Source organism: Aeromonas sp. (genome assembly GCF_051657805.1).
Taxonomy (GTDB): Bacteria; Pseudomonadota; Gammaproteobacteria; order Enterobacterales; family Aeromonadaceae; genus Aeromonas.
Genome location: NZ_JBOFLJ010000021.1, coordinates 173,015 through 230,685 on the forward strand (window position 1 = coordinate 173,015; position 57,671 = coordinate 230,685).

The following is a 57,671-nucleotide window of genomic DNA, read 5'->3' on the forward strand; positions in this document are numbered from 1 at the left end:
CCAGGGCATCCGGCGAGAAGGCTTGCAGGATGCTGTTGAGGGCCGCGCCGATAGCCTGCTGGTTCGCCACATGGTGGATGCGCACGTTGCGCAGGCTCTCGGCCACTGCCGCCGGCGCGGTCAGGTGCACCGGGCTCTTCTGCTCGGCGAACATCACCGCCAGGGTCTCGTCATAGCCGAGCCCCAGGCGCAGCGGGTTGTCCTCGATGGGACGCAGGTGCTTGTCCGCCAGCGCCGCCTGATCGCTTTGCAGCTGCAGCAGCCCTTCCACCATGGCGCGCACCGTCTTGCCCATCTCTTCGAGCATGTCGTGGGCCTGCTGGGTGTCCTGCATCTGCAGCGGCTGACCCAGGCCGCGCATCAGTGGGGTCAGGGCGACGTGATCGACCCCTTCCAGTGGTGGCAGGTAATCCGGGTGATTCTCGATGGCGGGCATATCCAGAAATTCTTGGTTCATGGTGTTCTCGATGGCAGAAAAGGGGGACAGGGACGGATGTTCCATATCCGGTTGTGAGGGGAATTCGGCCTGGCGACGGGGATCCACCAGGGGAGTCAGCGCCGAGCGCTCATGCTGCAGCGCCAACAGGGGATCGAGTGCCAGGGCTTGGGGATCCTCCTCGCAGACGGCAGGTTCGTCGCTCGCCAGCCACTCGTCCAGCTGCTCGGTGGGGCGATTGCCCAGCACCTGCTGCAGGCTCTGCTCCGGCGTGATGGCGCCGAGATAGGCCTTGAGCCGGAACGGGCCGACGACGAGCTCGTCCCCCTGCTCCAGATGTACCTTGCGTGAGCGCCCAATGGGGGAAGTCGCGCCATTGATGTAGGTCTGGCCGCTCAGATCGCACAGGCAGAAGCGACCGTCCTGCAGCTCGATTCGGGCATGAGCCGGCATGACGGCCCCCAGTCGGTCCCGCAGATGCCAGTCATCCTGCTCGGAGGCGCCAAGGGTCCCCCCCATCTCGCCGAAGCCGTATTGCACCTGCTGGTTGCCATCGAGCTGCTCGCTGTTGAGCACCACCAGGGAAAGTTGCTGGTTTAGGTCGTTCACATTCACTCCTGCTCTCATTCCTGCACCTATTCCTGAACACAAATGGTCACAAACGGGTCACTCGGCGGCGCGCCGAGGAAGCTACTCCACCCCAGGCGTGCACTCTGTTCCTCCCCGAGCCTCAGCCCCCTGGCCTGCTCCTGACCAAAGCCAAGGCGCAGATCCCAGGCCAGCTGGTCACGCAGGATGAAGGAGACAAAGGTCACCAGGGCGTGGAAGTGCTCCCCGTTCGGGAGAAACCCGAGAAACTGCCCAAAACTCAGGTTGTTGATCTTCAATAGAAACTTGCCGGCGCAGTCATTGACCTTGTCGCCGATGACGAAATCTCCTCCCAGGGTGGCGCAGGCGCGGCCCAGCCGGTTTTGCTGATCCTGATGGATGGGCACCCGGCGCCACTGCCAGGCGCTCACTTCCACTTCCGCCAGATCGAAACAGTGAGCCACCAGGCCCGCGACTACCTCGGGGGAGCGGCTGGGGCTGGCCAGGAGCCCTGCATAGGAGAGCATCTTGGCCCGGTTGACCGGCAGGCTGCGGCAGACCGCCTCGTTGCCGAGCCCCACCAGGGCGAACATCAGGCGGGAGAAGCCATCCTCGCCGTTGTCCTGGAAGCGCACGTGATAGCGATACTTGCGCCAGATCCGGTGCAGCAGGGTCAGCAGCCTGTGATGGAAGAAGTCCAGGAACAGGCCGAGCTTCTGCTCCCCTTGCGCGTACTCCCAGGCCAGGGAATCGAGGTAGTAACCCGGCATGGGGGACTGGCTGCCGTGCAGGCCGAGGAAGGCCACCTCCAGCTCGTGGCGCCCCTTGTCATCGCGGCCAATCTGCAGCACGTCGCTGGTGGGGAAGCCCAGGGAGGCGGTCGCCTTGAAACGGATCCCCTCGTCACTGGGCAGATAGTCGAGCCCCCGCTCCTGATCGGCGCCATCCAGCCGGTTGAGCAGCTCAACCAGCTGGAAGAAGTTGAAACGGGGCGCCTCCTTGGCGGCGCTCACATCAGGGAGTGTTGACCGATCTGGACTGGCCACTGGTAACGCTCCTTGTTGTCGAGATTGACCACCTCAAGCAGGTGGAAGGCATTGACGCTGGCGTACAGCGAGAAGAAGTGGGCCAGCACTGTGCTGAACAGGTAGAGCTCCCCCTCGCTGCCAAAGGCGGATTGACGAACATGCAGCACGGATTTGAGCCCCCGCACCGGCATGCCGCGCACCAGGCGGTCCACCGGCGTGGTCTCGATCTGCTCTATCCCTCCCAGCCGCTTGCGCGAGGCCTGCTCCGCCTGCTTGTCGTGCAGGGCCGGGAAATCGTAGGTACGCAGCACCTGCACCAGGGCATCCCGGCGCAGCAAGGAGACATAGTTCAGGGACAGGTTGGAGATGAGCGTCCAGTGCAGGCTGCCATCCAGGGCCGGGCGCAGGGGCCGGGTCGGCCGGATCAGGTTGCGGAAGGTGGCGAATGACGGCGAGCTGCCGGTCGGCACGCAGATGTTGCCCACCTTGAGGGTGGCGGCCCGGGAGCGGTTGGTGCAGGTCAGGGTGACGGAGATGGATTCATCCAGTTCCACCGTTGTGGTCTCATCCCCGCGCACGAAGGAGAGGCTGTGCTCGAAGCCGTCACCGCTCACCGATTCGCGCACCCGCACCCGGTAGTAGAGCGCCAGCCGCTGCTTGGCTCTCTCTATCTGATGCTGGAAGCTCTCGAACGGTTGATAGATGCGCGGCGTACCGCGGGAGCGGCCGAGGTTGCCCTCCACCCAGCCTTCCACCTCGTCCACCGAGAAGATCTCGAAGCTGTCCGCGTGGCGATAGCTCGCCTTGAGGGGATATTCCGCCTGACGGCCGTTGAGGTTGACCGGCTCGCTGTCGTGCTGGAACAGGTTGATGGCCGGCACGCAGTTGAGCATGAAGGAGTCGGGCCGGATCTTGAGCTCGGCGGGCAGCGGCTTGTCGAAACAAAAATGGATCTTGAATTCGCTGACCGGCAGCGGCTGCCTGGGCCAGTCCCCACGGGAGAGCTCGAAGAAGAGGAAGCTCTCCGGGAAGCAGAAATACTCCTGCAGGATGCGATAGCCGGAGTAGACGTTGTTCGGATAGGGCAAGAGCGCATCGTCGCGCTCGAAGCCGATGGGCTTGAGGGCCTTGGCCTCCTGACGGAAGCGCTTGCCGTCTATCTCCAGCTCGATGTGGGAGAGCTGGTTGGAGAGCCAGAAGTAGAGCTCGTAGGCTGTATAGCTGTCCCCACCGAGGTAGAAGCGCAGCTTGTCGAGCTGCAACTCATCGAGGGGCAAGGGGGCATGCAGGGCGATATCCAGGGAGATGGTAGAAAGATCGTTGCCGCTCTGGGCCGCGATGTGACGGATATCGGCCGGATAGATCCAGGCGTCGTGGCTGGTCTGGAAGTGACAGGTCACCTCGTCGATGGGCAGGCTGTCGAGCTGACAGCCCTGCTTGACCAGCGCAGGTTGAGTGATGGCCCCGGGGATGACCGAGAACTGCATGATGGTCATGCTGGGCACGGGGCGCAGGTAGTTGGGCCAGAGCATATTGAGCAGACCGTGGGTCAGCTCGGGGAACTCGTCCTCTATCTTGGCGCGCAGGTTGCCGGTGAGGAACGCGAAGCCTTCCAGCAGGCGTTCCACGTCCGGATCCGTATTTTGCTCGGACAAGAAACGGGTGAGTTCGGGATAGGCATCGGCAAATTCGCGCCCTTGCAGGCGCAAAAATGCCAGTTCATCCCTGAAGTAATGTTCCAACGACATTGATCAGACCATGCGGTAGTGACGGTGACTGTCCAGGTGGACGTTGAACGAGGTAACCTGTTCGATGTGCTCAAGCCTCACATGGGCCGTCACCTGAAACGACATCTCGAGCGGATCCGCCTGATAGTCGGGTGAACGCACCTCCACGTGAACTATCCGCGGTTCATACCGACGGATGCATTGCCGGATCGCCTCACGGATCCGCCCCTTGATGTCGGCACTGCCCTGGGTGGCGTCATTGAGATCGACGACGCCAAGCTCGGGGGCACTGCGGCAATTGCCGGGACGGGTGTTGAGGATCTGGTCGAGCTGCCGTTTGACAGACTCGACCAGATCATCCACTTCCGAGCGGGGGGAAGGATGAAGCCCCTCCCCCCGGATCCTGTCAAACAGGCTGGCCGCATTTCCTCTATCCCAGGAAGAGAGAGACGGCATCGGCCATTATTCCTTGTCCAGACGACCCACCAGAGACAGCTCGAAGCTGGCACCCATGTACTTGAAGTGCGGGCGCACGGCCATGGCGACCTGATACCAGCCCGGTTCCCCTTCCACGTCCAGCACCTTGATCTGGGCGGCACGCAGCGGACGGCGGCTACGCACGTCTGCCGGCGGGTTCTCCTGATCGGCCACGTACTGCTTGATCCAGCCGTTCAGCTCACGCTCCAGATCCTGACGCTCCTTCCAGGAACCGATCTGCTCGCGCTGCAGCACCTTGATGTAGTGTGCCAGGCGATTGATGATGAACATGTAGGGCAGCTGGGTACCCAGCTTGTAGTTGGTCTCCGCTTCCTTCCCTTCCTTGGTGTTCGGGAACACCTTGGGTTTTTGCACCGAGTTGGCGGAGAAGAAGGCGGCGTTGTCGCTGTCTTTGCGCATGGTCAGGGTGATGAAGCCCTCTTCGGACAGCTCATACTCGCGACGATCGGTGATGAGCACCTCGGTCGGGATCTTCGCCTGCAGCTGGCCCATGGCCTCGTACACATGCACCGGCAGGTCGTGGATGGCGCCACCGCTCTGCGGGCCTATGATGTTCGGGCACCAGCGATACTTGGCGAAGCTGTCGGTCAGGGAGGTACCCATCAGATAGGCGGTGTTGCCCCACAGGTAGTGGTCGTGATCCGAACTGATGTCTTCCTGATAGTTGAAGCCCTTGATGGGATTCTCGGTCGGATCATAGGGCAGGCGCGCCAGGAAGCGCGGTGCGGTCAGCCCCAGATAACGGGCATCTTCAGACTCGCGCAGGGAACGCCACTTGGTGTAGGCCGGGCCTTCGAACACCGACTTGAGATCCTTGATGGACGGCAGATCGGTGAAGCTGTCCACACCGAAGAAGGCCGGTGCGACGGAGGAGATGAAGGGGGCATGAGCCATGGCTCCCACCGCGCTCACATACTGCATCAGCTTGATGTCGGGGGAGCTGTGGGTGAAGGCGTAGTCACCGATCACGGCACCGATGGGTTGACCACCGAATTGGCCATAACCCGTGGAATAGACGTGTTTGTAGAGGCCTGACTGGGTGATCTCGGGTGAGAACTCGAAATCTTCCAGCAGCTCTTCCTTGGTCGCATGCAGCACCTGGATCTTGATGTTCTCGCGAAAATCGGTGCGATCCACCAAGAGCTTGAGAGAACGCCAGGAGGACTCCAGCTCCTGCACTTCCTTGGCGTGCAGAATGACGTCCATCTGCTTGCTCAGCTTCTTGTCGAGCTCGACAATCATGCTGTCCACCAGCGCCTTGTTGACCGGATCAGTGGTGGTTCCGCTGTCCAGAATGTTGGCGATCAGGGCGGCGACCCCCTGCTTGGCAACGCTGTAACCCTCGTCTACCGGGGTGATGCGGGCCTGCGCCATGATTTCGTCCAGCAAGGACGAGGAGGCAGCACTCGCCCCCGCTTGAACCTGTTCTTCGACCTGAGACATATTTTTTCCTTATCAATCAGTCAATAAATCTGCAGATCACTCGGCAGGCTTGATCAGATCCAGCTCCTTGAGCAGTTGCTCGCGAGCCTCGTCACTGGACAGCAGATCCTGCAAACGATTGCGGAAGGACGGGATATTTCCCAAGGGTCCTTTCAGGGCAACCAGGGCCTCACGCAGTTCCAGCAGCTTGCGCAGCTCGGGAACCTGCTGGGCAACGCTGTCGGGGGTGAAGTCTTCCAGAGACTGGATCTTGATCGACACCGGCAAGTCGTCCTGGCTGTTCTCTTCCAGGCGATTGGGAACGGAGAACTTCAGTTCCAGTGCAGATTCTTTCATGACAGAGGAAAAATTATTCTTGTCGATGGAGACGGTCTGACGCTCCTCGATGGGGGTCTCTTCCGTACGTCCTTTCATATTGCCAATAACCATCATGGTCAACGGAAGTTCTATTTCCGCCTGTTGGCCACCGGTTGCCGGCACATATTTGATATTAATACGCTCTTTAGGCGCAACGGTGGCGCCATCAATTCCTTTTCCCATGCTCTAAATACCAAGTTAAGGATCCATGAAGACCCTAAAGCTTATAGCCAACGCTTCTACCGGCAACTGTAAAAAATGACAGTTGACGAGTTCTGGAGAGAACTCGATAGAAAAACGCCAGCCGACGATGCATTTTTGATATGTGCCAAGCCGGTGCTTGGATAATCAAAAACACAATATGCATCTTGTTACTTAATACAACCCGATTTGCCTCTGCTCTTTGTCAGAGGTCATGCTGGCTTAAGAGCCATTTGCGACGAATGGTATATTTGTGATTCCATTGACGTCAATACAAAAATATTTAAAAAGCATTTATTCATTATCAACAACAAAGTAAATATCAATAAAATCAACGACATAAAATCAAGCCTACACTGAGTGAGAAATGTCTGAAGCTGGATTTCTCTGCAGTAACAATGATGCTAGGCGTGCAAAAGATTAATGAATTTGTCATCTAGCCAGTGGAAAAGCATTAATACTTGGCAACTGAGTGATGATGCCAGAAAAATGATGATATCTCTCTCACGATAAACAGTCATATAAGATGCACGATAAAATGCCCCCATAAAGCGTAAAAAAAATATCCCATGGCATTCATCATCATGCCATGGGATTTTTCCATCTCATATGAACTCTAACAGTGTTTAATCATCTTGCTGAGCACTAGGTATTGTCCTGCATCTTCTCCGATAGCTGACCCTTCTCCAGCTTGATAAACCAGTGCTGGGCCAGTTTTTGGCCAGAGGCTTTCTCTTGTTTGGTCATCCCTTTTTCCAGCTCATTGCCTGCATCGGTCGCATCCTTGTTCCCGTCGGTCGCGGCGAGCAGATACCATGCATAAGCATGCAAGCGGTTGCGAGGCGCCCCCCAGCCTCGCTCGCGCATGGTGCCCATGCGATATTGTGCCTGCCGGTGATTGGCATTGGCCGCCAGCCGGTACTGCTTGAGCGCCTGAACATAGTCCGCCTCCCCGCCCAGTCCCAGCCGCAGCATCTCGCCATAGGCATAGTGTGCCTCGACATTGCCCTGCAGCGCCGCCGAGGCGAGGCTCTGGCGTGCCGCTACCAACTCACCCCGTCCCTGCTGCAATGTGGCTAGCTCGAGTTGTGCCTGGCTCACCCCGCCTTTGGCCGCCAGCGTCAACCAGTGCTCCTGTGCCGCCGGCTCACTCTGCTGCAGGCTCAGCTGATATTCAGCCTCGTGAGAGCCATGGCTCGCAGCCAGCTCCAACCAGTAACGACCGAGCGCGAGATCCTGAGGCACCACCTCCCCCGCCAGATAGGCTTGTCCCAACCACAGCTGGGCCTGGGGAGCACCGGCATCGGCGGCGCGTTGATACAGGGGCAGAGCCTCGGCACCACTCGCCCGGCTGGCCAGGATCAGCAAGGCATCCGGTTGTTGCTGGGCAGCGGCCTTCTCATACCAGCGCTGGGCGAGATCGGGGCGCTTGGCGACTCCCTTTCCTTGCTCATAGCGCAGGCCGAGCCGATATTGCGCCTCGCGGTTACCCTGCTCGGCCGCCTTCTCCAGCCACTCGATGGCATCGGCATCGGCACCGGGCTGTTTGGCATACCACTCTCCCAACACCAGTTGAGCATCCGCATGATCGCGTTTGGCCGCCTGCTCGAACCAGTCGAGACACTCATCGGCCAACTTGCCCTGATGTTGCTGCCGACACTCCAACCCCAGCTGATAACTGGCATCCGCATTACCCAGCTTGGCCGAGCGCTGCCACCAGTTCTGGGCCAGCTTGGGATTCTTGGGCTCACCGAGGCCAGTCTGATACCAGCTTCCCACCTGCAGTGCTGCCTTGCCTCGTATATCCGCATCGGCCGCCAGCGGTCCTGCTTGATCCGCAGCCTGCTTCATCCAGCGCATCGCATCGGGATAATCCGGCTTGGCCGCCAAGCGATTGGCCAGTTCATACTGCGCCTTGCCCTGACCCTGTTGGGCGGCTTGAGAGAGTTCGGATTCGGTCTGTGGTGTCGTTGTGGTACAAGCGGCGAGCCAATGGCTCGCCAGCACCAACCATAATGTGCGATATGTCATCGTTTGTATCTGCGAATAATTTGGATGGTAAGGGTGGCTGCATACATAACACTTTCTTACAACCTGATGTATTTTCTATTTCTCATCAACTTTTTAAATAAATCGTATTCCATAAAATTCATACTGACTCAGAGTATTATTGCTCGTTCACATGATCTAACTTGACCAGTTCCAAACCCAGCTTGTTTCCCTCATTTAACAGCTTATCGAGGGCATCAGTTCGACAAATAAAACCTGTATATTGATCAGTATCTATATCCCAAAGCACGACTTCATATCCTTGCGCTTGCAACCATAGGTCATAAAGTACCAGCATGCTCCAAACCGATGCATCCTCGTCCGGTTCGGAACAAATGAAATGCTCCTTCAAACCGTGAATATCCGCCAATGCGTTGCCTTGTAACTCAACCTCCTCCACGTCTCGCCAGTCGATATTGAGACATACCCAACACTCATCGGAATTCAGCTCAACAAGTGTTGACACGATACGGCCCTGTAGTGCATCGGCATTCGTCTTCATCAGAGCGTTCACTCTATCGACACTGATGGCTTCAGGAAGATGAGATAGTAGAGTCGATAGAAACCATTTTCTTCTTCGTCTTTCGACATAAACCATAGGGATTAACAGGGGAGACAAGATGATGACAGAGAGGATCAGGAATAGTTTTTTTATCGCCTTCACTCTTCTTCCTCGATTTTTTCATACTGTGCCAAGGGTGCCAGGTCATTCGTGTCTAGCATGAATGAGCCTGCGCAATAGCATCGAACGCCACTCGGCATCGAGATATATCGATCATGCAGGCTGTGCATCATTGATAAACCGCACACGACTCCTATACCCGGATTTAGTATCATGATTCCTTGTTACCTATCAGCTGAGTTTCTCCTTACTGATAGTCGGTTCGTATCTATTGATATTGGCTGGATTGCCCCCCCCCTTAAATGGTACCCCTGCTGCTCGGCCTACCTCTACCATCATGTGCAATGGAATACGAAATATTCTCCCTCCACAACCCGTTTCATCAATACTTCCACATAGGTTGATTTCTTACCTAGGCCAGAACTATTTTTCATCTCAGTGTGCTAGGAAGAGTAAGGTTTCAGGCTGATAAGTCCCAAAGGTGATACAGCATCACGAGACAAGCTGAGATTGATGCGTTTACCCACACCATGACTCATAAGCTTGGCTTGCAAATAAGGGGGCGTTGGGGCGAAAAATCAGCGTTCAATTGTCACTGCCAGTGTTGCCAGCCAGCTTCCCCCGAATAAGCCAGCTATCCCAGTCTGATACTCATCGATAAAAGCGTCGCAGCCCCAGCTCGTAGAAGCGTACTATCGCTTGAGGCTCGGCCGCAGTATTGACCACAGCGAAATGCTGCCATCCTTTCGAGGCCGAAAACCTGACGTCATCATATGAATGCATCCAGTTTCCTTAGGACACGAACTTAATCTTTTGGCCCGCGAGCCGAGTGATCTTCTGATCTTTCATGCTGATCAACACGTCTTCGGACAAGGCTTTGATCTTGACTCTATTGCCGACCCGGGCCAATAGCGCGTAGGCGTAACCAGCCCTGGGATCCCGGCGAGTGGTCTTGGCCAGGTTGTAATCAAATGCTGTCACCTTGAGCGCACCTCGGCTCATAGTTGTGCCCGTCTTACCCAAGTAGGTAATGAAGGCCCCCTCGTAGGAGGAGAAGATATCCAGCAAGCTGTCGTTGTTTCCCGGTAAATCCCCGGGATCTCGTCCGGTCAGGAGGCTGTGACATGCCGCTGTAGTCGCGATCCCATCTACCCCTGTTCGCCAATCCATGCCACCCGGCTGGCCCGTGTGGTAGGCGTAGAAGAAGTCTCGATCATGGGCGTAGATCATCGTACATCCGCTCAGCGCCCCCGAGGTTAGCACCACAGGCTGGCCTTCCACCAAGTTATCAAGAGGGATTCGGATACCGACCGTGCCAGCCGTGCCATTAACCACGTTGATTAGACTGACCTGCTCCCCCAGCACCTCTTTGCCCCAATGGTTACCAATCTGTAATCCCCCCTCAAGGGACGTCGCCTGAGCGCCGGTGGCAGTGAGGACCTTCTCGGTGAAGATGGCATCCTCGCGGTTATAGGCCCGTGGCGCGTCCAGCCGAACCTCTGCGTCAAACCGGCAAACCTCGAACCCCAACATAATGGGATGGGTCGGCTCACCGACCAACAAGCCACGCTTGGCCAAAGGCGTAATATAGCCCTTGATCAGTTTCTGAGTATCCTTGTTTGGTTTGCCCGGCTTGCGATCGGGTTTTGTCACACCTCTCGCTAACACGCTATCGGAGTGAATCACCGGTGTACTGGCCACAAGGGGACGAGAATTAACCAAGGGGCTCGACAACGTCTCGCCCTGATTGATGACAGCTTGCACCATCATGGGTACGGCCGATGTCTGGGATGGCGCCGAGCTAGCAATGAGTGAGGCTGGTGGAGAATCCGGCTTGGCTACCCCCTTGGGGAGTACCGGAGCCTGCCCTGCCCAGCCGGAGCCTGATCCCGGGCTGCCGCCGGAGTTCATCTTGATGGTGGGGCCGACCAGGGTTACGCCGCCGCCATCGACCTTGACGAAGCAGCCACCGACCTTGACGGTGATCTCGGATCCCGCCTCCAGCACTACCTTGGCACCGGCCTTGACGTGTACCTCCTGCCCTGCCTGGGTAAGCCAGCTTTGCCCGAGCTTCTGATGCATGGAGGCATCCACGGTGAGCGAATAGTCTGCCTTGATCTGATCCCGCTTCTCGCCGTTCACGGTGAGGTGATCATTGGCCTTGATCCGGGTCACCCGCTCATTGTCGATGTCCCGATGCTCGTCGTGTTTGATATGCCAGGCCGCATCGTTCTCGATCAGCAGGTTCAGGTCTTTCTGACCGTGAAGGTAGATCTCTTCCTTGCCCGCCTGATCTTCGAATCTCAGTTCGTTGAAACCCTCCCCCTGATGGGTCTCGGTGCGCAGCACGGTGCGGGTCTTGTTCGCCGGCAGTTCATAAGGTGGACGGTTGGTGGCATGGTAGGTGCGACCCGTGATAATCGGCTGATCCGGATCTCCTTCGAGGAAGCTCACTATGACCTCGTGGCCGATGCGCGGGATCGTCATCATGCCGTACTGACCGCCGGCCCAGCCCTGGCTCACCCGCACCCAGCAGGAGCTCTGATCGTTGCTCGAACCATAGCGATCCCAGGGGAATTGCAGTTTCACCCGGCCGTGCTCGTCGCAATAGATCTCCTCCCCGTCCGGTCCCACTACGGTGGCGATCTGCGGACCGTCCACCATGGGCTTGTGGGGCGCCTGTGGGCTGCCGATGCGCGTACGCCAGGTCGTGCTCCCCTTCACCACCCCGAATTCGTTGTGATAGACGGTCGGGCCGCTGCCCCCTTCCTCCTCCAGCGCCTGGGGCTGCTGGCCGGTATGGCTGATGCGCACGATTTGCCAGTCGGCATTGAGACTGCCGTTCGGGTGTTCGGTGAGGGAAAACGTCTGGCCCGGCAGCAGGGCCGCGCAGTTGGACTTGCCCTGGCCGGTGATGGCGTCATTGCGCAGGGAATCGAGCCTGTGCTGGGCAAAGGCCTTGCCACTCGGGTCCAGCTTGTAGCGACCCGGGGAGTCGAAGTGCTGATAGGTATCTCGCTGATGGGTGAGATCGGCACCGCGCTGCTTGTGGGAGAGGCCATAGGCCGGGGTCTTGAAGCTGTAGTCTTTGAGCTCCACATCCGACGTCCGCACCGCTTCGCGGTAGTGAAATTGGCGCACATAGGGGCCCTGCTCCAAGGAGCGGTTGCCGAGGTTGAAGAAGAGCTCGGGGCCCGCAGTCAGGGCGGCCGCATCGTCAGCAAAGACGATGCGGTGTTTGCCCGCTTCAAATTCGTGGAAGTAGAAGAGTCCCTCTTCGGCGGCGAGCCTATTCACGAAATCGAGATCCGTCTCCCGGTACTGGACGCAGTACTCCCGCTGGACGTGCTCGTTTTTCAGCGCGAAGGCGTAGTCGGTGATGCCGTGCTCTTGCAAGAGGATGCTGAGGATTTCGTCCGGCTTCTGGGCCTGGAAGATGCGCGAATTCTGGCGCAATGAGAGGCGCCACAGGGCCGGCTGCACCAGGAGCTGATAGCGGGTGCGGCGAAAACCGCTGTCCCCCTGGGCAAAGTCGCTCACCACCCCGCACACCCGCCGCTGCAGCTCGCCGTTGTACCAGATGAGCAGCTCGCAGGGCTGGTCCAGCACGGCGCCAAAGTCCACGTCCGGCTGAGGGCTGGCCAGCTCCAGTCTCAGCTGGAAAGGGCCATTGAGCGCCTCTTCCAGTGCAAATTCCGCCACCACGAAGGTGCTCTCGGGCAAGGCCCCCACCTTGACGGTGAACTGTAATCCTGTGCTATCTGCCATGGGTGCGCCTCTGCTGTCGGCCCGCATCGCTGCCGGCTGCCTCAAGGTGGGAGAGAGATCCGCCATGGCCGCCACTTTTTCGCCGCCATGGCTACCGCACGCCCCCAAGGCGTGCGTGCAGATCCGTCGTCATGTTCTTTGTTGTGCCCGCTCACGCGGCAAACGGGCAGAAGAAAGTCATGGCATGGGTCAAAACGATGAGAAACAGGGTGAGAGGAGTCAGAAGCTTCATCAGACTCCACAGCAGATGACGCAGCACACAAAGCAAGGAGCACCCATGGGGTGCTCCTTGATGGCATCAAGCCTCGATCGGCGCGCGCCAGTCGTCCGCACCGGAGGTGCCGGCGACGGTGTGCTCCCAGTCGATCTTGCGGTAGGCCAGGGAGACCTGGATCAGCTGGGTGAAGTCAGCCTTCGCCGGGTCCTGGCAGTGAGGCATCTGGCAGTCGATGTCGACGATGGTGGCATCGGTCAGCACTGTGCTGAAGAAGTGCTCCTGCTTGCCCTCGACGGAGGTGCGGTACCACTTCAGGGTCACTTTCGGCAGCATCTCGCCGGAGGCCAGGGAGTTGTACATCAGGGGCACGGCCTTGTTCAGGGCCACGGTGAACTTGAACGGCTTGTGGACGCGCTGGCCGGCAGGCTGGCCGGATTGCGGATCGGTCGGCACGGTGACGATGTGTTGGAATTCCTGCACCAGCATCTCGTCTTCGTGGCCCTGCACGAAGATGTTGCCGACGGAGTCGGAGGTGAAGGCACCGGCGGTGATGTTGCCCTGGGTTTTACCTTCGATGCTGATATAACATGGAGTTGGCATGGGTATGCTCCTGATTGGTTAAACGGTAATGACACTCAACCGGAACCATTAGCAGCGACCATGCCAGATTATTTTTTCAATACAAAACAATGAGTTAAAAAATCACATCGATAAGTGACCTTATCAAGCACCGCAACTTGTTGCCCTGTCAGCACATATACCCACCCAGCATTGCATTTACAGTGTTTTAATCTTTAATGCAAGCAACCAATTGCCCTGACCGACATTTATCACCACCAACCTGGGTTGTCTGCCCCATCCATCATCCCTGTAGCTATGTGCTCACCATCGGCTCTGAACACCTGGCTCACCCAGTCCTGCCAATATCCCGGTCACCGGCGCTATACCTAATACCATGAGCCCCGGCACTGGAGCATGGCGATGGCACCTCCCGTCAATGGCCCTGAAGGCTTGCCTCTCTCCCCAGAACGCCTGTCGGCCTTGATAGCAATACCGCTGCCACCGTGTGTTTCGCCACCGGCACCAGATCGCACCACGCGTATCAGCCCCAACCATCCACTCGTTCGAGGTGTCCACCATGTCCAGCCATAAGCCATCCACGGCGCCTGGGCCGCAGGCCTCCCCCCTGTCCGATCCCTACAACTTCTCCCTGATCCTCGGCGGGCCCCTGTACCAGCTCTGGAGCCGGGCACACCTTGGGGAGATCAAGGCCCATATCCGGCGGCGGATCCTGGTGCTGAGCGGGATCTGCTGGCTGCCCCTGTTGCTGCTGTGCGCCCTGGAGGGCAGCCTGCTACAGGGGGTGGCCGTCCCCTTCCTGCTGGATGTGGAGACCCATGTACGCTTTCTGGTCTGCGTCTCCCTGCTGGTCTATGCGGAGCTCATCGTCCATCAGCGCATCCGGATCATCGTCAGCCAGTTCGTCGAGCGGGATCTCATCGCCCACCACTCCCTGCCCCGCTTCTATGACGCCATCCAGAGCGCCATGCGCTGGCGCAACTCCATCCCCGCCGAGGTGACCCTGATCCTGTTCGTCTTCTCGATGGGTTACTTTCTTCGGATCAACACCTTCGTCCTGCAGTCCTCGACCTGGTACGCCACCATGCACCAGGGGGCCATCACCCTGACCCTGCCCGGCTACTGGTTCTTCTGGGTGAGCAACCCCATCACCCAGTTTCTGATCCTGCGCTGGCTCTACCGCATCTTCATCTGGACCCGCTTTCTCTGGCAGGTCTCCCGGATCCGGCTCGAGTTGCTGCCGACCCACCCGGATCGCAACTGCGGCCTGGGGTTCCTGGGGGCGGCCGCCTACGCCTACTCGCCACTGCTGACCGCCTTCGGGGCCCAGCTGGCCGGTTTCATCGCCAACCGCATCTTCTACGACGCCGCCGTATTGACCGCCTACAAGCCGGAGATAGTGCTGCTGGCCGGCTTCGGACTGGTGTTGGTGCTGGCACCGCTGGGGGTGTTCGCCCCTCACATCATGGCGGCCAAGCGGCAGGGGCTGCGGGAATACGGCGCCCTCGCCGCCGAATACAGCCGCGGCTTCGAGCGCCGCTGGCTCAAGAGCAGCGACAGGGAGGGGGAACCCCTGCTCGGCGCCGCCGACATCCAGTCCCTCGCCGATCTCGGCAACGCCTTTACCGTCATCAAGGAGATCAGGCCCATCCCCTTCAGCCGGGACATGTTCCTGCAACTGGTGCTGGCGAGTGTCGTCCCCTTCGTCCCCCTGCTGCTGACCCTGTTCCCCTTCGACGTACTGCTCGATCGCCTCGTCGGGGTGATCTTCTGATGGCATGACACTGGGATCACAAGAGGTTCGGGGGACTAGAGAGAACCCCAGTCGCCGTTGGCAACTCAGGTATCAATGGAGAGAAGAAGATGCGAAGCAAGGAGCTTTGCCGTGACGTCGTCACCGACTGAGGACACAGGGTGGGAAAGAAAGCGAAGGAGGCGTAAAAACAAAGACCCCGCTCTTGCGAGCGGGGTCTGGCATTTCAGGGGCTATCGTTGACACTGACAGCCAGAAAGCAAAAAACCGCCCCTGAGGTCGGTTTTTCTAAATTTGGCGGTGAGGGAGGGATTCGAACCCTCGATACGTTGCCGTATACACACTTTCCAGGCGTGCTCCTTCAGCCACTCGGACACCTCACCAAATTTTCGTTCGTTTCGCTGTTTGCGTTGGAACGGGGCGTAATGTAAGGGATAGGCGCGGGTCGGTCAATGCTATTTTTCACCTTTTGCAGTCAATTGCTCAATTACCGAACCAAGTGACCAAAAACTTGCCATTTCCTATCCCTTTCACTCAATTTTCAGCCACTTCGCGCAAGGGTTCCCCTCTGATGGCCTCCTCCAGCGAGCCGTAAAACTCCAGCTCACCCGGGATGGGGCGCACCTTGGCACGGGCCAGGGTCTTGAGGGGCTGGAACTGCAATTCCGCCACCCGTACCCGCACCCCGGACTTGGCCATCCGCCTGGCAAACTGCTGGAAGGCGGACAGGCCACCCGCATCCAGAATGGAGACCGCCTCCATCTGCAGCACCAGCGTCTTGTGATCCTTCACCTGGGCCAGCAACTCACCGAACACCCGCTCCGCCGCCGCGAAGAACAGGGGGCCGTTGATCTTGTAGACCAGGGTCCCGGCCTGCACCTCGCCGGCGTAGCGCCTGTGCTCGGCCAGGTTGTGCAGCTTGGTCATCTTGGCAATCTCGCGCATAAACAGCAGGGAGGCCAGGATCACCCCGAAGGTGATGGCGATGACCATGTCGAAGATGACGGTCAGCGACAGGCAAACCAGCAGCACCAGCACGTCCGAGCGCGGCGCACGGCGGATGAGATCCACCACCTTGTGGGCCTCGCTCATGTTCCAGGCCACCAGCAGCAGCAGGGCCGCCATGGCGGACAGCGGCAACCAGGAGAGCCAGGGGGCCAGCACCAGGATGGCGGCCAGCACCACAAGTGCGTGCACTATGCCTGAGATGGGCGAGGTGGCGCCGGCCCGCACGTTGGCGGCGGAGCGCGCGATGGCCGCCGTCGCCGTGATGCCGCCGAAGAAGGGGGCCAGAATGTTGCCAAGCCCCTGCCCCACCAGCTCACCATTGGAGCTGTGCTTGCGCCCCGTCATGCCATCCAGCACCACGGCGCAGAGCAGGGATTCGATGGCCCCCAGCATGGCCATGGAGAAGGCGGCGGGCAGCAGGCGCTCGATGGCCGCCAGATCCCACACCACGGGGGCGCCGTCTGGACCTGGCAGTGACCAGGGCATCATCAGGGTCGGCGCTATGGGGGGGATCCCCATGCCCTGAGTACCATCGGCCAGGGTATAGCTGAACTTGCTGCCGATGGTCGCCACGTCCACCCCGAACTGATGCAGGCCAAAGCCGAGCCCCACCCCCACCAGCACGGCGGGCAGGTGACCGGGCACCGGCAGACGCAGTCTGGGCCAGAGCAGCAACACAGCCAGGGTCGCGACCCCCACCAGGGTGTCCCCCCACTGCCAGCTTGGCAGCGCCTGGGCCAGGGCCTCGACCTTGCCGAGATAGGTCTCCGGCATCTCGGCCACGGTGAGACCGAAGAAGTCCTTGATCTGCAAAGTTGCGATCACGATAGCGATACCGCCGGTGAAGCCCAGGGTCACTGAGGGGGGAATGTATTCGATGAGACGGCCGAGCCTGGCCATCCCCATTGCCACCAGGAAGAAGCCGGAGAGCAGGGTCGCCATCAGCAGACCACCGACGCCGAACTGCTGGGCTACCGGGTAGAGGATCACCACGAAGGCGGCGGTGGGTCCCGAGATGGAGTAGCGCGAGCCTCCGGTCACCGCGATGACGATGCCGGCAATGATGGCGGTATAGAGACCATGCTGGGGCGGCACGCCGCTGGCGATGGCCAGCGCCATGGCCAGCGGGATGGCGATGATGCCGACCGTGATGCCGGCGATGAGGTCGCGGCCGAAACGGGCGACGCTATAGGGTTCGTCGATACAGGATTGGCGCAATGCGATAGCCAGCTTCACGCCTTGTAAGGAAGCTTGATTGTGCATGTATTGGGTAATACCAGAAGGAGGAGACAAAGGCCGGCGTGACCCGGCACCCGATCATCATCAAGGGCCGGCAGAGCTGTCGACGCGGCGATGGTATCGAGGGCAACCATACCCGAGCCGGCGCAACATTTCGATGGGCAGGATCAAGAAATGGCCATTAGCCCCCATTTTTGCCGTGGATAAGCGGCATATCGCCGATCTTTATCACCTATCGGCCCCAGGGGATCACCCGGGCGGCCATCGGCAAGCGATCACCTCTCCTCACCGAGCGACGGCCTCTTTACTCTCCTGCACCGATGACACCACCAGTCCTAGCCTTGCCACCGGCTCACAAGCAGGGGCCAAACCGGATGGCAGGAGATAAGCCACAACACCCTTTCCCAAGCTGCTGATTGTGCTGAAAATAGTCCACGACGACCAAGTTTTGGGCAAACGGGCCGAAAAGCCCTTTTTTGCACAAGGCTACGGGTTGACACCCGGCCGAGCGGCCATTAATATCCGCACCGTCTCGACGAGACAGGCAATTCCTCCTTAGTTCAGTCGGTAGAACGGCGGACTGTTAATCCGTATGTCACTGGTTCAAGTCCAGTAGGAGGAGCCAATTCCCTCGTAGTTCAGTCGGTAGAACGGCGGACTGTTAATCCGTATGTCACAGGTTCAAGTCCTGTCGAGGGAGCCATCTTAGAGAGCCCGCCTGAGAAACCAGGCGGGCTTTTTGTTATCCCCCGCCCCCCAGGTAGGCCTTGCGCACCTCCTGATTGCCCAGCAATTCCTCACCACTGCCAGTCAGGCGGATCTTGCCGTTCACCATCACATAGCCACGATCGGACAGCTTCAGGGCATGGTGGGCATTCTGCTCCACCAGGAAGATCGTCATGCCGCTCTGCGCCAGCTCCCGCAACGTATGCAGGATCTGCTTCACGACGATGGGAGCTAGCCCCAGGCTGGGCTCGTCCAGCAACAGTAGCTTGGGGCGACTCATCAGGGCGCGGGCGATGGCCAGCATCTGCTGCTCACCACCGGACATGGTCATCGCCCGCTGCTTGCGACGCTCCTTCAGGCGCGGGAAGAGATCGAACATGGCCTGCATGTCCTGCGCCGCAAACTGGCTGCCGATGGGGATGGTCCCCATCAGCAGGTTCTCTTCCACCGTCATGTCCGGGAAGACTCGCCGCCCCTCCGGCGCCTGGGCGATGCCCGCCGAAGCCACGAAGTGCGTCGAGCGATGGCTGATGTCCTCGCCGCGAAACAGGATCTGTCCGCTGCGAATGCGAGGCAGACCAAAGATCGACATCAAGAGCGTGGACTTCCCGGCGCCATTGGCACCGATCAGCGCCACGGTTTCCCCCTCAAACACCTGCAGGTTGACCCCGGTCAGTGCCTGGATGGCGCCGTAGAAGACGTCGACGTCGCGAAACTCCAGCATGGCCCCGCTCATGCGCAGGCCTCGTCGTCATCGGCGCCCAGATAGGCGGCGATCACATTTTCATCGTGCTGGATCTGCTCAGGTCTACCCTGCGCGATCACATCGCCGTGATCCAGCACTATGATGTGGTCGGAGATCTCCATCACCATGGTCATGTCGTGCTCGATCAACAGCACAGTGATGCCATGATGATCCCGCAGATACCGGATGATAGTGCTGAGGGTCTGGGTCTCGACCGGATTCAGCCCGGCAGCGGGCTCATCCAGGCAGATCATCTCGGGGGCCGTGCACATGGCGCGGGCTATCTCCAGCCGGCGTTGCTGGCCATAGGACATCTCCCCCGCCAACCGGTTGGCACAATCCACCAGATCCATCACCTCGAGCCAGTAGAAGGCGCGATCCAGGGCGCGACTCTCGGCCCGCCGGTACGCCGGGGTGTTGAGCACACCGGCCAGCAGATTGCGATTGACCTGCATGTGCTGGGCGACCAGCAGGTTTTCCACCACAGACATCTCCCGAAACAGGCGGATATTCTGGAAGGTCCGGGCAAGACCCGCCCGGTTCACCAGATGGGTGCCCCCAAACATCTTGTAGAAGATCCGCTGTCCGAGCCGGGCCGGATTGACCCAGTCCCCGGGCTGGAATGCCTGACCGAGGATCTGGATTACATCCGTGGTTTCGCTGCGGGCGTTGAAGAAGATATTGCCGCCGGATGCCCGGTAGAAGCCGGTCAGGCAGTTGAACACCGTGGTCTTGCCGGCACCGTTGGGACCGATGAGCGCTGTGATGGAGCCGCGCTTCACCTCCAGACTCACGTCGTTGAGCGCCTTGATGCCGCCGAAGGCGATCATCAGATGCTCGACCCTCAGGATCATGTCGTTCAGCGGGTGAGTCGTCATGGTGCCACCCCCTTGCGCACCGCGAAGCCGCTGCGGTTGATGCGAATAAGACCCCTCGGTCGCCAGATCATCATCACCACCATCAGCATGCCAAACAGCAGCACCCGGTATTCGGCGAAGCTGCGCAGCAGCTCGGGGGTGACGGTCAGCACAAAGGCCGCCAGCACGACGCCTATGGTCGAGCCCATGCCCCCCAACACCACGATGGCGAGGATCAGGGCCGATTCGAAGAAGGTAAAGGAAGTGGGGTTGACGAACCCCTGATAGGTGGCAAAGAACACCCCGGCAATCCCCGCAGTGGCGGCCCCCAGGGTGAAGGCCGACAGCTTGACCAGCACATGATTGAGCCCCATGGATCGGCAGGCTATCTCGTCTTCGCGCAGCGCCTCCCAGGCCCGCCCGATCGGCATGCGGGTCAGCCGGTGTTTGACATAGAGCACCCACACCACCACAACCACCAGCACCCCATAGATAAAGATGAATTTCAGGTTGGGGTCATAGGGCAGCTGGAAGAACTCGTGGAAAGGCACGCCCCCCTCCTCCTTCGCCCGTCGCCCGAACTCCAGGCCAAACAGGGTGGGCGCCGGGGCCGAGATCCCGTTGGGGCCACCGGTAAAGGCCAGCCAGTTGTTCAGGATCAGGCGGATGATCTCTCCGAAGCCAAGGGTCACTATGGCCAGATAGTCCCCGTGCATGCGCAATACCGGGAAGCCCAGCAAGGCCCCGGCCGCCGCCGCGATCAGCGCCACCAGGGGCAACATAGACCAGAAGCCAAGCCCGAGATATTGATAGCCGAGGGCGAGGCCATAGGCCCCGATGGCATAAAACGCGACGTAACCCAGGTCCAGCAGGCCCGCGAGCCCCACCACTATATTCAGCCCCAGCCCGAGCAGCACGTAGATGAGACCGAGGATCGCCACCGTCAGCACATACTTGGTGGCGACAAAGGGGAAGCAGATCGCCAGCGCGAGCACCAGCGGGATGATCCAGCGCAGGGGATCCTTGTAGTCGGGCTCCCGTACATAGACCCCGCCGTTATCCGCTGCAAAGCCGAAACGCAGGCGGGCGCCTGCGGCCGTGGTCAGCAATGCGCTCATCAGAAACCGGCCCACCATGACGGCGAGGATTATCCACACCAGCCGTTGCCCCGCGAAGTTGAAGCTGTAGCCATCCAGCACGACGCCGACGATGGGGCCAAACACGATGAGTGCCACCAGGCCGGCGAAAATCGCGTCCAGCAGGCAGCGCTTGAAGGAGAAAGTCGGGGGTGAGCTGCTCTGTGATGTCATCTTTGCCCCCTCACACTTTGCTCACCACGGGGCGGCCGAGCAGCCCCTGGGGACGGAAGATGAGGATCATCACCAGCAAGCCGAACGAGAACACATCCTTGTAATCGGAGTTCACCATCCCCGAGAATTGCGCCTCCGCTATCCCCAGGATGAGGCCCCCCAGCATGGCGCCGGGCAAGGAGCCAATGCCCCCCAGCACGGCGGCGGTGAAGGCCTTGATGCCGATGATGAAGCCGACATAGAAGTCGAAGGTGCCGTAGTTGAAGGTGATCAAGACGCCGGCGAGCCCCGCCATGGCGGCCCCTATCACGAACACCAGCGAGATGATCCTGTCGGTGTTGATGCCAATGATCGAGGCCATCTTTCTGTCCTGCTGCACCGCCCGGCACATGCGCCCCAGGTTGGTGTTGCTGATGATCCAGGTGAGCAGTAGCATGCCTGCGAACGAGGCTACCAGGATGAAGACCTTGGTGTAGGTCACCTGCACGAAGCCATCGCCGATATGAAAGCGCAAGGCTCCGTCGAGCAGGGTAGGGACCCCTTGCTGGCGGGGCCCCTGACTAATCTGTGCGTAATTTTGCAGGATCAACGACATGCCGATGGCGGAGATGAGGGGTGCCAGGCGCGTCGAGTTGCGCAGGGGTTTATAGGCGATGCGCTCTATGGTCCAGCCATAGACCCCGGTCACCATGATGGTGAAGATCAGGGTGCCGAGGATTAGCAGGGGAAAAGAGTGCAGCCCGAAGAAGGACAGTAGCGCCAGGCCGATGGCGCTGAGGTAGGCCGAGATCATGTACACCTCGCCATGGGCAAAGTTGATCATGCCGATGATGCCGTAAACCATGGTGTAACCGATGGCAATCAGCCCATAGACAGACCCCAGGGTTAAACCATTGATCAGCTGTTGCAGGAAAAATACATCCATGTAGTGCGCTCTCGTTATAGGCCGCGAGGGCCTGGTGTTTATAAAGCGCCGACCGCAGTCGGCGCTGAGCGTTATCCACTATGTCGTTATTTGACTTCTTTATATTTGCCCTGATCGTCCCATTGGTAGACCACGTAGTCGGAGACTTTCAGATCTCCCTTGCTGTCCCAGGACTTCTTGCCCATCACAGTCTCGACCGTGTTCCCCTTCAGCCAGGCACTGGCCTTGGCGGCGTCGGTGCCACCGGCCCCCTTGAAGGCCGCGGCTATGGCCTGCACCGAGGCGTAGGCATAGAGGGTGTAGCCTTCCGGTTCAAACTTGTTGGCGCGGAATGCCTCGATGACCGCCTTGCCGTCCGGGATGAGGCGCGGATCCTGACCGAAGGTCATGTAGATGCCGTTGGTGTATTGCGGGCCGCCGGCTGCCGTGACCATCTCGGCATTGACGATGCAGTCCCCCGAGAAGAACTTGGCCGACACCCCCTGCTCGCGCATCTGGCGTACCAGAGGGCCCCCTTCCGGGTGGCAGCCGCCGAAGAAGACCACATCCGGCTTCTGCGCCCCTATCTTAGTGACCAGGGCGTTGAAGTCTTTTTCGCCGCGCGACAGCCCTTCATACATCACGTCCTGCACACCGCGCTTGGCCAGCGCCGCCTTGGTCGCATCCGCCAACCCCTGCCCATAGGTGTCCTTGTCGTGGATGATCACCACCCGCTTGGCCTTGAGCTTGTCGATGATGAAGTCGCTGGCAACTTGCCCCTGTTGGTCATCCCGTCCGCACATGCGGAACATGTCGCTCATGCCACGCTCGGTGACAAGCGGATTGGTCGATCCTGGGGTGATGGCGATGACGCCGGCATCGTTATAGACCTCGGAGGCGGGCATGGTCGAGGAGGAGCAGAAGTGCCCGACCACGGCGTTGACCTTGTCCTGATCGACCAGGCGGTTGGCCACAGCGACGGCCTGTTTGGGTTCACAGGCATCGTCTCCCTGCACCAGCTTGATCTGTTCGCCGTTGATCCCCCCCGCGGCGTTGATGTCCTTCGCGGCCTGGGTCGCCCCGTGCCAATACTGATCCCCATAGGTGGCGTTTGGCCCGGTGAAGGGGCCGGCGACGCCGATCACGATATCCGCCCTGGCGGAAAAGGCCGTGACCAGGCAACCGGTCAGCAAGAGGGAAATGGGACTTCTGATGAACTTTATCGACATGATGCTGTTCCTTAGCAAAGAGGTGTATGTGGAGTGGGACACCCTGTGGCACCCAGTCCGACCATCAAAACGAGGACAAACTGCACGAAACTGACTCGCTCCAGACAACATCCTGTGATGTGGATATGAGTTTTCTTACACTGCCTGCAAGCTGAAAAAAGCTAAGCAAATGATTGTCATAGTTGCAAACCGGCAGGAAAAATTTAGGTGTGCAGCACGCAGGCGCCGCGTTTCCCGGCCCGCCACCATGGGGGGAAATGAGGGCGGGATCACATCCGCTGAAAAATATCGGCCATGCACAGGGCCAGGGACGCGACCCCTGCTACCGGGCCCCTGCTACCTCATGATCCCCCCGCCCCCTCTCCCTGCCAGACATTTTGTGATGGTGGCTGCCCAAGCCGGTCGATCCGAGCCATAATCAGCGCAATTTCAATTCGTTAAGGAGTTCTCATGCGCCGCTTCAACTTCATGCTCAATGGCAGCCGGTTGATGATGTTCCCCTTCTACGTGGCCATCCTCATCTGCGTCGCCCTGCTGATGGTGAAGTTTGCCATGCAGCTCTATGTCTTGTGCCGTGACATCATCGAGATCCACTACATGGACCTCATCACAGGGGTACTGACCCTGGTGGACTTCGTGCTGGTGGCCCAGATGCTGATCCTGGTGGCGGTCTGCGGCTTCGTGCAGTTCATCCAGACCCAGGAGCAGCGCGAGGCCCTTGGCAACAACTGGCTCAGCAAGATCAACTTCGCCTCATTGAAGCTCATCGTCATCAACTCCCTGGTGACCATAGCGGGCATAGAGGTGCTCAAGGCCTTCCTAGATGACGGGGTCGGCAACGAGGTGGAGATGAAGTGGTCGGTGATCGTGTTCCTGGCCTTCTCGCTGGCGGCCCTCATCTACGCGATCACCGAGCGGCTGGCGGATCATAAATAACCGTCATTTTCATTCAGGGTTTATTCATCAGTAGCGAAATTGATAACTCTTTTCATTGCGGTTACCCCAAGGTAGACTTGCTCACCCGGGTTGAACGCCCGGGTGCTGGAGCCTGTATGACAAGCCTATCTCTCTCACCACGACACTTCTGGCGATGGCTGGCCTACCACCATCAGGCTGCCGAAGGCAGCCTCTACCTGATGTTCTTCTCCGGCCTGCTGCTGTGGGAGCCCCTAACCCCGATCTGGTCCCTGGCACGCTGGAATCTGTTTCTCCACGTCATGCTGTCGCTCTCCCTGTTCCCCCTGCTGTTTGGCGCCTTCTGGCTCTCTCATCGCCGCCTGCTGCGCCACAGCCACAAGCCGTTCCTGCGCACCACGGGCCGGATCATCGAGGCCCTGCTGCTGGTCTGCCTCGGCAGCGGCCTGGTACTGGTGCTGTACGGTACGCCGGGGGACAGCCTCGGCAATCTGGCGAGCTGGGCCCATTGGCTGAGCGCCTTGTCTCTCACTCCCCTGGTCTTGCGCCACGCCTGGCGCTGGACCCTGCTCAAGTGGCGTCCCTGACCCATGGTTAACCGGATTCTCTCTCTCCTGCTCGCCTGCCTGCTGCTGGGAATGACACCGGCCCAGGCCCAGCAGATGGGCTCGGCCCTGCAAGCCTATGACGAGGGCAAGGCCCCACGCCTCGTCACCGCCAACCAGGGCGGCGGCTCCGTCACCCTGATCGCGCGGGATAGCGGCGAGCGGCTCAAGGAGGCTAACTTCGGCGGAGATCTGCGCCAGCTGGCGCGGGCCGATGACGGCACCCTGCTGGTCACCGATTACGGCGGCGATCGCCTGCTGCTGCTGGGTGAAGATCTCGACCTCAAGAAGGCCATTCCCACCGGCCATCGCCCCTATGGCATCATCTTCGATCCCAAGCGGCGCTGGTTCTGGGTCAGCCTGTTCGAGTCGGCGCGCCTGCAGGCCTATGACGAGGACGGCGATCTGCAACTGGATCTCCCTACCGCCGAGACTCCCCGCGGGCTGGCGCTCACCGATGACGACCGCCTGCTGCTGACCCACGCCATGACGGGCCAGCTTGCCATCTACAACCTGAAAAACCTCGGCAAGGCGCCGACGGCGGCGGCCATTGAGAAACCCAGGCTCATCACCCTGGCCGAGACTCACAGCCCCACTCCGAGCGACTCCCAGGGGCTGCCACGCCTGCTGGACGGCATAGCCCTCTCCCCCGATGGCACCGAGGCCTGGCTGCCCCACGTGCTCTGGAGCTTCGACCACCCCTTCCAGTTCCAGAGCACCGTCTTCCCGGCGGTTTCCATCATCGATCTGGACACCGAGACCGAGCGGGTCGACGAGCGCAAACAGCTGTTCCTGCAGATAAACCTGCCCAACGTCGGCAACCGCAGCCAGATCGTCTCCAACCCCTTCGCCGCCCGCTTCGCCGCCGACGGCAAGCGGGTCTACCTGACCCTGGCGGGCTCGGAAGATCTGCTGGTGTTCGACCTATCTCGCAGCGGCAAGCAGAACAGCAACCGCCACAGACGCAAGAAGTTCCAGGGCGGCGCCAAGGCGACCCAGCTGCTGCGCCACCTGCCAGGCCAGAACCCGCAGGATCTGCTCATCGACGGCGACCATATCCTGGTGCACAACGTCATGGGCCAGGATCTGACCCGTCTTGCCAGCGGCGACAGCGGCCCCTTCGCCCGGGTGACGGTGGATGTGCCCCACTTCGCCAAGCTGGTGGAGTCCGATCCTCGCCCTGCCGCCCTCCAGCGCGGCGAGCGGCTGTTCAATCTCGGCAATACCCTCGGCAGCACGATCGGCAATGGCAACGGCCGTTTCCCCATGGCGGGGGACAACTGGATGAGCTGCAACTCCTGCCATCTGGACGGGTTCAACTTCACCAACAAGTTCCTGATGCAGGCCCATCGCCAGAAGAGTCGGGACAACGCCATCAACGGCCATGCCAACCTCGCCAACATGGTGGCAGGAGACTTCGTCGGCGAGTACCTGCGCATGATCCAGCAGACCCAGGGCGGTATGGGCCATGACGGCCGCGACGGCGCCGAGCCGGTGGATCCCGCCAGACCCCAGCCCGAGGTCAAAGCCATGATGGAGGACCTGCACGCCTTCGTGACCGCCGATGGCAACCTGCCCTATCTCGCAAACTGGCTGCGCCTCGACGCCCCGCGCACGGATCCGACCAAGGCCCCTGTCACCCATCTGAAGGATTGGCTGAACTCCGCCTCCTGCCAGAACTGCCATGCCCAAGCCTTCGCAGACTGGAGCGACAGCAACCACAGGCTGATGGGCAACTCCCATCCCTACTACAAGGCGGTGCAGGCGCTTGCCCGCGAGACCGAGGGAGAGGCCTTCGGCCAGTGGTGTCAGGGCTGCCACATGCCCCAGCAGGTGCTGACCGGCCAGACCGATCTGCCCAAGGGCTCCCACATGCTGGAGCGAGGGGGGACCTCCCTCATCGAGGCCCACAAGGCGGGGGAACCCGTGGTGGAAGAGGGCACAGGCTGCCTGCTCTGCCATCGCATCACCAGGCTCGAGGACGCGGGCGGCAACAGCGCCTTCACCGTGAATCTCAAGGACCGCGAGAGCTATGTGTTCGAGGATGCCCCCGGCGGCAGCACACGCCACTGGCTGGCGGAGCGCCAGATCAACGCCCGCCCCGCCATGCACAAGGCCTCCTATCAGAAGGATTTCTATCAGGACGCGGCCCTGTGCAAATCCTGCCACAACGAGTTCGCCCCAGGCAGCGGCGCCAATATTGTCAACACCTGGGACGAGTGGCAGAATTCGAGCTTCGCCAAGGCAGAGGATCCGGCGGCGCGGCGCACCTGCATCGACTGCCACATGAACCCGGAGCCCGGCAACGGCGGTGCCCCCGTGGCCGGCCAGTCCACCGAGAATGGCACCCCGAAGGCGCGCCTCTATCGCCACAACTTCACCGGCGCCCAGCACCAGCTGGTGGGGCTGCGCAATCCTGAGCTCGAGCAGGAGAGCCTGACCCTGCTGCGCTCCAGCGCCACCCTCTCCGCTCGCATCGAGGAAAAGAATGGACAACCGACCCTGGTGGTGCGGGTCGCCAACACAGGCGCCGGCCACGCCCTGCCCACCGGGGTCGCCGATTTTCGTGAGCTCTGGCTGGAGCTGACCCTCACCGACGCCAACGGCCAGGTGGTGCTGCAAAGCGGCCAGCCGGTAGACGGCGCCGTGCCCGAAGATGCGCGCCTGTTCAGGAAGGTGTTCGGTGATGCGGAGGGCAAGCCGGTGGGGCTCAAATTCTGGCGCTACGCCAAGCTCCTGGAAGATACCCGTATCCCGGCCGATGGCTGGCGAGACGAGGCCTGGCCGCTGCCGACGGAGGCAAAAGGCCCCTTCCAGGTCGACATCAAACTCAATTTCCGAACTTATCCCAAGTGGGTCAACGACATAGTGCGCAAAGGCGAACCGGATCTGCCCGAGCCCCCCATCGTGATCCTCAACCACCTGCAGCTGCGGGACTTGCAGTCCGTCCCGTCGCCGCAGCCCCTCGTCCTCACTCATCCCCTTAACCTGGAGCCACATCCCTGATGTTCGCAAGTTTCCTCATTACCCTGCGCGAGGGGCTGGAAGCCTTTCTGCTGGTCGGCATCTGCCTCTCCTACCTCGCCAAGCTGGGGGCGAGCCGTTACAACAAACTCATCTACCTGGGTGTGGTGCTGGGTCTCATCGCCTCGCTGGCGGTGGCCTTCCTGTTCCAGGTGGTGGTCAGCCAGTTCGAGAGCGAACGCTACAACCACCTGCTGATGGCGGGGATCCTCATCTTCGCCACCCTGGTGCTCAGCTACATGGCGGTCTGGATGCAGAAGCAGGCCAAATCCCAGGTAGGGGCCATGACGGCTCGCATCGATGCGGCCATCGACGGAGGCAACCTCTTTGGCCTGGTGCTGCTCGCCTTCCTTGCGGTGATGCGAGAAGGCTTCGAGACGGTGCTCTTCTTCTCGGCGCTGGTCTATTCGGGGCAAGGGGTGAGCCTGCATCAGGGCCTCATCGGCGCCCTGGCCGGGTTGGCCCTCTCCATGGTGCTGGTGTGGGGGCTGCTGCGCTCCACCCGCAAGGTGGCGCTGGCCCCCTTCTTCCGCTGGACTGGTCTGCTCATCATCATCATAGCCGCGGGCCTGCTGTCGTCCGCGGTCAACATGCTGCAGGCGGCGGGGATCATCACCCTCTGGACCGAGCCCGTGTTCAACATCAGTCACATTCTCGACGACAGGGGCGTGTTCGGTACCTTCCTGCGGGCCCTGTTCGGCTACAATGCCTCCCCGGCCGGCCTGCAACTGGCGACCTGGCTGGTCTATCTGGCGGTCTTCGTGACCATCTGGTATCGCAACTACCAACCCAGACCGGCCGCGGCCAAGCAGGCCTAAGCCAGCTTTTTTCAGTAGTGGGGCCTGCGGGCCCCCTTTTCTCCTTGTTTCGTGGATAGAGATTGATGGGCGATAACAGCAGTAAGAAGATTGCCGTGCTGGGCGCGGGTCCGGCCGGTCTGATGGCGGCCTGGCGCCTGCGCAGCGCGGGCTTTGCGGTCACCCTGTTCGAGCAGGAGGCCGTGGTGGGGGGCATGTGCGCCACCCAGTGCTTCACGGGCAAGGATGGGGACTACCGCTTCGACTACGGTGGCCACCGCTTCATCACCAAGAACCCGGAGCTGCTCGCCTTCATCGACGAGTTGATGGGGGAGGATCTGCTGCACGCGGAGCGCAAGAGCGTCATCCGCTTCGCCGGGCGCACCTACGACTACCCCCTCAACCTGCCGAACCTGCTCAAGACCGCGCCCCTCTCCCTGATGACGGGGGCCATGAAGGACTTGCTGCTGCTCCCCTTCGCCAAGAAGCCCAGCGATTTCGCCAAGGCGAGCTTCGCCGAGTGGATCCAGAGCCACTTCGGTCGCACCCTCTATCGCCAGTTCTTCGAGGGCTACACCGGCAAACTCTGGGGCATCAACCCGGACCGCCTCTCCGCCGACTGGGCGGGTCAGCGCATCAGCCTCATCGACTTGAAAGACGTGGCTCGCCGATTGCTGCCAAGGCGCAAGGGCAACCTCTCGGTGCGCACCTATGCCCGCAAGTACCGCTACCCCAAGTACGGCTTCGGCCAGATCTTCACCACCCTCGGCGAACGGCTGGTGGCCGAAGGGGTCGTGCTCAAGACAGGGGCTACCATCAGCCGCCTCGCCGAGGCAGATGGCCGCATCCAGCGAGTGCATTGGCAGCAAGATGGTGTAGATCATGACGAGGCCTTCGATCAGGTGATCTCCACCCTGCCCCTGCCGCTGACCTGCCAGCATCTCGGCCTGCCCTGCGATCTGCACTACCGCGCCCTGCGTTTCGTCAACATGCCACTCAACCAGGAGAACCTGTCGGACAACACCTGGCAGTACCTCTCGGATCCGCACATCCTCGCCACCCGCTTGCAGGAGCCGCGCCGACGCAGCCCCTTTATGGCCCCCGCGGGCAAGACCTCGGTCATGCTGGAAGTCCCCTGCAATCCCGGGGACGAGACCTGGCAGGCGCCGCTTGCCACCCTGCGCGAGCGGGTCTGCCAGGATCTGGCGAGCCTCGGCGTCGATACCGGCAAGCTCGGAGAGGAGACTTTCGAGGCCCGCAGCGAATATGCCTACCCCCTGATGGATCTCGGTTATCAGGGGCGGCGGGACGCGGCCATCCAACAACTGATGCCCATAGGCAACCTCATCATGAGCGGTCGCCAGGGGACGTTTCGTTACATCTTCACCGACACCGCCATGGAGATGGGGCTGATGGCCGCCGACATGGTGATCGACGGGGTGGACAGACGGTACGCCATCTTCAATCATCGCAACGAAAATACCGTGATCGAAACCCAGAGCGTGGCCTGATATGGCAGCAGAGGAAGAGGACAGACGCCCTGTCACCTTCAACCACCGCAACGAAAATACCGTGATCGAAACCCGGAGCGTGGCCTGAGGCCACGTTCGATAAAGGAGAACAGGATGATCTTACGCAGCGCTCTTATCGCCCTCTTGTTGCTGACGACCATGGGGCAGGCCCAGGCCTACTCCTACGCGGCGGCAGGTAAGGAGCCCCTGATCGACGCCCGCGAGCAGCTGCTGACCGCGGCCAGCGAAGGCCAGGATGCCAGCGCCGTGCTGGCGAGCCTCACCGAGGAGCTCGCTTACCTCGAGCAGCATCACAAGGTGGTGCTGCAGGCACCGCTCGCCGAGGCCATCAAGGCCAAGGATGCGGCGGCGACCGCAACCCTGCTCAACCGCGCCTACAAGGCCGAGATCGAGCGTCGCCTCGAGGGGGCCGGCCAGAACCTGGGGGACTATCAGACCGCCAAGGTGCTGGTGGTCAAGAGCAAGCGCTTCCTGGATCTCATCCTGCCTTCCCTGAGTGAAGGGGATCGCAAGGCCGCAGACGGGGCCCTCGCCAAGGTGCTGGATGCCATCGGCAACCCGGGGGTGTTCGGGGTGGGCGCCAAGACCGCCGATCCCGAGGCGTTCAAGGCCGCCGAGCAGGCGCTGATGGCCGTGCTGGCGCCCCTCTGATCACCTCAGCCGATCAGTGTTCAAGCATGCCGATATGCTCCCTTCTCCCCCGGTGGGAGAAGGGCCGGGGATGAGGGGGAAGGAGGCCCCCCGACCTTGGGGTCCCCCCTGCTCGCCTCCCATCTGGCTGCTGATCCTGCTGCAAGGGGTCTGGATGGGCTGGCTCTTTGCCTTCCCCGTGGCACTCGATTCCGACGATGCCGTCAATTTCGCCCACGGGGTGGTGCGCTTCAGCGTGCTGGAGTTCTCTCCCCACTTCCCCGGCTACCCCGCCTTTATCTGGCTCGCCCGCCTGCTCAACCTGGCGGTGGACGATCCTGCTCACGCCGTGCACTGGGCCAGCCTGCTCGGCAGCGCCTTGATCCCCCCATTGTCTGCCTGGCTGGCGGCACGGCTCTGGCAACGTCCCGCCCTGCTGGCCCCGGTCTGGCTGATGGGGATGGCGCTCCCGCTCACCCCGACCCTGGCGCTCTCCGGCCTCTCGGACGGGCCTGCGCTGGCCGCCTGGATCGCTGCCCTGCTGGCACTGCAATACCGTCGGTTCGACCTGGCGGGCCTGCTGGTGGGGCTCTTGCTGGCCCTTCGCCCCTCCTACTTCGTGCTGGCCCTGCTGCCGCTCTGGCAGGGGTGGCAACACAGGGGGCAGAGGCTCCCCTTCCTCACCCCCATAACCCTGGTGGGGCTGGCCTGCCTGCTGTTCGTCTGGCAAGGGGATGGCTGGGCCTATTTTGCCGAGGGGCGGCGCTTCACCGACGGCCACTTCCACCTCTGGGGCAACACGGCGACGGCCCACGGCTCGCGGCTGCTGAGCTGGGGCCAGACCCTCGGTGCCCAGCTCGGCCCGCTCTGGCCCCTGCTGATGGGGCTGCTGCTCTGGCCGCACTGGTCAAAGACCAGGTCAACACCTCTCGACAGAAGCTGGACCCTAGGCTGGCTGGCCCTGCTGCTCTGGACCCTGTTTGGCCAGAACCCGGACAATCCCCGCCACCTTGCGCCCATCGTCTACCTGGGGCTGATCCTGCTCTCTGGCTGGCTGCCTGCGGCGAAACATGTGGTGAACGCCGCCATGCTGGGGGCCCTTGCGCTGCTTATTTCCACCCTGACCCCGCCCACCTTGCCCGCCATGGCCCAGGCAAAGCTTATGGCTAAACGGCACTGCCCGGCCCTGGTGACCCAGTGGGGCGTGCGACTGCTTCGCGAGAGCACGACCTTGCCCGTCACCGATGGCTGGTATCAGGGGGATGCCCGCCTCGCCCTGAGCCAGGGGGCCTGCCGCCTCAGCCGCCGTCCCCTGACTGCCGATGCCCTGCCCCACCCCTTCGAGGCACACTGGTTCGCCCCCCGCTTTGGCGCCGAGCCCGGCCTCTGGCTCGCCATACCACGCAAGGGCTGAACTGCCTGCCCACCATATGGGGACAACAGACCCTATAGGCTCCCTCTCCCGACTCGACTAAACTCACTGCGCATTCGCCAAGGGAGTGGCCGTTGATGAAGGGTATGAGGGAGTGGGCGCTCGCCCTGCCGGTGTTGATCCTAGCCTCCACGCTCCTGCTGCTGCCGCTCTGGCTGCAGGGAGGCACCCGGGGGCACGATCTTTTCCATCATCTGCTCTCCGGCCACTATTTCGCCCAGCAGCTCTGGCAGGGGGAGCTCTATCCCCGCTGGCTGATGGCCATGAACGGCGGCTTTGGCAGCCCCACCTTCTTCTTCTATCCGCCGCTCCCCTATTACGTCAGCGCCCTGTTTGCGGGCCCTGCCGCCCTGCCCCACCAAGCCGTCTATCCCCTGCTCGCCAGCGCCAGTCTGGCGCTGCTGCTCTCCGGGCTCTCTGCCTATCTGTGGCTACGCAGCTTCACCTCCCCGGGCCGGGCCCTCACGGTCAGTCTGATCTACCTGGCCCTGCCCTATCACCTGGCCATGGATCTCTACGCCCGTTTCGCGCTCGCCGAGTTCTGGGCCTTCGTCTGGGCACCGCTCATCCTGCTTGGGCAGGATCTCGCCATCCGGCGCCAGCGCTTTGGCCTGCTCCTGCTGGCCCTGGCCCTGGCGCTGCTGGCTTACTCCCACCTGCCCAGCCTGCTGCTGATGCTGGGGCTCATCAGCCTGCGCGCCCTCTGGCAGGCCTGGCGAGGGCGCACCCTCAGCCCCTGCTGGCTCACCCTGGGGGGCATGCTGCTCGGGCTCTGCATGGCGGCCGCCCTGCTGCTGCCCGCCCTGCTGGATCAGGGGGCCATCTCCATGGAGCTGATGCGCGGTGGCATGTTCGACTTTAGGCGCAACTTTCTGGATCGCCTGCCCACTGGCCTGGATGACTGGCGCTTTCGCGGCCACCTCGCCTGGCAGAGCGTGCTGACCATGGGACTGCTGCTGCTGGCCTGGGCCGCTACCCGCGAGCCCTATCACCCCGAACTGCTCTGCTGGGGGGCCATAGGTGTAGCCGCCTTCCTGATGATGCTGCCCCCGAGTCAGCCCATCTGGCAACTGCTGCCTCCCCTGCAGCGGGTGCAGTTCCCCTGGCGGCTTAACCTGGTGCTCACCCTGGCGACGGTGGCCGTGGTGGCCCTCGGCCCCCCGGCCCACAGGCCCTGGCAGTGGCTCTGGTGGGGCCTGCTGCTGCTGACCCTCGCCAGCGCCGTCGCCTATGTGCGCCACGCCCCCCTCACCCAGGCGCCGGATCGCTTCGCCATCGCAAGCGAGTTCGACAGCAAGCGCAGCGCCAGGGAATACAGGCCCAGCCAGGTGCCGGGGGGCCTGTTCGCCCCCAGCCTGCTCGCCTGGAAGGAGGAGTTTTTGCCCCCCGTCAGCACGGAGCAGGCGGGAGCCAGCTGGAAGGTGCTGACCTGGCAGCCCCGCAGGCTGGAGCTGGCGGTGAGCGCCAGCGCCCCCACCCGGCTGGTGCTGCACCAGTACGATTACCCCGGCTGGCAGGCCTGGCTGGACGAGGAGCTGATGCTGACGGTGAGCGCCAACCGCCAGGGGCTGCTGCAGGTCTGGGTGCCGGCCGGCAACCACACCCTCAGCCTCAGGCTGACGCAGCGCTGGCCCGAACGCCTCGGCAACGGTCTCTCCCTGCTGGGGTTACTCGGCTGGCTCATGCTCGCCGGCCGCGTCGCCTATGCCGCCCGTCGACCGACCCCGGCCGCCACCGCGCAGGGCTAGGACCAAAGGCGCAGGCCTTAAGGGCATGGCGGTAGCGCCCTGATTTAGCAGCAGATCAGACCTCGCCCCCAGGGCCAGGTTAAGCCTGCTCTAGGGCGCCAAAGCTGATAGACTGAACACTTGCCCCTTGCCGGCCTTGTTCACGACTCGGATAGCCTATGCCTCAAGCCTCGACCCTCTCACCCCGTTTCCTCTTCATCCTGCTCGGCGCCCTGGCAGGTCTGACGCCGCTCGCGGTGGACATGTACCTGCCCGCCATCCCGGCCATCGCCCGGGACTTGGCCAGCACCATAGACGGCGCCCAACTCACCATCAGCGCCTTCCTCGGCGGCTTCGCCATCGGCCAGCTGTTCTACGGGCCGCTCGCCGACAGCTTTGGCCGCAAGCCGGTGATCCTGGCGGGCCTCTCCATGTTTGCCGTCGCCTCGGTGGGCTGCGCCATGGCGGACTCCCTGCCGGAACTCCTGGCCTGGCGCATGCTGCAGGCCGCCGGCGGCGCCGCGGGATCCGTGGTGGTCAATGCCCTGCTGCGGGACTTGTTCGAGAAGGATGCGTTTTCGCGGGCCATGTCGTTCGTCATCTTGGTGATGACCCTGGCCCCCCTGGTGGCGCCCGTGGTGGGCGGTTACATCAGCGCCCACAGCGACTGGCGGGTGATCTTCTGGCTGCTGGTGGGGATCAGCCTCTTCATCTGCCTGGTGCTCCAGTGGAAGATCCCGGAGACCCTCAAACCCGAGCACAAACAGCCCCTCAGACTCGGCCAGGTGCTGCGCAACTACTGGGGGGTGCTCTCCCACCGCGGCGCCATGGGCTATGTGCTGTGCGGCGCCCTGTCGAGCTCCGGCATGTTCGCCTTCCTGAGCGCCTCCCCCTACGTCTACATCGAGTATTTCCACGTGCCCACCGAGCACTACGGCTGGCTGTTTGGCCTCAATATCCTGCTGATGATGGTGGTCACCTTCGTCAACAGCCGGCTGGTGAAGGGGGTGGGTGCCGAACGCATGCTGCAATACGGCCTGACCATGCTGCCGCTCGCGGGTGCCCTGCTCATCTACAACGCCTGGAGCCAGACCGGGGGCCTGTGGGGCATCGTCATCCCCGTGGTGCTGTTCGTCGGTCACATCAGCCTGGTGGGGGCCAACGCCATGACGGGGCTGATGGGTCACTTCCCCCAATCCGCAGGCACCGCCTCGGCGCTCGCCGGTACCCTGCGCTTCGGGGTCGGTGCCCTGGTGGGGATCCTGGTCAACCTCAATCCGCCCGAATCCCCCCTGCCCATGGCCATCGCCATCGCCAGCTGCGGCTTTGGCTCGGCGCTCTGCTATTGGCTGCTAACCGGCAAGAAAAAATGAGCCATTAAAAAACGCGACCCCTCTCGCTCAATGGAGGGGCCGCGTTCTTTTAGCCGCAGCACATAGATTCGTGAGGGGAAACCCTCGCCGTCAGCCGTTATTTCTTGCCAAATCCCGACTGCTTGAGGGTATAGCCGGCGCTGTTTTGCCAGGCGTCCAGACCGCTTCGGTTGTTGCCCGCCACCAGACTGGCGGCCAGGCTAGGGCTGTTGAACAGCTGATCGGCCACGAACACGAAGCCACCCTCGGCCCGCGCGCTCAACACCCCTTTATCCAACAGCTCGAGGCGCAGTTCGATCACCGCCTCGCGCAAGGAGGCCGCATCCTCGCCGTTGGCGGTGGATCCCGCCTGCACCATGAAGCCGGGATTTTGCCGCTTGCCCACCGGGTAGCCATGGGCCTCGGCCCCCTTGCCGTTGAAGTGGTAGAGCTCGCGCTCCCCGGGTTTGTTGTCGGAGAGCGCCTTTTGCAGGGTCATCAGCTCGTTGTAGATGTCGATGGGGACCACGGCAGCCTGCTTGGTGCCCTTGCTGTCGACGATAAAACTGACTTGCTTGTGTAACATCCTTGCTCATCCTGTGACCCATGGAGGCCCCTATTCTAACCACCTCTGGCGAGCGGGATCCAGCGAGGATCCTCATCCCTTTTGCAGCCGGGATCACTAACTGGCATAGTGGCAGACATTGTGAAAGCCATTGGCCATCAACCGGTTATCCCATGCTGAGCCTGAAAAACATGAGCAAGTCCTTCGACGCTGACGCCGCCTCTCCCCCCCTGTTTGCGGGGCTGGATCTGCGTCTTCACGCCGGTGAAGCCTGCCTGCTGCTGGGGCAAAGCGGCTCGGGCAAGTCCACCCTGCTCAACCTTATCGCCGGCCTCATAGCCCCCGATGAGGGGGAAGTCTGGCTCGGGCAGACCCGCCTCGACAACCAGCCGAGCGGCGAGCGGGCCCGCCTGCGTGGTCGCCACCTTGGCATCGTCTATCAGGACTTCAACCTGCTGCCGACCCTGACTGTGGAGGAGAACTGCTGCCTGCCGCTCGATATCAACGGCCTGCCCCGCGAGCCTGCGCGGCTGGAGGCCCTGTTCACTCGCCTTGGGATAGCGGACAAACGCCACGCCTGGCCGGAACAGCTCTCCGGCGGGCAGCGCCAGCGGGTCGCCCTGGCCCGGGCACTCATTCATCAACCCCAGTGGCTGCTGGCCGACGAGCCCACCGGGAGTCTCGATGAGCACAATGCCGCTCAGGTGATGGCGCTCATGATGGCGGCGGTGAAAGAGACGGGGGCCGGACTCCTGCTGGTGAGCCACAACCCGGCCTATGGCGCCCTGGCGGATCGGGTGCTGCGCCTCGAAGGCGGGCGGCTGGTGGCGCTCAAGGGCAATGCCCATGGCTGATCTGGTGGTGAACCGAACCCCTGATCCCGCGCAAGGAGCCGAGCCGTGCTGCCCCTGAAGGCGCTGCTGCGCCTCTACCGCGCCCACCCCTGGCTGCTGCTGATGAGCCTCACCGGCCTGATGCTGGGGGTCTCACTGGTGGTCGCCATCGAGCTGCTCAACCAGAGCGCCAAGACCAACTTCGTCGCCGCCCGCAGCCAGCTCGCCGGGGAGGCCAACTACCGGCTGGCGCCGAGCGGCGGCCTGGACGAGCAACTCTACGTCAAACTGGTGCGAAGCGAGCGCGCCCTCGCTGCCCTGCCCCAAGTGCACGCCTGGCTCAAAGACGCCCAGGGGCGCAGCTTCCAGCTGCTCGGCATCGATCTGCTGAACCCGGGCCCCTTGAGCCCTCTGCTCGGCTCAGGCAAACAAGGCGGCGATAAGGAGTCATTTTCCCTGGCGCGGGCCGATGGCGTCTGGCTCGCCGAGCCGGAAGCCAAACGGCTCGGTTGGACCGTCGGTGAGACCCGCCACTTTTTGCAGGGTGAGCGGTCACTCCAATTGACGCTCGCGGGCACCTTCGAGCCCGGCGCCGTGCCCATGGAGCGGCTGCTGCTCACCGATCTCGGCATCGCCCAGCCCCTGCTCGGCAAGAGCGGGCGGCTGGATCGCATCCTGTTCAAGCTAAGCGAGGCAGAAGCCACGGCACTGCAAGCCAGACTGCCCAAGCCGCTGTGGCTAGAACCCATCAGCCCCGCGCTCGATGCCAGCCTGCTCGGCGATGCGCTGGGGCTCAACCTCAGCGCCCTCTCCCTGCTCGCCATGGCGGTGGGGCTGTTCCTGGTGTTCAACGCCCAGCGCTTCGTGCAGAGCGTGCGCCGCCCCCAGCTCGCCCAGTTGATCATCTTAGGGATGCCGCCGCGCCGAGTGCTGCTCTGGCTGGGGCTGGAACTGGCGATCTTGGCCTCTGTCGGTACCTTGCTGGGCCTGGTGCTCGGAGTCTTGCTCGCCAAGTCGCTGATGGGTCAGCTGACCCAGGCACTGGCAGACCTTTACGGCCCCAACCCCATCGATCTCCTGCGCCTCTCCCCCGCGGGTCTCATCAAGGCCGCAGCCTTGGGTCTGCTTGGGACGCTCGCCGCCAACCTGCCCGGCTGGTGGGCACTGTTGCGCCAATCCCCCCTGCAACTGCGGGAAGGCCAGTTGCGTGTAAGCGCCCATCCCTGGCGCCGACGCCTGCTGGCGCTCGCCATCCTGCTGATCTGCGCCCTCTGCCTCGCGCTGCCCCAGACAGGGCTCCCCGGCGCTCTGCTGATTGCCGGCGGTTGGCTGCTGGCCATGGCCCTATGGCTGCCGGATGCCCTGCGCTGGGTGCTGGGTCTATTGCGGCGCCGGTGCGGCGGCCTCACCTTGAGGCTGGCCGTCGCCGAGACCCAATATCATCTGGATCGCACCGCCATCGCCGTGATGGCGCTGCAACTCGCCATCGCCGCCGCCATCGGCATCGGCGTCATGGTGTCGAGCTTTCGCACCAGCGTGGAGATCTGGCTGGGCCAGCGTCTCGCCGCCGATCTCTATGTGAGCGCCCCCAGGGGCGCGGCGGGCAGCAGGGGCACGCTGGATCAGCCGACCCTGGACGCCATACTCGCCAACCCCGAACTCAAAGCCGCCTCGCGCCGCTCGGTGCAGCCCGCCCGCTGGCAGGGGCAGCCCATCGAATGGGCCCAGATGGACGCCATCCCGGAGCTCAAAGCCGCCTATCCCCTGCTGAGCGGCCGTTGGCCAACAGGGCCGGGCGAAGTGCTGGCGAGCGAGCCGCTGACGGTGCGCCTCGGGGTCAAGGTTGGCCAGACGCTTGTGATCACGAGTGAGTCGGGCCCGCGATCGGTGCAGGTCACCGGCGTCTATCAGGATTACGGCAGCGACAAGGGGCAAGTCTTGCACGACTTCGAAACCGGATCCGTACAGTCCCTGGCGCTCTTTAGCCCTCAGCCGGAGCGGCTCGCCGACGAGCTGCGGGCGCGCTTTGGGGAAACAATCAACCTCTTGCCCGCCCCCGCCATCCACGCCGCGGCGCTCAGGGTGTTCGATCAGACCTTTGTGGTGACCGAGCTATTGAAACTGCTGATCCTGGGGATAGCCTTTGTCGGCATAGGCTCCGCCTTTATGGTGCTGGGGCTCGCCAGGAGAAGTGAGCTACAGACCTTGCAGAGTCTGGGATTAAGTCCCAGTCGCTGTCGCCAGCTGCTGGTGTGGCAGGGCGCCGGGCTTGGGCTGCTCACCGCCCTGCTCGCCCTGCCGGTGGGTTATGGCCTGGCCTGGGTGCTGATCGAAGTGGTCAATCCCCGCGCCTTCGGCTGGCGGCTGGCATTCGAAGCCGCCCCCACTCACGCCATCACGGCGCTGTTGCTGGCACCGGTGTGTGGCGCCCTGGCCTCCTGGTTTGCCGCGAGGAGAGTGGTATGAAGCATTCACTGCGGGCCAAGCTGCTGGCAGCCTTGTGTGCCCTGCTTGGCATGAGCGTTCAAGCCCAGGATCTCGGGGCCGTGCTGGGCAGCGGCGGCGATCACTTCAAGAAGGCGCAGCCGGGGCAGACAATAAACTTGCCCGCCGATCACGGCGCCCACCCAGACTACAGATCCGAATGGTGGTATCTCACCGGCAACCTCAAAGACGAGCAGGGACGCGAGTATGGCCTGCAGTGGACCCTGTTTCGCCAGGGGGTCGAATGGCAAGGGAGTGATAAGCCAGAAGTTGGCAGGCAAACAGCTGATAAGGAAGGTGCGGAGCGAGAGCAACCACTCGTCAATCCCTGGCTCACCCCCCAGCTCTGGCTGGCGCAATTTGCCATCACGGATCTCGCCACCGGTAAGCATCTACAGGACGAGCGCGCCAGCCGCCAGGGGCCGGGTCTGGCGGGCGCCAGCCAGGGCGAGTATTGGCTAAGGGAGTGGGCGCTTAAATCCGAGGGAACGGCGCTCTTCCCGGCGCGCCTCAAGGTCGATAGCACCATCGGTCAGCTGGATCTTCGAGTAAGCAATCGCAAACCCGCGGTGCTGCAAGGCAAGGCGGGTTACAGCGAGAAGAGCCCGGGCAACGCCTCGTTTTACTACTCCTTCCCCCGCCTGGCACTTGTCGGCACCCTGACCCTGGATGGCGAGACCCGCAAGGTCAGCGGTCAGGGCTGGTTCGATCACGAGTGGAGCAGCTCGGTATTGGCGGACTGGCAAGCGGGCTGGGACTGGTTCTCACTGCAACTCAGTGATGGCCGCGAGCTGATGCTGTTTCGCCTGCGCACCAAACCGGGCCGCGCCAATCCCGAAAACCAGCCCGAGAACCGCTACGGCATCCTGATCGACAAGGATGGCAGCAGCCGAGTGCTGCCGCCAGACTCCATCATTCTCACTCCCGGCAAGACCTGGCGCGGCCCCAAGGGTCAGCCCTACCCCGTCGAGTGGCAACTCAGGGCCGGAGATATGAACCTCATAATCCGTGCCCGCCAGCCGGCTCAGGCCATGACAGGCCGCTTTGACTACTGGGAGGGGGCGGTAACGGTGGAGGGAGATGCAACAGGGCTGGGCTATCTGGAGATGACGGGGTATTGAGTGTGTTGAAATCTGATCAGCTTCAAAGAGTCATTCAAATTCCATTCGTTGGATGATTTTTCACTCAACAGACTGGTGGCTGCTTGATACCATCTCCAGATGGGCCTTTCTTCCTTGTCGCATATGATTTATAGCATCTGCTTACAAGACCAAAAACAATTCTCGAAAGTCCGATTACGCTCCGCTAATCGAACCTACCGAGTTTGGGTAAGAATCAATGGGTGTAAGCAATCGTTGTTTTGGGGTTGTATTACAAGAATGTTTATCCAAAGATTACAGAATAAACCCCAATAAAAATATTTAATGTTTTTTCACAAAAAACAACTTATTAAAACTATAAACAATTAGCTGGACTTTGTAAATGACTAGAGAAGACAAACGGATACTATTACTCGAGTTCTTCAGAGAAAAAGAAGAAAACAACGAATATTTCTCAGTAGCACAAGCTGCAGCTGCCACCGGATACAATCCTAAAAGTGTCATCAAATATATAAGCGAAAAATTAAAAGGAAAGTTCATATTCAAATCAGAAAATAACTATTTCATTTCAAAAGGGCTAACAAATATATCAAATGATGAGTTTATTAGACTTATGTCTCAAAGCACATCATCAAAAGAAATAACGCCACAAGAAAAAATGTACCAACAGCTAATCAAGAGGAGCCTTGACGCATTTACTCTTGCATTAGAGGTTTATAATAGGCCTAGTTTATGTAATCGGGTCGAAGCATTCACTATTATGATGGTCAACGCCTGGGAGCTTTTCTTAAAGGCTGAGATACTAGATGCATTCGGTGAGGAGAAGGTTTTTTATAAAAATGGGAAAAGCATCTCAATCTCTGATGCACTTCCTCTTAGAATTCAAAGTAATGACCCAGTTAAGCGAAATATTGACACATTGATCTTGCTGCGAGATCAGGCGACTCACTTGCTTATCCCTGAGTTACAGCCACAACTTTCACGCCTATTCCAAGCTAACGTTTTTAACTATCAAGACAGATATAGAAAGCAAATGGGCAACTCACCTCTTGCAGGGCAGAGTGTGGGAATGCTTAGTTTAGTTATCGACGGCCCTGCACCTGAAATAGGTGTTATTAAAGAAAATTATGGTGTATTAACAGCCACGGAAGTTGATAAATTCATTAAAGCCTTTGAAGATACTAGCAGAGCGTTAAACTCTGATAAATTTTCCATTAGCATCGAATACATGCTTGCTCTTGTTCGAAATCCAAATAAATCAGATTTGGTATTGAGCACAGGAGAGCAAGGGCAGAAAGCAGTAATAATAACTCAAGCAAAAAACCTCAATGACACCCATCCATACTTTACAGATGATGCAATTTTAGCAATAAATGCCAAACAAAAAGCAGCAAAAATAAATAGGCATTCATTTCAAGCAATCGTCTTTAAACATAAAATAAAGACGAATAAAAACTCAGATATGTACAATTTCACCGATAGAGCTCGATACTCTGAAGCATTTGTTACCTGGGTCGTAAAAAATATAACCGAGCACGCCGGCTGGTTACAAAAAGCATTAGATACATATAAACCGAAAGGCAGGAGTCGTAAATAACATGAACTTGCACCTTATTGAACATTGATAAGCGTTGGGCTGCGTTTTACTCAGCCCAATCTACCTTGTAAAAACGCCAACGACTGCCGGTTAAAGTGCTCCGGCTGCTCCACGTTGCAGACATGGCCACAGTTTTCGATGATGGCGAGCTGGCTGTAGGGGTCGCGGGCGACCTGCTCGCGCACCGGGGCGATAAACATATGATCCTCCTCCCCCATCAGGTAGAGGGTCGGGATCGGTAGCGCCCGCTCCTTGAAGTAGCGCATCAGGGGGTTGACCTCGGTGGCGAGGCGGAACCAGCGTTTGAACTCCTTTTGGCAGAGCTTGCGAGCCTCGCGCACGAAGAGGTTGCGGGACTCCTGATGGTGCTGGCGCGGCATGATGATGAAGGCGAACAGTCGGTAGAGCCACATGTAGGGCAGGATGTGCTGGCCGACCCGGCCAAGCTGCACGAGCGTCTGGGAGCGGATATCGAGGCGCAGTATGGCGCCGCCGAGCACCATGCTCTTGACCCGCTCCGGGCAGAGTTCCGCCAGGTGGCGAATGAGGATGGTACCCAAGGAGATGCCGACGAAGTGGGCGCGGGGGATGCGCAGGTGATCCAGCAGGCGCAGTATGTCCTCGGTCACGGCCCGAAAGCTGTAGTGACCCTGCACCACCTGCTGCAACTGGTTGGACTGGCCGTGGCCGCGCAAGTCCAGCAGCAGCACGTTGAAGTGCTCGCGATAGGCGCGCAGCTGCTTGAACCAGATGGAGGAGCTGCCGCCGGCGCCGTGCACGAACACCACCCAATCCCGCTCGGGGCTCAGCTCAAAGGTCTTGTGGTACAACATCTTATGGGCTCCCGGGGAGTTGGGGGATATACTCGGCTGGCATATTAACAGATGGGGCGCCCCGCTGAATATGCTGCCACTTATCATCGGACCAGCATGGAGTCCTGTATGAGCCTTGTATCGTTACGTGAATTCCTGCTAAGCCAGCCCGGCACCACCGAAGATACGCCGTTCGGCCCCGAGATCCTGGTCTATCGCATCGCCGGCAAGATGTTCGCTCTGGTGGACTGGCAGGCCGAGCCCCTGACCATCAACCTCAAATGCGAGCCGGAACTCGCGCTCTTGCTACGGGAGATCCACCCCGAGGTAAAACCCGGCTGGCACATGAACAAGCAGCACTGGAACACGGTCACCCTGAGCGAGAGTCTGGACGCCGAGCTCTGGCAGGGCTGGATAGTGCACTCCTATGAGCGGGTGGTGGCGGGCTTGCCCAAGGCCAAGCGCCCCCAAGCATCTTCGCACGCATCTTCTCCCATCAAACCATGAGCCCTCCCATGCCAGACTCATCTCAATCCCAGAACTCAGCCACCTATCGAGTCGTCCCCCTGGACGAGGGTCATATCCCCGCCCTGCTCACCCTGTTCGAGCAGTCGGTGCGTCAAGCCGGCCCCGAGCACTACAGCACCGAGCAGGTGGAGCAGTGGGCCCAGGGGGCTCGCCATCCGGGCCTCGTCACTCAACTGCGGGAACACCATGGCTGGGTGATTGAACAGGCGCCGGAGCAAGTGGGTGCGCAGATGACGGAGCAGGGTACCCCGCCAGCCAGGCCACTCGGTTTTGTCACCCTGAGCGATGACGGTCACCTGAGCCTGCTCTATGTGAGCGCGAACCATCAGCGGCTGGGGCTCGGCAGCCGGTTGCTCGAGACCGCCATGCACTATGCCCGACGCCTCGATCTTCGCATGCTCACCACGGAGGCGAGCACCTTCAGCCTGGGGTTGTTTCTGCGCCACGGCTTTGAGCAGACCGGATTGGAAACCGTTGAGCGCGGCGGAGTCAGTTTTATCCGCCATCGCCTGCACTGCCGCTTGCCAAGCCAGGGGTAGCCACTAAAATACGCCCACTTCCCGCAGATTGAATGAAGGCAGCCATCATGGTGGTAGAGAGCGAAGGGTACATTGCGCTAATCGAGTATCTGGTCGAGAGTCTGGCCCTGTTCGAGAGCCAGCAGCAGGGCACAGGCAGCCAGACCATTGAGGATCTGGTGAGCGGCCGGGTGGCCGGCAACCTGATGACCATCTGCGAGCAGAACCCCCAGCTCGACGCCAAGGTGCGCTTCCTCATCATGCAGGAGGCCGATGCCGTGGTCGCCGATCTGGAAGAGGTGCTCTCCGCGGTCTGGCTGCGCGCCCCCACCCCGGCCCAGCAAGCCTTCCTCGATGAATTCATCGATCTCATCAAGAACCTGTTCGACAGCGCCATCCGCTAGGGCTGCCTGGCGCGACCTCAAGCTCACTCGAGCCAAGTCACTGATTTTACAGACCATATAGGGTGTTGCGCAGAACGCCGCCCATGAAAAGGGCCGCCTCTGGGGCAGCCCTGCTTGCTATCATTTTCAATTCATCGCGCTTGTCTAAGTTGAATGAATCTCGAGGCAAGAAAAATGTGTCTGGTCTTGGCTGCCATCCTTGGTAGCTACCTATTAGTCAGCCCTGGTTCAGTTAAGTTCCCCGCCGTGACAGATTTTTTTCAATTTTCTTTCAACCAGCTTTTACTCCAAGAAAAAGGGGCCAGATAGACCCCTTTTTACTCCTTGTCCGCGACTCAGCGATTCAGGCTGGGAGGCAGGCAGACCCCGATCCCCCCGAGGCCGCAGTAGCCTTCCGGGTTCTTCTTCAGATATTGCTGATGATAATCCTCGGCGTAGTAGAAGGGCGCCAGCGGCAGGATGCGGGTGGTGATGGTGCGGCCGTCACCGCTCGCCGCCATGGCCTGCTGGAAGGCGGCCAGGCTCTGCTGGGCGATGGCCTCCTGGCTCTCGTCCCCGACGAAGATCACCGAGCGATACTGGGTGCCCACATCCCCGCCCTGACGCATGCCCTGGGCCGGATCGTGCTGCTCCCAGAACAGCTTGAGCAGGTCGCCGTAGCCGATGACCCTGGGGTCGAACACCACCTGCACCGTCTCCGCATGACCGGTCAGGCCGCTGCACACCTCCTTGTAGGTGGGATTGGGGGTCAGCCCCCCCTGGTAGCCGGCGGCGGTGGAATAGACGCCGGGCTGCTGCCAGAACAGGCGCTCCACGCCCCAGAAGCACCCCATGCCAAACCAGGCGGACTCCAGCCCCTCGGGCCAGGGTCCCTGGGTCGGGTGGCCATTGACCGCGTGCTGCTGGCCTATCACCAGCGCCTCACGTCGACCCGGCAGCGCCTCTGCCGGTGAAATAATCTGCTCCATATGCCCTGTCCTTGTATAAAACTCGCGAGATGTCGCGACTGACGAAAAGGAGTATCGAAGATAACAGGTTATGGCATGGGATCAACTTGGCCGGGCATGGCCTTATCCAGGCCGCTTTGCCCCCTCCCCCGCCCTCCTGGATGAGATAAATGACGGGATCGCCCACCAAATCAATATTTAGTCTTGATTTGTGAATTTATTTTCATATATTGAGCAAATTGCTGTTTTTTTATGGAAGAAGTCTCAAGTGCGTGAACGCGAACCCAGCCTGGTCTATGCCTTTCGGCAATCCACCCCCTATGTCAACGTGCACAGAGGTGCCACCTTCGTGCTGATGATGGGGGGCGAAGCCCTCTGCCACCCCAACTTTGCCAACATAGTCACCGACATCGCCCTGCTGCAGACCTTGGGGATCAGACTGGTGCTGGTATTCGGTTCGCGCCCGCAGAACGACGAGGCGCTGGCCCGTGCCGGCATAGAGGCGCAGTACCACAGGCGCATCCGGGTCACCGACGATCAGAGCTTCGACATCATCAAGCAGGTATGTGGCGGGCTGCAGTACGACATCACGGCCCAGCTCTCCATGGGGATCGCCAACACCCCCATGCAGGGGGCGCGCCTGAGCGTGGTGAGCGGCAACTTCGTCACCGCCCAGCCCCTCGGGGTGGAGGATGGCGTCGACTACTGCCACAGCGGCCGGGTACGCCGCATCGATGTGGAGGGGATCCGTCGCCAGTTGGATCAGCAGGCCATGGTGCTCATCTCCCCCATCGGCTGCTCGGTCACCGGCGAGAGCTTCAACTTGAGCTCGGAAGAGGTGGCGCGGCGGGTGGCGGTGGATTTGAAGGCCGACAAACTCATCTGCTTCAGCAGCACCCAGGGGGTGATGGACCGCCACGGCGAGGCCATCTCCGAGCTCTTCCCCGAGCAGGCCGAAGAGCTCCTGGTGGAGCTGGAGCAGGCGGGGGAAGAGATGTCCGGCACCGCCCGCTACCTGCGTGCGGCCATCGCTTCGTGTCGCGGCGGCGTGCCCCGCTCCCACCTGGTGAGCTATCAGGACGACGGCGCCATGCTGCAGGAGCTGTTCAGCCGCGACGGCCTCGGCACCCAGATAGTGCGGGAGAGCGCCGAGCGGGCGCGGGCCGCCGCCATCGAGGACATCGGCGGCATCCTGGATCTCATCCGCCCCCTGGAGGAGGAGGGCATACTGGTGCGCCGCTCCCGCGAGCAGTTGGAGATGGAGATCGACAAGTTCACCATCATAGAGCGGGACGGCCTCATCATCGGCTGCGCCGCCCTCTACTGCTTCATGGAGGAGGCCATGGCCGAGATGGCCTGCGTCGCCATCCACCCTGAGTACCGCAACTCCAACCGCGGGGATCAGCTCATCGCCAAGGTGGCCGAGCGGGCCAAACGGCTCGGCATCGAGCGCCTGTTCGTGCTCACCACCCGCTCCATCCACTGGTTCCGGGAGCGGGGATTCGAGCCGCTGGAGGTGGAAGATCTGCCGGTGGCGCGCCAGCGCTTCTACAACTGGCAGCGCAGATCCAAGGTACTGTCCAAGACAATACTGTAACTCTTTGTACGAAGCATTTAGCTAACTGATTGATCTTGTGTTGGGTTCCTGTCGATTGTTGATTTTTTTGCGAACTCGATTGACAGTGCATTCCAGTGCAGGGTATTTCTACATGCACGCCGCCTTCCGAGGTGGCACCAGAAGAGGAGCGCTGCCCAGGCAGCCCAAGGGAGGACGCCAGCGTCCGATGAACTTGGGTCAGGGGGAGCAGCGCCGAGACGAGGCGGGTCGCTGGAGACCACCACGTCGGCTGCGGGGGCTGAATCCCCCGGGTTGTCATCGGTCGTGTGCATCCCACACCGCATTCAAAGCGGGTTCGGTGTGGGATGGGCACCGCGGATGGAGTGCTTCTGGCCGGGATCCTTCGCTATTCCTGCCATTTATCGCCTCCTCCTCTCTTTTGCCTGCTGAAATCGGATTTTCACCTTGAGACAGGAGTATGTTATGAGCCAGATCAACGTCGCCAAGTTCGGCGGAACCAGTGTCGCCGATGCCGCGGCCATGAACCATTGTGCCGACGTGGTACTGGCCAATCCGGCGACCCGGGTGGTGGTGCTGAGCGCCAGCGCCGGCGTCACCAACCTGCTGGTGAGCCTGGCTCAGGGGGAACTGGACGAGGTGGGCCAGGATGCCCAGCTCGCCAAATTGGCCGACATCCAGCAGGCGATCCTGACCGCGCTCGGCAACCCGGCCGAGGTCAGCGCCCTCATCCACGGCCAGCTCGCCGAGATCCGCACCATGGCCCGTCAGGCCAGCCAGCACACCGATGCCGAACTCGCCGACAGGCTCATCGCCTGCGGCGAGCTGATGTCCACCCGCCTCTTCACCGAACTGCTGCACCAGCGCGGGATCAAGGCCCAGTGGCAGGATGCGCGCCAGCTGATGCGCACCGACAGCCGCTTTGGCAAGGCCAGCGTGGATCTGGCGGCGACCCGCGCACTCTGCCAGTCCAGCCTGGGCCCGCTGCTCGGTGACAGCCTGGTCATCACCCAGGGTTTCATCGGCGCCGATGGCGATGGCCGCACCACCACCCTGGGGCGCGGCGGCTCCGACTACAGCGCGGCCCTGCTGGCTGAGGCGCTGGATGCGAACAGCATCGAGATCTGGACCGACGTCCCCGGCATCTACACCACGGATCCGCGCCTGGTCACCCGGGCCCGCCCCATCCCGGAGATCAGCTTCGTGGAGGCGGCCGAGATGGCCACCTTCGGCGCCAAGGTGCTGCACCCGGCCACCCTGCAACCGGCCCTGCGCCAGGACATCCCGGTCTTCGTCGGCTCCGCCAGGGATCCGGCCGCCGGCGGCACCTGGATCCGCGCCAGCACCACCACCAACCCGCTGTTCCGGGCCGTGGCCCTGCGCCGATCCCAGGTTCTGGTGACCCTGCACAGCCTCAACATGTTCCACGCCTACGGCTTCTTGGCCGAGGTGTTCGGCATACTGGCGCGCCACCGCATCTCGGTGGATCTCATCACCACCTCGGAGGTGAGCGTGTCGCTTACCCTGGATCACACCGGCAGCCAGAGCAACGGCGAGCCCATCCTGAGTGACAAGGTATTGGCGGAGCTGGGTCAGCTGTGCAAGGTGGAGGTGGAGACAGACCTCGCCCTGGTGGCCCTCATCGGTAACCGCATGAGCGAGGCCGCGGGTGTGGGCAGTCGGGTGTTCGACGCCATCCGCGAGCACAACATCCGCATGATCTGCTACGGCGCCAGCGCCCACAACCTCTGCTTCCTGGTAAAAGAGAGCGAGGCGGGCCACATCGTCAACCGCCTGCATCAGGAGCTGCTCGACTGAGCAGGCTGATGACCAGACCCAATCCATGAGAAGAGGGGCCCTGAGCCCCTCTTCTGTTTCTGTCACCGCACGCCGCTGGCTCAGACTGCCACTTCCCCCCTCCCCTTTATGCCATTGAGACGGGCCGGGGCAGCAGGTATGCCCGGATCGGTTCGCGCAGGGCCGCGAGCCGCGCCAGCAAGCCCTGCTGGCCGAGTCCCGCCTCCTCGTCACTCAGGCTGCCCGCGAGGGACGGATAGTGATCCCGCACCGCTTCCTCCAGCCAGTCGAGACGGCGCAGGGTGAGGGGGCCGCAGCTCTTGCCGCTGAGATCGTCGTCGATATCGAGCCGATGGCTGCGATACATGTCCCGCCACCAGTTCGCGGCCAGCGCCTCGTCGCTCCCGAGGGCGGCGAGCCAGCGCTCTTGCAGGGCCTGGACTCGGGCCAGCACGGCGGGGCTCGCCCCCTCCCGGTGCAGGTACTGCAGCTCGCCCGCCGCCCAGGCGAGGCAGAGGGTGCGCCAGTGGCGAAACAGCGGCAGGGGATCCCTCTCGTCCAGCCAGAGGCCGGAGAGGGTGCGGGTCTCGAGCCGCTCGGGCACATGGAACTCGGGGTCGGCGAGGCCGTTTGAGTTGAATTCGTGGCGGGGATCGAAGGGCCACATGTAGCCAAAATCGAACACCGAGATCTGCTGGCCGTCGTCCAGCAGGTTGCCAGGGCTCGGATCCCAGTCAAACCAGCCCCAGCGGGCCAGCTCCGCCTGCACCGCCAGCATCTGCGCGAGATTGCGCCGGTTCAGCGTCTTGACCGGCTCCCCCCTGAGCCAGGGAGAGACCAGCACCCCGGCCCGGGCCGAGCCGAAGCAGGTGCAGACCACGTGGGAGAGGATGGTAGGGTGCAATTCCCGCAGGCTCTCTATCTCCCGGCGCCGCTCCAGCTCGGTGAGAAAGGCGGTCTGACCGTCCACATTGGCCACCAGGGAGTCGGCCCTGCGCCGCTTGAGGCACCAGTGGTGGCCCTCGACCTTGAGGTGAAACACCTCGGCGGTGAGGCCATGGCGATAGACCCTGAGCACGTCCGGGTGATCCTCGGTCAGCTTGAGCAGCTGGGCCAGTGGCAGGGGACAGTCCCGCTCACGCCCGATCCGGATCTCCTCCTTGCGCTCCAGCATCTGGAGCAGTCTTGCCTGACGTGCCGCAACCTTAGGATTCATACATGTACCTCCGACCGTTATTGAGAGACTAAGCAGCAAGGCGGGGGCAGACCAGCGGCAAACGCTCATGATGCCGTTTTCATCACAGAATCGATGCGGCCGCAGGATCGGGATCACAATTTGCAAGTCAACACGGTCACACAATATTCATCTTTCGGTCATTAAATTGACATCGAGGAACCGGCCCAGCACCATCGGGTCAAAATAGATGCAGCCATGGCTGTGAACCCCGCTCCAAGGATGAGCTCCCTTATGAATGCCCCCCAGTTCGGTCACAGCCCCCCTTCCCGTCTCTCCAGGCTGCTGTTTGGCCTGCTCAGTGCCCTCCTGCTGCTGACCCTGGCCCTGCCCCTGCTCAATCCCGTCAGCTGGCTCGGGCGCGCCCAGCCGCTCATCCTCGGGCCCGCCGATCAACCCATCGCCACCCTCAACCGCCACTCCCTGCTCTACAAGAGCGACAGCCGCGGCCTCTACCTGGTGGTGCGCAGCCAGTGGCAGTTGCTCAAACCCCTGCAGGTGGGGGACAAGGTGCGGGTGGAGCTGCTCAACGACAAGGGCGTTCGCATCGATCAGCTGAACCAGGCGGTGGAGAAGCGTCAGAAGTGCCGCAAGGAGCGCTGCACCCTGGATCTCAACAGCACCCTGCGGGCGCCGGATGATGCCCTGGATAGCCGCTACCAGCTGCGCATCGGCCTGCTGCTCAAGGAGAGGCCAGAGAGCGGTGAATACAGCCAGATCCTGCAGACCCTGCCGGAGCGCGGTTTCAACCTCGTCTACCTGATGACCAGCCTGCTGCTGGTGCTGCTGGCGAGCGCCGCCGTGTTGCGGGCCCTGCTACCGCGCCTGCGTCAGAGCTCGGCGTCACGGGTGCTGGGCAGCCTGCTGCTCGGCAACCTCACCTTCGTGCTGCTGCACGGCTTCGTGGTGTTCAAGCTGGGAGAGTTTCTGCTCTGGTCCGGTTTTCGACCCGAGCACTACTACCTCGCCTGGGGCAGCATGGTGCTGGGCTGGAGCCTCTGTGCACTGGCCGGCTTCAACCTCTACATGGGGCTGGTGTTCACGGCGCTCTCCGGCATCGGCCTGCTCGCTAACTTCATGAAGATAGCCATCTACGGGGTGCCCCTTGGGGGGGACGATCTCGGCAACCTGCTGGCGCTGGTGCACATACTGCTGGACCAGCATCCTGTGCTGCCGGTGCTCGGCCTCCTCGGGCTCTTGTACCTGTGCTGGCGATTCGCCCTCTCCCGCTGGATCCTGCGCGTCACCGCCGCCACCGTCGCCTTCTTCGCCCTCTGCGTGTTTGCCACCCAGACCAGCAACAAGCTGCTGGGTGCCAACGTCCGTTACGTAGACAGGGCGGTGAACTACCACAGGGACATCATCCGCGCCGGCCCCGGCCTCTACGTGTTCAACCTGGTGGACGAGATGCTGCAGAGCGGCAACGTCTTTCGCTATCCCCTGCAGATCAACGATCGCACCCCCGAGCTCGCCCACCCCGGCCTGATCCAAGGCGTCCAGCCCCCCCGCTTCGATCTGGTGATCGTGCTGCAATACGAGTCCCTCTGGCTCGACTGGCAGGGCAAGATCTGCGCCCCCGCCCCCACCCTGGCCCTGCCCGCGAGCGTGCAGCAGTGGCGCAAGACCATCCACTCCCCCACCACGGGGGGCATGACGGTGCTGGCGGAGTTCGAGATGAACACAGGCCTGCCGGTGGGCCTGCTCAAACAGGGGGTGGTGCCCTATTACTACCTCTCGGCCCAGGTGCCCGGGCTGGCCCAGAGCGCCAGGCAGAGCGGCTATCAGACCCTGTTCGCCCACCCCTATGTGGAGAAGTTCTGGGGCCGCGCCAAGGCCATACCGGCGCTGGGCTACCAGGAGCGCTGGTTCGATACCCGCTTCACCAGCCTGGAGCACAAGGGGCTCTACATCTCGGACGATGCCCTCATCGATCACCTGCTCAAACGCAGCGAGCAGGATGACAAGCCGCTGTTCGCCTACGCGGTCACCATGCAGGGCCACGGCCCCTTCGACGGGGATCGCTACCAGGCCCAGCAGCTCGATCGGGCCTGCCCGGATCAGAGCGCGGCGGACAAGCAGCTCCTCAACACCTACTACACCGGGGTGGTGGATGCCATGGCCTCCCTGGAGCGACTGCTCAAGGCCCTCGATGCCACGGACAAGCGCTACCTGGTGGTGGCCTTCGGGGATCACCAGCCGTTCTTGATGTCGGCGGGCAAGGGCATTCACGGCGTCAAGCCGCCGCGGGACGCCAGCTACCAGATCCCCATGATGGCCTTCACCCGGGATGATGGCGCCCTGTCTCTCGAGCATCAGTTTGCACCGGTGCGCCAGCTCTACCAGATGGGGCAGGCCACCCGCGCCCTGCTGGCGGGGGATCTCGCCCCCATCCCGGATCTGCCTCTGCTCCATCCGGTGCTCGGGGAGGAAAAGGGCTTCGATCCCTCGCCGCTGGTGCCCCAGATCCGGGCGAGCTTCAGGGCCGATGCCCTGCCCTGATAAAGACTCCATAACGTAAAGAGGCCGCAACTGCGGCCTCTTCTCTATTTGGGCTATGGGGCACCTCACCCCTCCCTTAGCCAAGACTCGCAAAGGGTAAGACACTGATCATCGAGATCCAGCTCGGCCTGGATGCCGAGCGGCAGGGTCAGCATGGGATGGGTATGGGCGCAGTCATACTCCGCCAAGATGGGAAAGCGCGGCTCCCCCACCACCTCCAGCAGGATATCGAGCGGCCCCTTGCCGCTGCCTTGATCATCGAACTGCTCGTGCTTGCCGAGCACCAGGGCCCCGATACGCTCGAACACCCCGCACAGCTTGAGGTGAGCGAAGGAACGTTCCACCGTCTCCGCCCGCTTGAGGCTGTCCTCCAGCAGCAGAATATCTCCCACCTCGATGGCCGGCATATAGGGGGAACCCCAGATCCCCGCCATTGTGTTGAGGTTGCCGCCGATGAGCCGCCCCCGCACCCTGCCAGAACCTACAGAGATCAGCCGGTTCGGCTGGCACGCCTTGACCCGGCTCTGGTTTTCCCAGTCAAGCCGCTCGTCGGTCCATTGTACCGGGGTCGGCACTATGTGGGGCACGGCGGCCCCACCGGCCAGGCAGATCCGCTGAAAACCCGCCAGCGTCTCGTCCACCAGGGGCGCCCACTCGCCGAACGAGGCCACCAGCGCCGGGCCGTAGAAGGTGACCAGGCCGGTCCTGGCGTGGATGCCGAGCAGCAGGGCCGTCACGTCCGAATAGCCGATGAGGATCTTGGGATCCCGTTTCAGCGCCTCATAATCGAGATAGGGCAGCAGGGCGTTGGAGTTGCTGCCGCCGATGACCGACATGATGGCGCGCACCTCGGGAGCGCGAATGAGGGCGTTGAGCTCATCGGCCCGCGCCGCTATGGTGCCGGATCGCCAGTGATCCTGAGCGCCGGTCAGGCTGCCGGCCTTGAGTCTGAAACCCTGCGCCGTCAGATACGCCTTGGCGCGCTCGAAGCGGTGCGGCGCCCAGGCGGTGGCCGCGCTGGAAGGGGAGAAGAAGCCGATGGTATCGCCAGGTTGGAGCCCGGTTGGTTTGAGCAAGGTCATGGACAGCTCCCTGTCGCTGAGTGGTGGATCGCCGGAACCTGCCGGTGAGACGGCACCCTCCTAATCCGTCCCTTCCTCGCCGGGCAAGGGAAGAGAAAGCCACAAAAAAGCCGATCTCGCGATCGGCTCCCTGCTGGCCGGTGGCGCCAGGTTAGACCACCACGGCGGTTCCGCTGATGCTGACCATCAGCATGCTGCCGTTCTGGCCCACGACTTCGTAGTCCATGTCGATACCGACCACGGCGTTGGCGCCGAGCGCCGCCGCCCGCTCCTTGAGCTCCTCGAAGGCGATCTCCCTGGCACGGGCCAGCTCTTTCTCATAGGCGCCGGAGCGGCCGCCTATGATGTCGCGGATCCCGGCGAACAGGTCCTTGAACACGTTGGCACCGAGGATGGCCTCGCCCACGACGATGCCGCGGTATTCACGAATGGTCTTGCCTTCCAGGGTAGGGGTGGTTGAGAGGATCATGGTGTCTCCTGTGATGTCATCCTGTGCGCCTTGGGCGCTCCCGGCGACAGAGTAGCAAGCCTGCGCCAAAAGCATAAGCCCGCCCCTACCATGTGAGTGGATGGCAAGCGCATGATTTGACAGCCAAATGCCATCTATACTCCTCACTGCTGGAAAAACAGCCATGCCTCACAGGAGCCTAACCAAGATGACGAGCCTTGCTGCGAGAAGCCCCCTCATGCCCCGGCTAGTGCTGCCCCTCACCCTCTTCGCCGCCCAAGGGCAGGCCGGTGGCCTCTATCTGTACGAGACGGGCACCGACGATCTGGGACTCGCCACCGCGGGCATGGCCGCCCGGGCCCAGGATCCCGGCGTCCAGCTGATGAACCCGGCGGGCCTGAGCCATCTGGAGGGACGCCAGCTCACCGTCGGCGGCCAGCTGCTCTACGGGGACGCGCCCTACGATCTGGACGATCCCGCCCTGTCGGACGTCGATACCGTCATCGGCTGGTTTCCCGCCGCCTCCTTCTACTACAGCCAGCAGCTCGACGAGCGATGGTCGTTCGGCGTTGCCACCTATGGCAACTTCGGGCTGGGGCTGGACTACGGGGACTGGGCCGGCAAGGAGTTGCTCAAGGAGGCGACCCTGCTCGCCCTCACCCTGCAGCCCTCCCTGGCCTATCGCATCGATGAACACTGGTCCCTCGGCGCCGCCCTTGGCATCAACTACGGCCTGTTCGCCCTCAAGCGCGACACTGGCCAGGGGGAACAGAAGCAAGATGACAGCGACTGGGCCCTCAACGGCAAGCTGGGGCTGCTCTATGAGTTCAATCCGGACACCCGCATCGGCCTCGGCTACACCAGCGAGGTGAAGTACCACTTCAACATAGAGCGCGAATTCCCCCTCCCCGATCTGCCCGGCACGAGCGCCCACCTCTCGCTCACCGGCCTGGTCAACAGCCCGCAGCAGCTGATGCTGAGCGCCTATCACCAACTCAGCCACGACTGGGCCATCATGGGCAACCTGGGTTGGCAGGACTGGAGCCAGTACAACAGCAACGAGATAACCCTGCCCGGGCGCGTCATCACCGACAAGGGGATGTACAAGGACACCTACCACCTGGCGGTGGGGGTTCAACATGCCCTGACCCCCCAATGGACCCTCAACGGCGGCATCGCCTATGACAGCAGCGCCTACGAGGATCAGCAGAACACCTCGCTGACGGTGCCAAGCGGCAGCGCCGTGCGCCTTGGCACCGGGGCCAGCTATGCCTTCAATCCTCAGGACAGCCTCGGCATGGGGTTCGAATACCTGCACATGGACGGCTCAAGCGTCGCGCTCGGCGACCTCTCCGGCCACTACCCCGACCCGGACTTCTACTTCTTCGCCGTCAACTACCACAGGCGCTTCTGATCCCCGCCATACAAAAAGCCGCTCACGAGAAGCGGCTTTCTCACGCCCGGACAGTGCCCGGGCCCTCTCGCAGGTAGCCCCCCTGGGTCAGGATGCCGTAGGCCACATAGGTGTAACCCAGCAGCTCTATCCCCTCCTGCAGGGCAGTCTTGAACTCGAAGGCCGTGCTGACCCCCAGGATCTCGTTCCACAGCAGGGAGCCGCTGCCAAACATGCGGCTGAACACCGCCACCAGCAGCAGGCCAAAGAGCGTGAACAGGGCGCTGCGGTGCTGTACGAAGCGGGCGGCCCCATGGAGCAGCGTCTGCCAGCCCTGGCGCCAGCTGTGGAGCAGAGTCGTCATGGCCAGCAACAGGGCCGGATAGAGCCAGAAGCCGTGCCGGATCTTGTCGAAGAAGACGTCCAGCTCGCGGATCAGCAGGCAGCCGAAGAAACCGGCAAGCAACCAGAGGAAGGCGCGCACCTCGGGCAGGCGCCGTCCCTTCCAGTAGAGGCCGATGACTATGGCGAGCAGGACCCCTTCCTGCAGCAGTTCGGTGATGGAGACCTCCCCCACCCCGTTGTGGAGCCAGCGCAGATCGAGGGCGACGGTGAGGGTCGGGATCAGGGTGAGCAGCAGCAGGAACAGGATGTCGCAGGCCGCCAGCAGGAGCGTGGTCAGTGGGGTGATCGGCCCCGGGAAACCAGCCTCCTCGCAAGAAGTGGTATTCACAATCAGGTTTCGTCCATAGCAGGAAAGTGAAGGGCCCGCCGGGAGAGGCGGGCCCTGAGCGGTATCAGTGCAGCTTCATGCTCGGGCGCAACACCCGGTTGATGCGGCCCACCAGCATGATGAGGCCGGTCTTGATGTAGCCGTGCAGGGCCACCTGGTGCATGCGATACAGGCTGATGTAGACCATGCGGGCGATATAGCCTTCCACCATCATGGAGCCGCGCATCAGGTTGCCCATCAGGCTGCCCACGGTGGAGAAGCGACTCAAAGAGACGAGGGAGCCGTGATCGTGATAGAGGTAGGGCTTCAGCTCGCCGCCGTTCATCATCGCCAGGATGTTCTTGAACGCCTGGGTCGCCATCTGGTGGGCGGACTGGGCGCGCGGCGGCACGAACTTGCCGTCCGGTTGCGGGCAGGCGGCGCAGTCACCGATGACGAAGATGTGATCGTCACGGGTGGTCTGCAGGGTCTCCTTGACCACCAGCTGGTTGATGCGGTTGGTCTCGAGGCCAGCGATGTCCTTCATGAAGTCCGGCGCCTTGATGCCGGCGGCCCACACCATGAGGTCTGCTTCAATCAGCTCCCCGTCCTTGGTGTGCAGGCCATCGGCGGTGGCCTCGGTGATCATGGTGGCGGTGCGCACGTCCACCCCGAGCTTGACCAGCTCCTGGTGAGCGGCGCCGCTGATGCGCTCCGGCAGGGCCGGCAGGATGCGGGGGCCCGCCTCCACCAGGGTCACCTTGAGGCTCTCCGTGGTCAGGTTCTTGAAGCCGTAGGCGTAGAGCTGCTCCACCGCGTTGTAGAGCTCGGCGGAGAGCTCCACCCCGGTGGCGCCGCCGCCGACGATGGCGATCTTCACCTTGTCACCGGGCTGGTATTCGGTGGCGAACTGCAGGAAGCGGTTCATCATGCTGTTGTAGAAGCGATGAGCCTGGGAGGGGCTGTCCAGGAAGATGCAGTGATCCTTGATGCCCTTGGTGTTGAAGTCATTGGAGACGGAGCCGATGGCCATCACCAGGTAGTCATAGGGGAGCTCGCGCTCGTGCACCACCAGCTCGCCACTCTCGTCGTGAATGGGAGCCAGCACGATGCGTTTCTCGTCGCGCTTGATGTCGGTCAGGCTGCCGAGCTGGAACTCGAAACCGTGGTTCTTGGCGTGGGACTGGTAGCTCAGGGCATCGATGCCCGCATCCATGGAGCCGGTGGCCACTTCGTGCAGCAGGGGCTTCCACAGGTGAGTGCGGTTGCGATCCACCAGGGTGATCCTGGCCTTGTTCTTCTTGCCCAGCTTGCGGCCAAGACTGGTCGCCAGCTCCAGACCGCCGGCACCGCCGCCAACAACGACAATATTCATCATGATGATTTTCCTTGGTTCCTCAAAACGAAAGGGAGCCATTGGCTCCCTAAAACGAAATCGGTCGACGTGATAGCGCAGGCTCAGGCTTCTTTGAAGGCCTTCATCCGTTGCAGATGGTGCGAGATGTTCTTGAATTTGTGGGTCTCGCGCTCATCCCATACGATGTCGTAATAGTTCTTCAATTCACGTTCAGTGTCCCGATTATCGCGGATTTCATCCTGAACGGAAAGGATACACAGGCAGTTTCCTGAATTTTTATTACGAAATTCGGTTACACACTTGGTGCCGATGTCCTCGTACTCTTCCGGCCTGTCTATCTTGCCCTGCATGTTGTGCGCCGGGTCGAGATTGGGGTTGAAGATCACCTGCTTGATGCCGCACAGGAAGCCGATCCGCTCGCTCCAGTAGCCACCGAGACCGACGCCGCAGATGAGGGGCTTGGGGTCCGTGCTCATGTCGAGCTGCT

Annotated in this window: 46 protein-coding genes, 3 tRNA genes, 1 pseudogene and 1 riboswitch (2 of these 51 running past the window's edge); of the genes and pseudogenes, 23 read left to right on the forward strand and 27 right to left on the reverse strand. The window is 61.6% G+C overall.

What is annotated here, in order from left to right:
- From tagH to hcp1, 11 genes and pseudogenes are all read right to left on the reverse strand, one after another.
- A protein-coding gene (tagH, locus tag ACRCYW_RS08040) for a type VI secretion system-associated FHA domain protein TagH (RefSeq protein WP_438549598.1) crosses the window boundary here: on the reverse strand, positions 1 to 1,045 show its 5' portion. Its footprint begins 191 nt before the window's first position; only the first 1,045 of its 1,236 coding nucleotides appear in the window; its start codon is at positions 1,043 to 1,045; its stop codon lies off the left edge, out of view.
- 26 nt (positions 1,046 to 1,071) lie between these two features.
- Positions 1,072 to 2,070 carry a type VI secretion system baseplate subunit TssG gene (tssG, locus tag ACRCYW_RS08045; RefSeq protein WP_438549599.1) on the reverse strand — a complete coding sequence of 333 codons (999 nt, stop codon included), beginning with the start codon at positions 2,068 to 2,070 and terminating at the stop codon, positions 1,072 to 1,074.
- Entirely contained in the window at positions 2,034 to 3,800 is a 1,767-nt protein-coding gene (tssF, locus tag ACRCYW_RS08050) for a type VI secretion system baseplate subunit TssF (RefSeq protein ID WP_438549600.1), read from the reverse strand. Before tssF ends, tssG begins: the two co-directional genes overlap by 37 nt.
- A 3-nt stretch (positions 3,801 to 3,803) precedes the next feature.
- Positions 3,804 to 4,235, reverse strand: a complete 432-nt coding sequence (gene tssE / locus ACRCYW_RS08055) for a type VI secretion system baseplate subunit TssE (protein ID WP_438549601.1) — start codon at positions 4,233 to 4,235, stop codon at positions 3,804 to 3,806.
- Positions 4,236 to 4,241: 6 nt separating this feature from the next.
- Positions 4,242 to 5,720, reverse strand: a complete 1,479-nt coding sequence (gene tssC / locus ACRCYW_RS08060) for a type VI secretion system contractile sheath large subunit (RefSeq protein ID WP_438549602.1) — start codon at positions 5,718 to 5,720, stop codon at positions 4,242 to 4,244.
- Between the two features lie 36 nt (positions 5,721 to 5,756).
- On the reverse strand, positions 5,757 to 6,260 hold the full coding sequence (gene tssB / locus ACRCYW_RS08065) for a type VI secretion system contractile sheath small subunit (RefSeq protein ID WP_438549603.1): 504 nt from the start codon (positions 6,258 to 6,260) through the stop codon (positions 5,757 to 5,759).
- A 663-nt stretch (positions 6,261 to 6,923) separates the two neighbouring features.
- On the reverse strand, positions 6,924 to 8,309 hold the full coding sequence (locus tag ACRCYW_RS08070; protein WP_438549604.1) for a tetratricopeptide repeat protein: 1,386 nt from the start codon (positions 8,307 to 8,309) through the stop codon (positions 6,924 to 6,926).
- A gap of 136 nt (positions 8,310 to 8,445) precedes the next feature.
- Positions 8,446 to 8,991 carry a DUF6630 family protein gene (locus tag ACRCYW_RS08075; RefSeq protein ID WP_438549605.1) on the reverse strand — a complete coding sequence of 182 codons (546 nt, stop codon included), beginning with the start codon at positions 8,989 to 8,991 and terminating at the stop codon, positions 8,446 to 8,448.
- Between the two features lie 750 nt (positions 8,992 to 9,741).
- A complete protein-coding gene (locus ACRCYW_RS08080; RefSeq protein WP_438549759.1) occupies positions 9,742 to 10,719 on the reverse strand; it encodes a cytotoxic necrotizing factor Rho-activating domain-containing protein in 978 nt (325 codons plus the stop codon).
- Between the two features lie 51 nt (positions 10,720 to 10,770).
- Positions 10,771 to 12,717, reverse strand: a pseudogene (locus tag ACRCYW_RS08085) (type VI secretion system Vgr family protein); the annotation flags it as partial.
- Between the two features lie 298 nt (positions 12,718 to 13,015).
- Positions 13,016 to 13,534 (reverse strand): type VI secretion system effector Hcp1, encoded by a 519-nt coding sequence (gene hcp1, locus ACRCYW_RS08090; RefSeq protein WP_349921309.1) that lies wholly within the window; start codon positions 13,532 to 13,534, stop codon positions 13,016 to 13,018.
- 538 nt (positions 13,535 to 14,072) lie between these two features.
- Here hcp1 and ACRCYW_RS08095 point away from each other — a divergent pair.
- Positions 14,073 to 15,287 carry a hypothetical protein gene (locus ACRCYW_RS08095; protein WP_438549606.1) on the forward strand — a complete coding sequence of 405 codons (1,215 nt, stop codon included), beginning with the start codon at positions 14,073 to 14,075 and terminating at the stop codon, positions 15,285 to 15,287.
- A 274-nt stretch (positions 15,288 to 15,561) separates the two neighbouring features.
- On the opposite strand, the gene ACRCYW_RS08100 is transcribed toward ACRCYW_RS08095, so the two are convergent.
- Together ACRCYW_RS08100 and dauA are read right to left on the reverse strand one after the other, a co-directional pair.
- Positions 15,562 to 15,649, reverse strand: a tRNA-Ser gene (locus ACRCYW_RS08100).
- Between the two features lie 151 nt (positions 15,650 to 15,800).
- Entirely contained in the window at positions 15,801 to 17,537 is a 1,737-nt protein-coding gene (gene dauA / locus ACRCYW_RS08105; RefSeq protein WP_438549607.1) for a C4-dicarboxylic acid transporter DauA, read from the reverse strand.
- Positions 17,538 to 18,062: 525 nt separating this feature from the next.
- Between dauA and ACRCYW_RS08110 the strand changes: the two genes are divergently transcribed.
- Positions 18,063 to 18,138 (forward strand) — tRNA-Asn (locus ACRCYW_RS08110).
- 2 nt (positions 18,139 to 18,140) lie between these two features.
- Positions 18,141 to 18,216: transfer RNA gene (locus ACRCYW_RS08115), tRNA-Asn, on the forward strand.
- A gap of 39 nt (positions 18,217 to 18,255) precedes the next feature.
- Here ACRCYW_RS08115 and ACRCYW_RS08120 read toward each other — a convergent pair.
- The 5 genes from ACRCYW_RS08120 to ACRCYW_RS08140 all read right to left on the reverse strand — a co-directional run bounded on the left by ACRCYW_RS08120 (position 18,256) and on the right by ACRCYW_RS08140 (position 23,284).
- Positions 18,256 to 18,963: an ABC transporter ATP-binding protein gene (locus ACRCYW_RS08120; RefSeq protein WP_438549608.1), complete on the reverse strand. Its 708-nt coding sequence runs from the start codon at positions 18,961 to 18,963 to the stop codon at positions 18,256 to 18,258.
- 8 nt (positions 18,964 to 18,971) lie between these two features.
- Positions 18,972 to 19,862, reverse strand: a complete 891-nt coding sequence (locus tag ACRCYW_RS08125; protein ID WP_438549609.1) for an ABC transporter ATP-binding protein — start codon at positions 19,860 to 19,862, stop codon at positions 18,972 to 18,974.
- The gene (livM, locus tag ACRCYW_RS08130; protein ID WP_438549610.1) at positions 19,859 to 21,151 is read right to left on the reverse strand and encodes a high-affinity branched-chain amino acid ABC transporter permease LivM; all 1,293 of its coding nucleotides are present in this window, start codon (positions 21,149 to 21,151) and stop codon (positions 19,859 to 19,861) included. The genes ACRCYW_RS08125 and livM overlap by 4 nt, the downstream gene beginning before the upstream one ends.
- 10 nt (positions 21,152 to 21,161) lie before the next feature.
- Positions 21,162 to 22,076: an ABC transporter permease subunit gene (locus ACRCYW_RS08135; protein ID WP_438549611.1), complete on the reverse strand. Its 915-nt coding sequence runs from the start codon at positions 22,074 to 22,076 to the stop codon at positions 21,162 to 21,164.
- Between the two features lie 86 nt (positions 22,077 to 22,162).
- Entirely contained in the window at positions 22,163 to 23,284 is a 1,122-nt protein-coding gene (locus ACRCYW_RS08140; RefSeq protein WP_438549612.1) for a branched-chain amino acid ABC transporter substrate-binding protein, read from the reverse strand.
- A 450-nt stretch (positions 23,285 to 23,734) separates the two neighbouring features.
- On the opposite strand from ACRCYW_RS08140, the gene ACRCYW_RS08145 reads away from it, so the two are divergent.
- From ACRCYW_RS08145 to ACRCYW_RS08185, 9 genes are all read left to right on the forward strand, one after another.
- Positions 23,735 to 24,220: a YqhA family protein gene (locus tag ACRCYW_RS08145; protein WP_438549613.1), complete on the forward strand. Its 486-nt coding sequence runs from the start codon at positions 23,735 to 23,737 to the stop codon at positions 24,218 to 24,220.
- 116 nt (positions 24,221 to 24,336) lie between these two features.
- Positions 24,337 to 24,786, forward strand: coding sequence for a hypothetical protein (locus tag ACRCYW_RS08150; protein WP_438549614.1), 450 nt, complete (start codon positions 24,337 to 24,339; stop codon positions 24,784 to 24,786).
- A 3-nt stretch (positions 24,787 to 24,789) separates the two neighbouring features.
- Positions 24,790 to 27,810 carry a YncE family protein gene (locus ACRCYW_RS08155; RefSeq protein WP_438549615.1) on the forward strand — a complete coding sequence of 1,007 codons (3,021 nt, stop codon included), beginning with the start codon at positions 24,790 to 24,792 and terminating at the stop codon, positions 27,808 to 27,810.
- Complete coding sequence (locus ACRCYW_RS08160) at positions 27,810 to 28,646, forward strand: FTR1 family iron permease (protein WP_438549616.1); 837 nt, start codon at positions 27,810 to 27,812, stop codon at positions 28,644 to 28,646. The genes ACRCYW_RS08155 and ACRCYW_RS08160 overlap by 1 nt, the downstream gene beginning before the upstream one ends.
- Positions 28,647 to 28,711: 65 nt before the next feature.
- The gene (locus ACRCYW_RS08165) at positions 28,712 to 30,136 is read left to right on the forward strand and encodes an FAD-dependent oxidoreductase (protein ID WP_438549617.1); all 1,425 of its coding nucleotides are present in this window, start codon (positions 28,712 to 28,714) and stop codon (positions 30,134 to 30,136) included.
- Between the two features lie 114 nt (positions 30,137 to 30,250).
- The gene (locus ACRCYW_RS08170; protein WP_438549618.1) at positions 30,251 to 30,808 is read left to right on the forward strand and encodes a hypothetical protein; all 558 of its coding nucleotides are present in this window, start codon (positions 30,251 to 30,253) and stop codon (positions 30,806 to 30,808) included.
- A 127-nt stretch (positions 30,809 to 30,935) separates the two neighbouring features.
- Positions 30,936 to 32,201, forward strand: coding sequence for a hypothetical protein (locus ACRCYW_RS08175; RefSeq protein ID WP_438549760.1), 1,266 nt, complete (start codon positions 30,936 to 30,938; stop codon positions 32,199 to 32,201).
- A gap of 95 nt (positions 32,202 to 32,296) precedes the next feature.
- Entirely contained in the window at positions 32,297 to 33,967 is a 1,671-nt protein-coding gene (locus ACRCYW_RS08180) for a hypothetical protein (protein ID WP_438549619.1), read from the forward strand.
- A gap of 158 nt (positions 33,968 to 34,125) precedes the next feature.
- Positions 34,126 to 35,319 (forward strand): Bcr/CflA family multidrug efflux MFS transporter, encoded by a 1,194-nt coding sequence (locus ACRCYW_RS08185; RefSeq protein ID WP_438549620.1) that lies wholly within the window; start codon positions 34,126 to 34,128, stop codon positions 35,317 to 35,319.
- 97 nt (positions 35,320 to 35,416) lie between these two features.
- On the opposite strand, the gene ACRCYW_RS08190 is transcribed toward ACRCYW_RS08185, so the two are convergent.
- The gene (locus ACRCYW_RS08190; RefSeq protein ID WP_011706372.1) at positions 35,417 to 35,884 is read right to left on the reverse strand and encodes a DUF4357 domain-containing protein; all 468 of its coding nucleotides are present in this window, start codon (positions 35,882 to 35,884) and stop codon (positions 35,417 to 35,419) included.
- 152 nt (positions 35,885 to 36,036) lie between these two features.
- On the opposite strand from ACRCYW_RS08190, the gene ACRCYW_RS08195 reads away from it, so the two are divergent.
- The 4 genes from ACRCYW_RS08195 to ACRCYW_RS08210 all read left to right on the forward strand — a co-directional run bounded on the left by ACRCYW_RS08195 (position 36,037) and on the right by ACRCYW_RS08210 (position 41,877).
- Complete coding sequence (locus tag ACRCYW_RS08195) at positions 36,037 to 36,717, forward strand: ABC transporter ATP-binding protein (RefSeq protein WP_438549621.1); 681 nt, start codon at positions 36,037 to 36,039, stop codon at positions 36,715 to 36,717.
- A 45-nt stretch (positions 36,718 to 36,762) separates the two neighbouring features.
- A complete protein-coding gene (locus tag ACRCYW_RS08200) occupies positions 36,763 to 39,162 on the forward strand; it encodes an FtsX-like permease family protein (RefSeq protein ID WP_438549622.1) in 2,400 nt (799 codons plus the stop codon).
- A gap of 50 nt (positions 39,163 to 39,212) precedes the next feature.
- Positions 39,213 to 40,301 (forward strand): lipocalin-like domain-containing protein, encoded by a 1,089-nt coding sequence (locus tag ACRCYW_RS08205; protein WP_438549761.1) that lies wholly within the window; start codon positions 39,213 to 39,215, stop codon positions 40,299 to 40,301.
- Between the two features lie 361 nt (positions 40,302 to 40,662).
- Positions 40,663 to 41,877 (forward strand): DUF3644 domain-containing protein, encoded by a 1,215-nt coding sequence (locus ACRCYW_RS08210; RefSeq protein WP_438549623.1) that lies wholly within the window; start codon positions 40,663 to 40,665, stop codon positions 41,875 to 41,877.
- A 50-nt stretch (positions 41,878 to 41,927) separates the two neighbouring features.
- Here the strand turns inward: ACRCYW_RS08210 and ACRCYW_RS08215 are convergent, their stop codons facing one another.
- Positions 41,928 to 42,710 carry an alpha/beta fold hydrolase gene (locus ACRCYW_RS08215; RefSeq protein WP_438549624.1) on the reverse strand — a complete coding sequence of 261 codons (783 nt, stop codon included), beginning with the start codon at positions 42,708 to 42,710 and terminating at the stop codon, positions 41,928 to 41,930.
- 108 nt (positions 42,711 to 42,818) lie between these two features.
- Between ACRCYW_RS08215 and ACRCYW_RS08220 the strand changes: the two genes are divergently transcribed.
- From ACRCYW_RS08220 to ACRCYW_RS08230, 3 genes are read left to right on the forward strand one after another with little or no spacing between them, the layout of a single operon-like run.
- The gene (locus tag ACRCYW_RS08220) at positions 42,819 to 43,196 is read left to right on the forward strand and encodes an MmcQ/YjbR family DNA-binding protein (RefSeq protein ID WP_438549625.1); all 378 of its coding nucleotides are present in this window, start codon (positions 42,819 to 42,821) and stop codon (positions 43,194 to 43,196) included.
- Positions 43,193 to 43,756, forward strand: a complete 564-nt coding sequence (locus ACRCYW_RS08225) for a GNAT family N-acetyltransferase (protein ID WP_438549626.1) — start codon at positions 43,193 to 43,195, stop codon at positions 43,754 to 43,756. Before ACRCYW_RS08220 ends, ACRCYW_RS08225 begins: the two co-directional genes overlap by 4 nt.
- A gap of 47 nt (positions 43,757 to 43,803) precedes the next feature.
- Entirely contained in the window at positions 43,804 to 44,139 is a 336-nt protein-coding gene (locus ACRCYW_RS08230; protein ID WP_438549762.1) for a DUF3802 family protein, read from the forward strand.
- A gap of 335 nt (positions 44,140 to 44,474) precedes the next feature.
- On the opposite strand, the gene msrA is transcribed toward ACRCYW_RS08230, so the two are convergent.
- On the reverse strand, positions 44,475 to 45,107 hold the full coding sequence (msrA, locus tag ACRCYW_RS08235) for a peptide-methionine (S)-S-oxide reductase MsrA (protein ID WP_438549627.1): 633 nt from the start codon (positions 45,105 to 45,107) through the stop codon (positions 44,475 to 44,477).
- Positions 45,108 to 45,354: 247 nt separating this feature from the next.
- On the opposite strand from msrA, the gene argA reads away from it, so the two are divergent.
- Positions 45,355 to 46,683: an amino-acid N-acetyltransferase gene (argA, locus tag ACRCYW_RS08240; protein ID WP_438549628.1), complete on the forward strand. Its 1,329-nt coding sequence runs from the start codon at positions 45,355 to 45,357 to the stop codon at positions 46,681 to 46,683.
- 133 nt (positions 46,684 to 46,816) lie between these two features.
- A riboswitch (Lysine riboswitch) is annotated at positions 46,817 to 47,041 on the forward strand.
- A gap of 86 nt (positions 47,042 to 47,127) precedes the next feature.
- Positions 47,128 to 48,480, forward strand: a complete 1,353-nt coding sequence (lysC, locus tag ACRCYW_RS08245; RefSeq protein WP_438549629.1) for a lysine-sensitive aspartokinase 3 — start codon at positions 47,128 to 47,130, stop codon at positions 48,478 to 48,480.
- Between the two features lie 106 nt (positions 48,481 to 48,586).
- Here lysC and ACRCYW_RS08250 read toward each other — a convergent pair whose 3' ends face one another.
- Positions 48,587 to 49,675, reverse strand: coding sequence for a hypothetical protein (locus ACRCYW_RS08250; RefSeq protein ID WP_438549630.1), 1,089 nt, complete (start codon positions 49,673 to 49,675; stop codon positions 48,587 to 48,589).
- A gap of 252 nt (positions 49,676 to 49,927) precedes the next feature.
- On the opposite strand from ACRCYW_RS08250, the gene ACRCYW_RS08255 reads away from it, so the two are divergent.
- Positions 49,928 to 52,192: an LTA synthase family protein gene (locus tag ACRCYW_RS08255; RefSeq protein WP_438549631.1), complete on the forward strand. Its 2,265-nt coding sequence runs from the start codon at positions 49,928 to 49,930 to the stop codon at positions 52,190 to 52,192.
- 65 nt (positions 52,193 to 52,257) lie between these two features.
- Here the strand turns inward: ACRCYW_RS08255 and ACRCYW_RS08260 are convergent, their stop codons facing one another.
- Together ACRCYW_RS08260 and ACRCYW_RS08265 are read right to left on the reverse strand one after the other, a co-directional pair.
- Positions 52,258 to 53,274 (reverse strand): S66 family peptidase, encoded by a 1,017-nt coding sequence (locus tag ACRCYW_RS08260; protein WP_438549632.1) that lies wholly within the window; start codon positions 53,272 to 53,274, stop codon positions 52,258 to 52,260.
- A 151-nt stretch (positions 53,275 to 53,425) separates the two neighbouring features.
- A complete protein-coding gene (locus ACRCYW_RS08265) occupies positions 53,426 to 53,743 on the reverse strand; it encodes a heavy metal-binding domain-containing protein (RefSeq protein WP_438549633.1) in 318 nt (105 codons plus the stop codon).
- Positions 53,744 to 53,930: 187 nt separating this feature from the next.
- On the opposite strand from ACRCYW_RS08265, the gene ACRCYW_RS08270 reads away from it, so the two are divergent.
- Entirely contained in the window at positions 53,931 to 55,136 is a 1,206-nt protein-coding gene (locus ACRCYW_RS08270) for an OmpP1/FadL family transporter (protein ID WP_438549634.1), read from the forward strand.
- 40 nt (positions 55,137 to 55,176) lie between these two features.
- On the opposite strand, the gene ACRCYW_RS08275 is transcribed toward ACRCYW_RS08270, so the two are convergent.
- The 3 genes from ACRCYW_RS08275 to ycfP form a co-directional block, all read right to left on the reverse strand.
- Positions 55,177 to 55,848, reverse strand: a complete 672-nt coding sequence (locus ACRCYW_RS08275) for a hypothetical protein (protein WP_438549635.1) — start codon at positions 55,846 to 55,848, stop codon at positions 55,177 to 55,179.
- A gap of 64 nt (positions 55,849 to 55,912) precedes the next feature.
- The gene (locus ACRCYW_RS08280) at positions 55,913 to 57,205 is read right to left on the reverse strand and encodes an NAD(P)/FAD-dependent oxidoreductase (protein WP_438549636.1); all 1,293 of its coding nucleotides are present in this window, start codon (positions 57,203 to 57,205) and stop codon (positions 55,913 to 55,915) included.
- 80 nt (positions 57,206 to 57,285) lie between these two features.
- On the reverse strand, positions 57,286 to 57,671 hold the 3' portion of the coding sequence (gene ycfP / locus ACRCYW_RS08285; protein ID WP_438549637.1) for an alpha/beta hydrolase YcfP. Its footprint extends 154 nt past the window's final position; 386 of the gene's 540 nt are visible here — the last part of the coding sequence; its start codon lies beyond the right edge, outside the window; it ends in the stop codon at positions 57,286 to 57,288.

Coding starts and splice junctions, on each gene's coding strand:
- tssF (WP_438549600.1), bottom strand. CDS start 3,800: ATGTCGTTGGAACATTACTTCAGGGATGAACTGGCATTTTTGCGCCTG.
- tssE (WP_438549601.1), bottom strand. CDS start 4,235: ATGCCGTCTCTCTCTTCCTGGGATAGAGGAAATGCGGCCAGCCTGTTT.
- tssC (WP_438549602.1), bottom strand. CDS start 5,720: ATGTCTCAGGTCGAAGAACAGGTTCAAGCGGGGGCGAGTGCTGCCTCC.
- tssB (WP_438549603.1), bottom strand. CDS start 6,260: ATGGGAAAAGGAATTGATGGCGCCACCGTTGCGCCTAAAGAGCGTATT.
- ACRCYW_RS08070 (WP_438549604.1), bottom strand. CDS start 8,309: ATGACATATCGCACATTATGGTTGGTGCTGGCGAGCCATTGGCTCGCC.
- ACRCYW_RS08080 (WP_438549759.1), bottom strand. CDS start 10,719: ATGATGGTGCAAGCTGTCATCAATCAGGGCGAGACGTTGTCGAGCCCC.
- hcp1 (WP_349921309.1), bottom strand. CDS start 13,534: ATGCCAACTCCATGTTATATCAGCATCGAAGGTAAAACCCAGGGCAAC.
- ACRCYW_RS08095 (WP_438549606.1), top strand. CDS start 14,073: ATGTCCAGCCATAAGCCATCCACGGCGCCTGGGCCGCAGGCCTCCCCC.
- dauA (WP_438549607.1), bottom strand. CDS start 17,537: ATGCACAATCAAGCTTCCTTACAAGGCGTGAAGCTGGCTATCGCATTG.
- ACRCYW_RS08120 (WP_438549608.1), bottom strand. CDS start 18,963: ATGCTGGAGTTTCGCGACGTCGACGTCTTCTACGGCGCCATCCAGGCA.
- ACRCYW_RS08125 (WP_438549609.1), bottom strand. CDS start 19,862: ATGACGACTCACCCGCTGAACGACATGATCCTGAGGGTCGAGCATCTG.
- livM (WP_438549610.1), bottom strand. CDS start 21,151: ATGACATCACAGAGCAGCTCACCCCCGACTTTCTCCTTCAAGCGCTGC.
- ACRCYW_RS08135 (WP_438549611.1), bottom strand. CDS start 22,076: ATGGATGTATTTTTCCTGCAACAGCTGATCAATGGTTTAACCCTGGGG.
- ACRCYW_RS08140 (WP_438549612.1), bottom strand. CDS start 23,284: ATGTCGATAAAGTTCATCAGAAGTCCCATTTCCCTCTTGCTGACCGGT.
- ACRCYW_RS08145 (WP_438549613.1), top strand. CDS start 23,735: ATGCGCCGCTTCAACTTCATGCTCAATGGCAGCCGGTTGATGATGTTC.
- ACRCYW_RS08150 (WP_438549614.1), top strand. CDS start 24,337: ATGACAAGCCTATCTCTCTCACCACGACACTTCTGGCGATGGCTGGCC.
- ACRCYW_RS08155 (WP_438549615.1), top strand. CDS start 24,790: ATGGTTAACCGGATTCTCTCTCTCCTGCTCGCCTGCCTGCTGCTGGGA.
- ACRCYW_RS08160 (WP_438549616.1), top strand. CDS start 27,810: ATGTTCGCAAGTTTCCTCATTACCCTGCGCGAGGGGCTGGAAGCCTTT.
- ACRCYW_RS08165 (WP_438549617.1), top strand. CDS start 28,712: ATGGGCGATAACAGCAGTAAGAAGATTGCCGTGCTGGGCGCGGGTCCG.
- ACRCYW_RS08170 (WP_438549618.1), top strand. CDS start 30,251: ATGATCTTACGCAGCGCTCTTATCGCCCTCTTGTTGCTGACGACCATG.
- ACRCYW_RS08180 (WP_438549619.1), top strand. CDS start 32,297: ATGAAGGGTATGAGGGAGTGGGCGCTCGCCCTGCCGGTGTTGATCCTA.
- ACRCYW_RS08185 (WP_438549620.1), top strand. CDS start 34,126: ATGCCTCAAGCCTCGACCCTCTCACCCCGTTTCCTCTTCATCCTGCTC.
- ACRCYW_RS08190 (WP_011706372.1), bottom strand. CDS start 35,884: ATGTTACACAAGCAAGTCAGTTTTATCGTCGACAGCAAGGGCACCAAG.
- ACRCYW_RS08195 (WP_438549621.1), top strand. CDS start 36,037: ATGCTGAGCCTGAAAAACATGAGCAAGTCCTTCGACGCTGACGCCGCC.
- ACRCYW_RS08205 (WP_438549761.1), top strand. CDS start 39,213: ATGAGCGTTCAAGCCCAGGATCTCGGGGCCGTGCTGGGCAGCGGCGGC.
- ACRCYW_RS08210 (WP_438549623.1), top strand. CDS start 40,663: ATGACTAGAGAAGACAAACGGATACTATTACTCGAGTTCTTCAGAGAA.
- ACRCYW_RS08215 (WP_438549624.1), bottom strand. CDS start 42,710: ATGTTGTACCACAAGACCTTTGAGCTGAGCCCCGAGCGGGATTGGGTG.
- ACRCYW_RS08220 (WP_438549625.1), top strand. CDS start 42,819: ATGAGCCTTGTATCGTTACGTGAATTCCTGCTAAGCCAGCCCGGCACC.
- ACRCYW_RS08225 (WP_438549626.1), top strand. CDS start 43,193: ATGAGCCCTCCCATGCCAGACTCATCTCAATCCCAGAACTCAGCCACC.
- ACRCYW_RS08230 (WP_438549762.1), top strand. CDS start 43,804: ATGGTGGTAGAGAGCGAAGGGTACATTGCGCTAATCGAGTATCTGGTC.
- msrA (WP_438549627.1), bottom strand. CDS start 45,107: ATGGAGCAGATTATTTCACCGGCAGAGGCGCTGCCGGGTCGACGTGAG.
- lysC (WP_438549629.1), top strand. CDS start 47,128: ATGAGCCAGATCAACGTCGCCAAGTTCGGCGGAACCAGTGTCGCCGAT.
- ACRCYW_RS08250 (WP_438549630.1), bottom strand. CDS start 49,675: ATGAATCCTAAGGTTGCGGCACGTCAGGCAAGACTGCTCCAGATGCTG.
- ACRCYW_RS08255 (WP_438549631.1), top strand. CDS start 49,928: ATGAATGCCCCCCAGTTCGGTCACAGCCCCCCTTCCCGTCTCTCCAGG.
- ACRCYW_RS08260 (WP_438549632.1), bottom strand. CDS start 53,274: ATGACCTTGCTCAAACCAACCGGGCTCCAACCTGGCGATACCATCGGC.
- ACRCYW_RS08265 (WP_438549633.1), bottom strand. CDS start 53,743: ATGATCCTCTCAACCACCCCTACCCTGGAAGGCAAGACCATTCGTGAA.
- ACRCYW_RS08270 (WP_438549634.1), top strand. CDS start 53,931: ATGACGAGCCTTGCTGCGAGAAGCCCCCTCATGCCCCGGCTAGTGCTG.
- ACRCYW_RS08280 (WP_438549636.1), bottom strand. CDS start 57,205: ATGATGAATATTGTCGTTGTTGGCGGCGGTGCCGGCGGTCTGGAGCTG.